We start from the raw sequence: 57,671 nt of genomic DNA, 5'->3' as shown, positions 1-57,671 counted from the left end.
CCGCCCGCGCCGACCACGAGGACCCGGGCCCCGGCGAGGCGAGCCTGCGCCTGCGGCCCGAAGCCGTCGAGGAGGAGGTGGCGCGAGGCGCGCCGCCGCTCCGCCGCGTCGAGGGCGACGCGGTGCGGGACCAGCGGCGGCACGCTCATGGCACCGGTCAGGCCTTGTGCGCCCGGATCGCCTCGGCCGCCTGCGGCAGCACGTCGGCCAGGTCGCCGACGACGGCGAAGTCGCTGATCTCGAAGATGGGCGCCTCGGGGTCGCTGTTGACGGCGACGATCACCTGCGCGGCCTGCATGCCGCCGCGGTGGTGCGGCGCGCCGGAGATGCCCGCGCCGATGTACACGCGGGGCGCGACGGTGACGCCGGTCTGCCCGATGTACGTGTCGAACCAGCCCTCGAAGACCGCGTCGCGGGACGCGCCGACGGCCGCGCCCAGCGCGTCCGCCAGGTCTTCGACCGGCCCGAAGTCGCCCTGCGTGCCGCGCCCGCCGGCCACGACGATCGCGGCCTCCTCGAGCGAGGGGCGACCGCTGGTACGCGGCTTGACCGTGCGGGACACGAGGGTCACCGGCAGCGGGGGCACGTCGACGGGGAAGCCCTCGACCTCGGTGCTCACCGCCGCCTGGGCCGGCTGCGGCACCACGGCGTTGGAGCGCACCGTGAGCACGGCGACGTCGGTGGTGACCGCGCACGCGGTGTCCCACGACCCGGCGAAGACACGCTTGGTGCCGACGATCCGGCCGTCCTCCTCGTGCACTCCCGCGGCGTCGATGACGAGGCCCGCGCCGAGCACGTGGGCCGCGAGCGCCGCCGCCTCCTTGGCGGCGAAGGAGGTGGGGACCAGCACGACGTCGGCGTCCGTGCGGCGGACCGCCGCGGCCAGGGCGGCGGCCACCACGGCCGGGAGGTGACGCTCGTCGCCCAGCAGGGCCGAGGGAAGCTCCGCCTGGTGGACGGTCTCGATGCCGTAGGCGCCGAGCTGGGCCAGCACCTCGACGGTGGGCGACTCGAGCGTCACGGCCTCGGCCCGCCCGAGCGAGCGGGCGATGGTGAGCAGCTCGAGAGCGCTGGTGCGGACCTCGGTGGCGGGGTCCAGCAGGACCAGGACGGTGCGGTTGGTCATCTGGACTTCCTTCAGACGAGGTCGTTGCGGATGAGGAACTCGGCCAGAGCCTTGCCACCCTCACCCTTGTCGGTGACGAGCTCCACCTCGTCGCGCGGCGGGCGCGGCGTGGCGCTCAGCGTCCGGGTGCGGGCCCCGGCCTCGCCGACGGCGTCCGGCTTGAGCGCGAGGTCGGCCGCCGACCAGGTGTCGAACTCCTTGGTGCGGGCGGCCATGATGAGCTTGAAGTTGGGGAGGCGGGGCTTGTTCGCGGTGTCGGCCACGGACAGCACGAGGGGCAGTCGCGCCGAGAGCTCGTCGGTCACGTCGTCCGCGTCGCGGGTGATGGTGACCACGCCGTCCGCGACGGCGACCTTCTTCGCCAGGTTGAGCGCGGGCCAGCCGAGGTCGGCGGCGAGGAGCGTGGGCACCACGGAGCCCAGGCCGTCGAGGGCGGCCATGCCGGTGATCACGAGGTCGACGGGCGTCTCGGCGTGCAGCCGCCCGACCGCGGCGGCGAGCGCCGCGGCGGTGCCGAAGTAGTCGGACCCGGCCACGGCGTCGTCGGACACCAGGATGCCGCGGTGGACGCCCATCTGGAAGGCCTTGCGGAGCGCGACGGCGCCGTCGGGGCCGGCGACGCTGAGGGCGACGACCTCGCCCTCCCCCGCGGCCTCGACCAGCTGCAGGGCCGCCTCGACCGCGTTCTCGTCGAGCTCGTTGATGGTGCCCTCGGCGGAGGTGCGCACGACCCGACAGTCCTGGAAGCCTCGGTCCGAGGCGATGTCCGGGACGTACTTGACGGTGACGACGATGCGCATGCGAGAACCCTACCTTCGGGTCCGGGGACCCGAAGGTAGGGTTCTCACCCCTCGGCTACCGCGGCTGGACGTCCCGGAGGCTGACCCGGACCGTCACCGGCCGGCTCGACGTCTCGCCGTGCTGGTTCGCGGCGACGACGACGACCGTGTGGTGGCCCTCGGCCAGGCCGCGGACGGTGAACCTGACCTGCTGCTCGTGCGGGGTGGCGTCCACGAGGTCGCGCGACTCGACGAGCACGCCGTCGACGTGGACGGACATCGTGTGCGCGTTGTCACCACCCTGCTTGATGGTGGCTTCGAGCTTGACCGTGCCGCCCTGGACGTCGTCGACGCGCACCCGCACGTCGCCGGGCGCGGCCGTGGCCGGGCCCGGGACGCGCTCGCCCGGCGTCTCCGCCGTGGTCAGGGCGAGCCGCGGCGCCGCCGGGGCCGCCATGTCCGCGCCCAGGAAGTAGGACGTGTGCGGCGGCTGGTTGTAGCCCGTGTTCTGCCAGGCCACGCCGAGGCGGTACACCGGGTCGGACATGAGGGTCCGCAGGCGGTGCTCCGTGACGTCCACGGTGGTCGCGATCCGCAGCGCGGTCGAGTCCTCCGTGCGGGTCACGAGCTCCTCGCGCCAGTCGCCGAACAGGTCGGCCTGGAGCGCGGGGTTGCCCTTGGTGCTGTTGCTGGACAGCGTGCCCTCGGCCCGGTAGACCTCCGTGGCGGTGCCCTGCTCAGCGTCCCACTTCTCGATCGTGGGGACGCCGAGGCCGGTCGCCGCGTCGTAGTCGTGGTCGCCGATCTCCCGCAGGAGGTCGCCGTCCCACCACGTGAGGAAGTTGGCGGCGGGGATGTCCTCGCCGATCAGCTCGCCGCTCGCGGCATGGAGCTGACCCACCGGCGAGTTCCAGGCGGCGTCGCCGCCCACGGCCCAGCCCTCGGCGCCCGGGTAGCGGGCGTCGATGTCGCCGGCCGCGGCACGGCCGGTGTCGACGGTGGCCGGGACGGACCACAGCACCTCACCCGTCTCGGCGTCGCGGAACGTGGCGCCGCGGTTGCCCGACGACCCCATGTCCTCGTGCGCCGCGAACACCTCGAGGCCCGGCCGCGCCGGGTCGAGGTCGGACACGTGGAGCGCGTCGCCGTGGCCCAGGCCCGTGGTGTAGAGCGGCGTGCCGTCGTCGTCGATGGTCATGGACCCGAAGACGATCTCGTCCTTCTGGTCGCCGTCCACGTCGGCGGTCGCGAAGCCGTGGTTGCCCTGGCCCCGGTACTGCGGTCCGGCCTCGTCCGTGTCGAAGACCCACCGCGAGGTGAGGTCCGTCCCGTCGAAGTCGTACGCCGCGATCACCGCTCGCGTGTAGTAGCCGCGGCTGAAGATCACGCTGGGGCGCTCACCGTCGAGGTAGGCCACCCCGGCGAGGAAGCGGTCCACGCGGTTGCCGTAGGCGTCGCCCCACGCGCCCACGTCGCCGCGGGGCGGCAGGTAGTCGACGGTGTCGACCGCCGCGCCCGAGCCGCCGTCGAACACCGTGAGGTACTCGGGGCCGGTGAGGACGTAGCCGGACGAGTTGCGGTAGTCGGCCCGCGCGTCGCCGATCACGGCGCCCGCCGTCTTCATCGTGACCTCGGCGTCGCCGTCACCGTCCAGGTCGAACACCTGGAACTGGGTGTAGTGCGCCCCGGCGCGGATGTTGCGGCCCAGGTCGATGCGCCAGAGGCGCGTCCCGTCGAGCTCGTAGGCGTCCACGAGGACGTTGCCCGTGTAGCCGGCCTGGGAGTTGTCCCTCGAGTTGGTCGGGTCCCACTTGAGGACGAGCTCGTACTGCCCGTCCCCGTCGAGGTCGCCCACCGACGCGTCGTTGGCCCGGTACGAGTACGGCTGGCCGTCCTTGGCGTAGGCGTCGGCCGGCTTGTCCAGCGGGACGTCGAGCGTCTGGTCGTCCCAGGGCTCGAACTCCGCGGTGGCCCACCGCTCGATGCCGTTCACCACCGTGCTGACACGGTACGACGACGCCGCGGTGCCGGCCGGGTCCACCAGGTTGGTGCTGCCCGTGAGCGGGGCGTCCGTGACGCGCGTGCCGTCGCGGTAGACGTGGAACCCGATCTCCTCGGGGTCGAGGCCGAGCAGGCGCCAGGCCACGTACACGCCGTCGGCCACGGGGACCGCGACGGGCGACCGGTCCAGGCGCTCGGCCTGGCGGAACAGCTTCGTGGGCGCCGGTGACTGCACCACGGCGGTGCGCTCCGAGACACCGCCCGCATTGACGGCAGCCACCTGGTAGAAGAACGGCACGGTCGTGAGCACGTCCGTGTCGTCGAAGCGCGGCTCGGCCGCGCGGCCCAGGAGCTCGAACGGGCCGTCCTCCGACTCCGCGCGGTACACGTGGTAGAACAGCGCGCCCTCCACGGCGTCCCAGGCCAGGGGCACCAGGTTCTTGCCGACCTCGCCCACGGCGAGGTTCGCTGGGGCGGCCGCCACGGGGACCGACGGGTCCACGGTGGTCACGTCGAGCGTGTCGGTGGGCACGGACTCCATGCCCACCGGGTCGAGCGCGACCACGTGGTAGGCGTAGGCCAGGCCCACGTCGGCGGTGGTGTCGGTGAACGACGGCGTCGTCGTGTCGCCCAGGGCGACCGGCTCGGCCTGGCCCTCGCCCTGCCGGTAGACCCGGTACGCGCCTGCGTCCTCGGTTCCGGTCCACGCGAGGTCGACCTCGACGTCGGCGCCCACGATGCGCAGGTCGGCGAGCGTCAGGGCCGACGGCGCGTAGAGCAGCGGGGTGATCTCGATGCCGTTGAGGCGCGAGGAGCTGCCGGTCATCACCAGGCTGAGCTGCCCGTCGGTGACCTGGACGGGCTGGCTGATCTTCTTGCTGACGGCCCCGCGGCCGGCGTTCGAGGCGCCGAAGTCCTTGCCCTCGACCTGCACGTTCGAGCGCGACGTGCCGATCCAGTCACCGTTGTACGTGGTCACGGCGTAGGTGCCGTCCGGGAGGTCCACGGCGAAGGTGTGGCTCGGGCTCGGGAGCAGGAAGTCGCGCTCCAGGTCGGTCGGCGGCGGCGTGAAGGCGACACCGCGGTCGCGGCCGCCCATGCCGCCGGTGAGCCAGCCCCAGCCGGTCTCCGGCGTGTAGAGGGACCGCTCGCTCGCCTCGGTGTAGCCCGGCATGACGGGCGCGCCCGCGGGCTGCACGTCGAACCGGTAGAGAGCCGCCCGGGTCGTGACGCGGACCGGGTCGGACGGCTCCGAGTCGCCGCGGCCGTTGACCGCCACGACGCGCAGGTCGTACGACGCGCCCTCGGCGAGCCCCGTCACGGCCGCCTGCGCGAGGGTCGACGTCGCGGCGAGCTGCCACGCGCCGGTCCCGGCGTCGGCCCGGAACACCTTGTAGATGTCCGCGCCCTCGACGGGCGTCCAGGTGAGCTGGGCGCCGGAGCTGGAGATGCTGCCCGCCACCACGCCGGCCGGCCTGGCCGGGACGTTCGCGGGCGGCTCCACCTCGACGACCTCCTGCGCGAGCGGGATCGCGAGGCGCTGCACGTCCGTCGCGACGAGCCGGGCCAGCTGGATGGCGCCGTACTCCTGGAAGTGGGTGTCGTCGACGGTGCCGCTCGGCCGGTTCGGGTACACGCCCGCGGGCACGTGCAGGAACACGGACGTGGCGGCCTCCGGCCCGATCTCGTTCAGGTACGCCCGGCTGGAGGCCGAGAGGTCGACGAGCGGCGTGCCGGTCTCGGCGGCGAGGTCCCTCGCCTGCTGCACGTACTCCGGGAAGGAGACGTTGAACTCGCCGGTCTCGGCGTTGAAGCTGCGCCGCGACACGGGGGTCACGAGCACGGGCGTGGCGCCGCGCTGGACGGCCCCGTCCACGAACGTGCGCAGGTAGTTGCGGTAGTCGGCGGGTGCCGCGTAACGGTCGTCCACGCCGTAGGAGTTGTCGTTGTGGCCGAACTGGACGAACAGGTAGTCGCCCGGCCGGATGCCGCGCAGCACCTCGTCGAGCCGGCCCTGGCTGATGAAGTTCTTCGAGGACCGGCCACCGATCGCGCGGTTGTCCACGACGACGTCCGGGCTGAGGAACCGCTCGAACATCTGGCCCCAGCCTGCCTGCGGCACGTAGTCCGAGGTGTAGGTCTGGACGGTCGAGTCACCCGTGACCCAGACGGTGGGCTGCACGCCGGGCGTGCGCGCGGACTTCTGCGCGATCGTCAGGGCGGCCAGGTTCGCGGCCGTGCCGCCGAAGTCGAGGTTCAGCTGCCCGTCGACGAGCGCCAGGTCGAACGACATCTCGAGGAACTGGCCGGGGGCGCGAGCGGTCTGCGCCACCTTGACCATCTGCTCGGCGGTGATGGCGATGTCGGTGGCACCGGCGGGGTCGCCTGCAACGACGCTGACCGTGTAGTCGCCGTCCGGCAGGTCGACCACGAGTTCGGTGTCGCCCACGGTGACGAAGTCGGAGCGCAGCGCGTCGTCGCCGCCACGGTCGGTGGCGGTGACCTGCGCCGGGTCCACGAAGCCGTAGCGGTTCGCCGCCGAGTAGGCCGTCGTGGCGTCGACGGCCGTGGTGCCGCCCGCGGCGGCTCCGGAGCCGAGGTCGAGGGCGAGCACGCCGTCGGCCGGGAGGGTGGGCGCCGGGACGCCCTCGAGCGTGGCGACCGCGACGGCCGACGGCGCGCCGGCGCCGTCCGCGCCCAGCGCCTGCACCCGGTAGTAGCGCACGGCCGAGGTGTCGACGACGTCGGTGGCGAACACCTCACGCTGGCCCGTACGGGCGACCTCGGTGAACGGGCCCGTCACGGAGTCGCCGCGGCTGAGCACGTAACCCGTGGCGCCGGCGACCTCGTTCCAGCGCATCGTGGCCGAACCCGGCACCACGTGCGCCGTCCGCAGCGCCTGCGGGGCGGGCAGGGAGCCCTGGGTGGGGGTGGTCGGGGTGGGGGTCGGGGACGGCGTGGGGGTGGGGGTGGTCGGCTCGGGGGTGGGCTCCGGCTCGGCGGGGACCTGCGTGACCACGATCCCGTTCACGTAGCCGCCCGCGCCCTCGCCGGTGACGCCCATGGTGAGCTGGCCGTCGGTGACCGTGGTGCGGTAGGTCGCCTCCGTCGCCGCCTGGCGGGACTGGATGGTGCCGGCGGTGGCGCCCTCGAGGGCGATCGTGGTCTTGGTGGTGCTGGTGCCGGCGAGCTTGTCGCCCGACCAGACGCGCACCTCGTACGTGCCCGCGGGGACGTCCACGGCGAAGCCCCACGCGGGACCCAGGACGAAGTCGTCGGTGAGCGGGTCGGTGGTGCCGCGGTTCCGGGAGGCGAGGGTGACGCCGTCGGGCACGACGATGCCGTGGCCGGCCGCGGCCGAGTAGCGGTTGCTGTCGAGCACCGCGGTGAAGCCGTCGGCCACAGCCCCGGGGCCGAGGTCGAAGCTCCAGGCCAGGGGCGCGGTCTCGGCGGGGAGGATCGCGGGGACGGTCGCAGCGGCGGCGGCCGCTCCGGCGGGGAGGGCCAGGGCGGTCGCGGCGAGGAGGGCTGCGCCGCTCCGGGCCGCGCGCCGGACGGAGCCGCTCTGTTCGGGGGACCCCGTCGGTTCGGGGGACAAGGGGCGGTCAGCCCCGGGAGGGTTGTGCACGGGTCACCTCGTGGTCTCGTCCTTGAGCAGTGTGGTGCGGGCCCCGCCCGTCGTCGGGCTGATTGAAAGGATTCATTAGGGCCAGGGACCATGATGCACCGCGCGGCAAGCGCTGTCCAGAGGTGCGGTGCGCCGCCCGCCCTCGCCCGCGGCACGGACGGAGCACCCAGCGAGACCTGACACCATGGACGGCATGGCGAAGGACACCCGAGACGTGCAGGCGCAGCGCGCGCCGGGCGACCCCGCACCCCGGCCCATCGTGCGGCCGCTCACCCGGCCCAACGTACGGCGCAGCCATGTGCCGCCGCTGGGTGTCCACCCGACGCCCACCGGCGGGGTCGACGTGGCGGTGCTCGCGAGCCATGCCACGGCGGTGGACCTGTGCCTCGTGGACGTGGTGGCCCCCGAGCTGCCGCCGCACGACCCGGCCCGCTACCGCGAGCGCCGGGTCCCCCTGGACGGCCCCACGTACGGGGTGTGGCACGCGCACGTGCCCGACGTCGCCCCCGGTCAGCGCTACGGGTTCCGCGTCTTCGGGCCGTGGGACCCGCGCGCGGGCATGCGCCACAACCCGCACAAGCTCCTCGTGGACCCGTACGCGCGCGGCCTGGTCGGTGAGCTGCGGTACGGGCCGGAGACCATCGGCGCCGTGGCCGCCGAGCACCCCGACGTGCCGGGCTGGTGGCTGGGCGACCGGTACGGCGAGGCGGACCAGCGCGACTCTCTCGCCTCGGTGCCGCACGCGGTGGTCCTGGCGCCGATGCCGGCCCCGCCGTCGGGCACCCGCCCCCGGGTGCCGTGGGCCGACACGGTGATCTACGAGGCCCACGTGCGCGGCCTGACGATGCGGCACCCGGAGGTGCCCGAGGAGCTGCGCGGCACGTACGCGGGGGTGGCGCACCCCGCGGTGATCAGGCACCTGAAGGTGCTCGGCGTCACGACGCTGGAGCTGCTGCCCATCCACGCGAGCGCCTCCGAGCCGCGCCTGGTGGCGCAGGGCCGGCACAACTACTGGGGCTACAGCACGCTGGGCTTCTTCGCGCCGCACGCCCCGTACGCCACGCGCGCGGCCCAGGCCGCGGGCGCCGAGGCCGTGCTCGACGAGGTGCGCGGCATGGTGCACCTGCTGCACGAGGCGGGCATCGAGGTGCTCCTCGACGTGGTCTACAACCACACGTGCGAGGGCGGCGACGACAGCCTGCACGTGTCGTTCCGCGGCCTCGACAACCCGGTCTACTACCTGCACGACGGCGCCTCCCCCGCCGCCCTGGCCGACGTCACGGGCACGGGCAACTCGCTGGACTTCCGCCGTCCGCGGGTGATCCAGCTGGCCCTGGACTCGCTGCGGTACTGGGCGGAGACGGTGGGCGTGGACGGCTTCCGGTTCGACCTGGCGGTCACCCTCGGCCGGGGCACGGTGGGCTTCGACCCGGACCACCCGTTCCTGGTGGCGCTGCAGACCGACCCGGTGCTGTCGGGGCTCAAGCTCGTCGCCGAGCCGTGGGACGTGGGTCCGGGCGGCTGGCAGACCGGCGCGTTCCCGCCGCCCATGGCCGAGTGGAACGACCGGTTCCGCGACGCCGTGCGCGGCTTCTGGCTGGACGCGCCGCGCGAGGGCTCCCACGGGCGCGAGATGCGTGGCCTGCGCGAGCTGGCGACGCGCCTCGCGGGCTCGGCCGACCTGTTCGGCCCGGGCGACCCGCCGCTCGTGCGCGGACCGGTGGCCTCGGTGAACTACGTGACCGCCCACGACGGCTTCACGCTGGCCGACCTGGTGGCGTACGAGCACAAGCAGAACCACGCCAACGGCGAGGACAACCGTGACGGCTCGGGCCACAACCTGTCGTGGAACCACGGCCTCGAGGGCCATCCCCCCGCCGGGGACGACGACGCGGCGGTCCACTGGGACGCGATCGCCCCGCTGCGCCGGCGGTCGCAGCGCAACCTGCTGGCGATCCTGCTGCTGTCGGCGGGCACGCCCATGATCACGGCGGGCGACGAGCTGGGCCGCACCCAGCAGGGCAACAACAACGCCTACGTGCAGGACAACGAGATCTCCTGGGTCGACTGGAACCTGGACCGGACGCGCTCGGACCTGCTGGAGACCGCGCGGTTCCTGTCCCGGCTGCGGCGCGACCACCCGGCCCTGCGCGCCGACTCGTTCTTCCTCGGCACGCCGCGCCCCGGGGAGCCCGACCCCGACCTGCTCTGGTTCTCGGAGTCGGGCGAGCCGATGGATCCGGCCGCCTGGAACCAGCCCGGCCGTCGCCTGCTGCAGATGGTGCGACCCGGCCCCGCGCCGCAGGACTGCGACGTGCTGCTGGTCCTCAACGGCGGCCTGTCCGACGCTCAGGTGGTGCTGCCCCCGCCGCGCGAGGGCTCGGGCCGCTGGGAGCTCGCCTGGGACTCCGCCGACGAGCGGCCGGGCGAGGGCGAGAACGGCGAGCGCGCCGTCGGCCCGCACGGCCCGGGCGGGGCGTGCGCGGTCACGACCGAGGCGCTGAGCGTCCAGGTGCTGCTCTCCCCGCCCCTGCCGAGATAGTCGCTCCGTCCGACGACGTCACCGTCTCGGCGGGGGCTGTCCCGTCACAGGGCCGCCGCCAGCGCCCTTCCCGTCACCCGGCCCGTGAAGAGGCACCCGCCCAGGAACGTGCCCTCGAGCGCGCGGTGCCCGTGGGCGCCGCCCCCGCCGAACCCGGCGGCCTCCCCCACGGCCCACAGTCCGTCGAGGACCTCCCCGTCGGGCCGCAGCACGCGGCCGGACGGGTCGCACCACAGGCCGCCGAGCGTCTTGCGGGTGAGCACCGAGAGCCGGACGGCGAGCAGCGGCCCGTCCTTGGGGTCGGTCAGGGCGCGCGGCGGGGCGACGCGGATGTTGCGGTCCACCCAGAAGTTCCGGGCCGCCGCCGTGGCCACGACCTGGGGGTCCTTGCCCAGCCCCGACAGGACCTGGGCGTCCCGCGCCGCGATGAGCCCGGCGAGCGCGGTGGCGTCGACGTGCCCGTGCGACCCCGGCGTCTCGTCGGTGAGCCGGTTCATCGCGGCGGCCAGCTCGGCCGGGGTCTGCGCCCACAGGAACTCGGGTGACCGCTCCGCGAAGAGCGCGATCGGCACGGCCTTCCCGCGCACCCGCTCGACGAGCTTCGGGATGCTCTTGCCGGTGAGGTCGGGGTTCTGCTCGGAGCCCGACAGCGCGAACTCCTTCTCCATGATGGTGCGGTTCAGCACGAACCAGGAGTGGTCGTCGCCCCGGCCGGTCACGTGCTGGAGCGCGCCGAGCGCGTCGAAGCCGGGGTAGAGCGGGCCGGGCAGGCGGTTGCCGTCCGCGTCGAGCCAGAGCGACGACGGCCCCGGCAGGATCCGGATGCCGTGCGCGGTCCAGACCGGCGAGTGGTTCGCGATGCCCTCCGGGTAGTGCCACATCCGGTCCTCGTGGACCAGGGCGGCGCCCGACCCGGCGGCGACGGTGAGGAGCTTCCCGTCGGTGGAGTCGGGGACACCCTGGAGCATCCGCTCCGGCAGCGCGCCGTACTCGGGGTTCCAGCGCGCGCGGGCCGACGCCGCGTTCGCGCCGATCCCGCCCGACGCCACCACCACGGCCTGCGCGCGCAGCTCCACCTCGCCGGTGACCGTACGGTTCGACGGCACGCCGCGGCCGGCCGCGTCGTCGGCGAGGACCTCCGCGCGCACGCCGGTGACGCGACCGTCGTCGGTGAGGATCTCCGTGACCCGGTGCCGGAAGCGCAGCTCCAGCAGGCCGGAGGCCACCGCCTCGCGCGCGGCCCGGACGAACGGCTCCAGTACCCCGGGGCCGGTGCCCCACGTGATGTGGAAGCGCGGGACGGAGTTGCCATGCCCGCCCGCGGGGTAGCCGCCGCGCTCGGCCCACTGGACCAGCGGGAACCAGCGCACGCCCTTGGCGTGCAGCCAGGACCGCAGGTCGCCGCCCGCGAACTCGACGAAGCCCTTGGCCCAGGCGTAGCCGTGCCGGTCAGGGCCCTCGCCGCGGTCTGCGCCCGGGGTGAACTGTGCGGAGCCGAGCCAGTCGGAGAAGGCGAGCTCGACGTCGTCGTGCACCCCGACGCGGCGCTGCTCCGGGGAGTCCACGAGGAAGAGCCCGCCGAACGACCACCACGCCTGCCCGCCGAGCGAGGCCGACGGCTCCTGGTCGACGAGGAGCACCCGGCGCCCCGCCGCGGTGAGCTCGGTGGCGGTCACGAGGCCCGACAGACCGGCGCCGACGACGATCACGTCGGCCTCGTGCTTATTGACGGCGTCGTCAGTCATGGCCGAAGCGTAACGGCCGTCGGCCGCCGGGGGAACGTCACGCGAGGACGGCCGCGCCGTCCTCCAGGGCCACCACGGCCGCGCCTGCCGCGCACCGCTCGACGAGGGCGGCGGGCCACGCGCCCGCCAGGGGGACGTTCGGCGTCGGCCCGAGAGCCGCCCCCGCAGGACGCCCCGCCCCCGCCCCCGCCCCCGGGCGCGCCTCGCGCACGGCCGCCGCCCGGTCGAAGAAGTCGTGGGTCGGGGCGTTCGCGTCGAGCGCGTCGGCGAGCGCCTCCAGGTCACGCACCGCGAGCCGCAGCACGGGCGTCACCCAGGCGGCGTTCTCCGTGACCATGGCCTCGGTGCGCCGCGGGTCGCTGAACGCCACGCGGGTGCCGTCGCGGAACGAGCCCGCGGCCAGCCCGAGCGCGAGGTCGCGCACGTCGGAGCCCGCGACGGCGTTGAGCAGCTGGGTCGCCAGGACGTGCGGCACGTGGGAGATCAGGGCGGTGGCCTCGTCGTGGAGGTCGTCGGTCAGCACGGCGACCGTGCCCTCGAGCGTGCCGGTGAGCAGGCGGAGCAGCTGCTCCAGGCGGCGGGGGCTGGTGGTGTCGTCGACGGTGACCGCCCAGCGCGCGCCGACCAGGAGCCGGGCGTCCGACGCCGTGAACCCGCTGCGCTCCGTCCCCGCCATGGGGTGGGCGCCCACGAAGCGGTCGCCCAGACCGGCGTCGGTCATCGCCTGACGCACCGGGCCCTTGACACTGCCCACGTCGGTGACGGTGGGGTCCCAGCCGGACGCCGCGTCGTGGGCCAGCTCGGCCTCGACCGCCCGCGCCACGTCGCCCGCCACCCCGCGCATGGCCCGCAGGGGGGCCGCCAGCACCAGGATCCCGGGACGACGCGCGACCAGGCCCGCGACATCGTCGACCACGTCGAGGCCCGCGTGGCGGGCGGCCGCGCGCGCCCCGCCCGACACGTCGGTGGCGACCACGGCGACGCCGCGCGCGTCGAGCGCGCGGGCGAGGGACCCGCCGATCAGGCCCAGGCCGACGACGCCCACCGTCGCGGCAGGCGCCCCCGGCGTCACCACAGCAGCCCCTGGGCCAAGGTCTGGGCCGGAGCGCCCGCGGACACCGAGCCGACGGGCACGTGGTCGGTGTCGAGCCGGTCGTCCAGCTCCTCCCCGGCGGGGAAGACGCCCAGGGTCTTGAGCGAGTCGCCCGCAGCGAGGAGGTCGTCGAGGACCGCCCGCGCTCCCACGCCCCACGGGGCGTCGTCGCACGTCACCACGAACACGTACTTGCTCTGCTGCGCCTTGAGCGGGCGGGTGATCAGGCTCGACATGTTCACGCCCCGGTCGCCGAAGGCGGCGGTGATCCGGGCGAGCACGCCCGGCCCCGTCACGACCGGCGTGATCGCCATCATGGTGCGCCACGCCTCGACGCCCGCCCGGCGGGACCGCTCGAGGTGGGCCGCCGCGTCGGCGCGCCGGGCCAGCACGAGGAACCGGGTGCGCCCGCCGCGGAAGTCCTCGACGGCCTTCGCGTACAGGTCGAGCCCGTACAGCTCGCCGCAGAGCGCCGGGCCGAGCGCCACCGTGTGCGGGCCGGCGTCGCGGCAGGCTGCGGCGTTCGACGTCGCGGCGACGGGCGCCAGGCCCTGCACGGCGACGAAGCCCGCGCACTGGGCCAGCCCGTGCGGGTGGGCCGACACCTCCCGCAGCTCGCCGTGCCCGGGACGCACGAACGCGTCGAACGACACGTCGATGACCACCTCGTCGACGGCCACGACGTCGGGGCTGCCGACCAGCGCGTCCAGCGACGGCACCACGTAGCCCTCGACCGAGCTCTCGATCGCCACCACGCCGGCGCCGGCCTGCCCCGCGGCGACGGCGTCGTGCACCTCCCGGACGGTGCCGAGCGGGACGGTGCCGCCCGACGGCGCCCCGGCCCCCGCGGCGGCGGCCCACTCCAGGGCCGCCTGGTGCGTGAACGTGCCCTCGGGCCCCAGGTAGGCGACGGCGGCCGCGCTCATGACCGGTCTCGTCCGTCCCCGCCCGTGGGCGCCCACCGCGGTGTCAGCGAGACGGGTCCGGGCACGAAGTCGGCGCCGGGGAGCACGGCGAGCGTGCGGTGAGCGACCCCGTGGGCGTCGAGCTCGGCCACGAGCGCGTCGAGCACGGCCGAGCTGGGGCACGAGAACGACGTGAAGAACACGTGCGGCCCGAGCACCGACTGGTGGCTCCGCAGGTGCTGCAGGTCGATGCCGGCACCGGCGATCACGGCGAGCGTGGGCTGCAGCGAGCCGCGGTGGTCGTCGTACGGCCCGAACGCCAGCCAGACCTGCGCGGGCTCGTCGAAGGCGGGCCAGGCGTGCCGCGACTCCAGGAGCCCGTACCAGACGGGCGCGCGGCCCTGCAGGGCCGCGCTGTCGGGCAGCTCGAAGAAACCCGCGGGGATGCGTGACCGCTCGATCACGAGGGAGCCGTCGGGGCCCGCGAGGGCCACGCGCTCGTCGACGGCCGTGCGGCTGGGCACCAGCCGAGGGCTCACGCCGAGGCCGCGCAGCACCGAGCGGCAGTCACGCATGCCCGCCTCGTCAACGATCACCTGGCCGCCCGCGGCACCGCCGCCGGCCGGTCCCACCCAGACCCACTCGCCGGGCACGGACACCGCCGCGGTGACGATGAGCGACGAGGCGCCCTGCAGCAGCGCCTCCTCCAGCTCCGGCCACGGCTGCTCCGGGTGCCCCAGGTGCATCACGGCGCCGAGGTCGTCGATCGACGCCACCGTGGCCAGGGTGTCCGTCGTCGTACCGAGGTCCAGCAGCTCCAGCGTGTCCTCGACAGCCCAGCCACCGATGCGCGCGGCGAGGGCCGCGTGCGCCGGGGACTCACGCTCGCTGCGTCCCAGCATGACTACCTCTTCTCACAGGTTCGGGCAGGGCCGGAACGGCCCTGCCCGACCTTACCCAGATCCCGCGGGGCGGGGGTCAGCCGCCCGCGCCGGGCTGGCCGCCGCAGACCATCGGATTGTCCGGCTTGTAGGTGTGGGTCTGCGCCTCGTCCTTCACGAGCTTCCCGTCCGGCCCGTAGACCTTGCGGTAGTTCGTGATCGAGAAGCCCGGCTCACCGCCGGGGTAGTTCTCGCAGTCGGGCGAGGTGCTGTGCACCACCGACGTGCCGCGCACGTTCTGGCGGCCGCTGTCCGACGTCTCGACCCGGTAGTGCTTGGTGCTCCAGATCTGCACGTACAGGCGTCCGTTCGCCACCCACGACTGCATGAGCGCGCCGTACGGGGTGTCGTTCTTGAACCGCATGTCCTTGGAGCCCACGAAGATGGTCGCCTCGCGGCCGGCGGGGTACCGCGGGAACCAGAAGCTGTGCTCCCAGTGCTCCACGTCGTCGTACCCGGCGAAGAAGCCCGCGTTGTAGGTGGTGGTGGCCATCTGCGACAGGCCGCCGCCCACGCCCTCCGTGTGCTGGCCGTTGGAGACCACACCCGAGGCGTGGTACCCGTTCGCCACCGTGATGGGCGACAGCGCCTCGATGAGCGAGAACGTCTCGCCCGGCTTGATCAGCGTGCCGGTGACCATCTGCGCGCCGCGGATGAGGTTCTGCGTGCGGACCGGGTCGCTGGTCAGCGGCGTGTCGAACGCGCTGACGACCTCCTTGATCCCGAGCGCCTCGAGAGCGGCCCGCGAGTCGGCCGGGTCCTGCTCGACCAGCTCGACGGACGTGGTGCGCTCGTCGCTCGTGGCCGCCGCCTGGACGGCGGTCGCCACGGCCGCGGGGTCGAGCGTGGTGCCCGCCTCGCCGCCCACGATGACGGGCACGCCGCCCTGGAACTCGAAGTGCGCGTCGTCCGGCTCGCTCAGCAGGTTGTCCGTGCGGTCCACGACCGCCTCGACCAGCACCGCACCGTCGAACGTGGGCTGCAGCGTGCCGTCCACGGGCGCGAACGACACGGCGCGGCCCAGCACGTCACCCGGCAGCTCGGGGTTCTGGCCGCCCACCTCGACGACCACCGGCGACGACACGATCTTCTCCGCCAGGGCGAGCGTCTCGTCCGTCTCCGCCTGGGTGATCTCGGGGTCGACCGGCTCGGTCGGCAGCTCGAAGGGGCCTTCGCTGCGCAGCCACTGCGACGTCAGGATGCCGGCCACCTGCGCGGACACGACGCGGCTTCCCGGCTCGGCCGGGGTGGCCGACGGGGCGCCGTCGACCATCACGACGGTCCCGTCCACCGGGGCCACCGCCATGGACTCCTGGAGGCCGTCCACGGTGGCCTCGAGCACGGGCTCGTCCACCGCGAGCACCAGCTCCTCGTCGGAGCCGCCGAACAGGTGCTGCCACATGCGGGCGGGGCTCAGCGAGAACCCGGTGAGCTCGTCGACGGTGCCCTCGGCGTCCAGCGCCAGCCCGCTCGCGGCGGGGTCCAGCGTGGTCGAGGCCTCGCCGGCGACCAGCGCGATCGGCTCGGCGGCACGCGGCCCCAGCTCCTTCTCGATCGCGGCGACCGCCTGGGTCTCGGTCATGCCACCGATCTCGACGCCCGCGACGGTCGTGTCGCTCGGCACCTTGTCGCCGAACGACCACGCCATGATCGAGTAGATGCCGAGGAGCACCACGAGGCCGAGCCCCGCGTACATCGCGACCTTCGGGGCGCGGCTCGGGGCGCCGTCACCCTGGAGACCGAACAGCGCGCCGGTCGGCGGACCGCCGGCCACGTGCCCCTGAGGGGGACCGGGGACGGGCGGCACGCTCCCCTGCGGCGAGCCGGTCCGGCCCCACGGCAGCGAGATGGCGCCGGTCAGGGGCCGCATGACCCGCTGGGTGGCGTCGGTCAGCGGCTTGAACCGCGACGTGGCCTGCGGCAGCGGGATCTCCCCCGGCCCGCCGGGCGCGGGAGCACCCTGGACCAGGGTCGGCACGTCGAGCGGCGTGGTCGGGCCCGCCGGGGGCGCCGACGGCGGAGGCGTCGCCCCGGTCGGCGCGGTCGCCTTCGCCCCGCCGGGGCCGTCCAGCGAGGGCCGCGAGGACGAGAGGCCGGGCGCGGGCACGCCCGGGGTGCCGGGGGCGGCGGGCGATGCTGAGGCGGGCGATGCTGAGGCGGCGCTCGCCGCCGACGCCGCGGCGGCACCGGCAGCGGCTCCGGCAGCAGCGGCAGCGGCAGCGGCTCCACCCTGTGCCGGACGCTCGAACGCGAACACCCGAGGCGTGTACTTCACCTTCGGTGTGGGCGCCGTGTTCGTCGGCGCGGCGAGCGTGTCGACGACCGCCTGGAGCAGCGCGACCTCGTCCGGCGCGTCGGCGGAGGTCGGGGCGGCCGGGGGCGGGGTCGCCGCGGACCCGGCAGCGGGAGCAGCCGGGGCGACGGTCGACGCCGGGGCAACAGTGGGAGCCGGCGCGACAGTGGTCGCCGGGGCGGCAGTCGCCGGCCGGACCGGAGCCGAGGCAGCCGGAGCCGAGGAACCCGGAGCGGGCGCCACGGAGGGGGCGGCCGGGCTCGCGCCCGCCGACTTCGCGGGGGTGGAGGAACCTGCGGGCTTGGCCGGCTGTGCGGCGGCGGCCGCCGGAGGGATCGCCGGGGGCAGGCTCGCGGGAGCCGCCACGGTGGCGACAGGGGCGGCAGGCGTTGCGGGGGCGGCAGGCGTTGCAGGGGCTGCGGGCTCGGGAGCACCGGCCGCAGGCGTCGCCGCCGGCGTGCCCTCCGCACCCTTGACCGCGGCGGCCGGATCAGCAGCAGGAGTCGCAGGAGCAGAAGGCTGCTCGGCGGCCGGAGCCACGGCGCCTGCCGGCTTGCCCGCCGGGATGGGCGCCGCAGCGGGCGCAGGCGCAGCAGTGGCCGCAGCAGCGGGCGCAGCGGCAGCAGCCGGCGCAGCAGCGGGCTGGTCCGCGGCAGCCGAAGGCTCGTCCGCGGCACCGGTCTGCGCAGCAGCAGGCTCCGCAGCCGGGGCCGCATCCTCGTCGGCCGGCCCCGCGGCAGCCGCCGCAGCGGGTCCCGCGGCAGCCCCCGCAGCGGGCCCCGCGGCAGCGGGCACACCGGCAGCAGGCCGGGCAGCAGGCACACCGGGGCGCGTCGGCGAGAGTCGCGGCGGGATGGACGGTGGCGCGGCGGGCTTCCGCGCGTCGTCGCTCACGGGCTTCCGCGCGTCGTCGCTCGCGGGCTCAGCGGGCTTCTCGGCGGTCGGCTCGACCCCGGGATCCTCGTGGAGCGGCACCTCGGCCGGGGTCGTGACGGCCTCCACGTCCCTCGCGGGAGTGGAGTTCTCGTCGGTCTGGTCCTGCGAGGTCGGCTCGAGCGCAGGGTTGTCACGCTCGGTCGGCTGGCCCATCGACACGCTCCGTGCGAACTACTCGAGCACGGACCGTCCGCACCCGCTGGGGGGCGCCGACGGGGTGGCCCGAGTCGGCAGAATCCGCCCTTCAACGAATCCTACTCACTGCGAGTCGTGGCATTCGCCACGTTCCACCTGCCTCGCGTGGAGGTCCTGTGGCGATCCCGCCGACACCTCTCATACCTGCCGGCAGCGCCATGACCTGCGGCGAGACGACCTCAGAAGGTGAGTGACCGGCGTCGGGCAGGAGCGTCGGAGAACCAAGAACTGGGCGCGAAGGCCGCCAGCGCGATCACGACGAGGCCGCCGTACGACCAGACGAGGCCGAGCGCCCCCTGGACCACGAGGACGTCACCACCGGATCCGGTGACGGACAGCGCCTGCGCGGCGACCACCCAGCCGCCACCGAACACGAGGAGCGCCCCCAGGCCGGACCACGCCCGGCAGAGCACCGCACCGGACGCGGTGAGCGCGAGGGCGAGGGCGATCCCCGCGTACCAGCTGTCGTCGCCGTACCGGTGCACCACCGTGCCGAGGACGGCCACGACCGCCCCCAGCACCAGCGAGAGGATCATCCGCACGACCAGCCCCGCGACCGACCCGCGGGACCCGCCCGCGCCGGAGGGAGAGCGGGACGGGTGGGCGTTCGGGTAGGCGTCGTTCGGGAGGCTCACTACCCCATCCTCCCGCACGCGGACGGGTGCGGGCGCAGGTGTGGGAGACTCCCGGCGGCGGCCGCCCCGGCCGCCCCCACGACGGAGGAACCCATGACCCCTGACACCCTCCAGGAGCAGCGCCGGCTCGTCATGCGCCAGCGCATCCGCATGATGGTGAACCAGTACGAGATCCGCGCCGCGCAGCCGGACGGCTCGGAGGGCGAGCTGCTGGCCTTCGCCCAGCAGAAGCGCATGGCCATGCGCGAGCAGGTGACCCTCTACACGGACGACACCAAGCAGGTCCCGGTGCTGGGCTTCAAGGCCCGCCAGGTGTTCGACCTGGCCGCCACGTACGACGTGCTGGACGCCGCCGGGAACGCGGTGGGCCTGTTCCGCAAGGACTTCAAGAAGTCGTTCCTGCGCACCACCTGGCACGTCGAGCAGCCCGGCCTGGGCAACCTGGTGGGCCAGGAGCGGAACATGACCGTCGCGATCCTGCGCCGGCTGTCCGAGAACCTGGCGTGGCTGCCGTACCACTTCGACTTCGTGCTCGGCGACCAGCCGGCCTTCTCGATCGTCAAGAAGTGGGGCTTCCGCGACCGGTACGACGTCGAGATCCACTCTCCCGCCGTGGACCGCCGGCTCGTGATCGCCATGACTGTCGGGGTGGACGCCCTCCAGGGTCGCTGACCCCGGTCAGCCCACCAGGTAGGTCTCGTACGCCGGGACCGGCGCCAGCACGTCGTGGCCGAGGGCGTACCAGCCCGCGACCCCGCCGGCCAGCAGGCCCGGCCCGGCCGCTCCCGGGTGCTGCACCTGGGTGGCGTGGGCGCGCAGCGCCCCCAGGACCCGGTCGAGCACCGGTCCGACGGCGCAGCGCACCACCCGCCCGTCGAGCCGTTCCTTGGCGAAGGGCGGCAGCGGCTCGTCCGGGTCGGCGAACGCAAGCCCGGCCGACTCGGCCACAGCACGGGCGGCGGGGTCCGCGGCCAGCGCGCGGCGCGCGGCCCGGACCTCGTCGGCCGGGGCCACCACCTGCCACAGCTCGGCCCCGTCCCACGGCTCGCCCGGCACGACGGCGCCGGCGTCGGCGGCGAGCGCGATCGCCCGGACCGTCACCTGGTGCGTCCGGACGTGGTCGGGGTGCCCGTACCCGCCGCCCGGCTCGTACGTCGCGACGACGGACGGGCGGAGCCTTCGGAGCAGCCCGGCCAGCCGTGTGGCGGGCTCGTCGAGGGGGACCAGGGAGAACGCACCCGGCGGGGCGTCCGACGCCGGCCCGGCGACGCCCGGCCGCACCCACTGCATCCCGGAGTCCTCGTAGCGACGCGCTGCGGAGCCCGCGAGAACAACATTGCGCCGGAAACTCGGCGCCGTTGCCTGCACAGTGTTGTTCTCGGCGGGCCCGTTGTCGGCGGGCCCGCTGTCGGCGGGCAGAGCGTCCAGGAACACCTGGTCGACGCCCAGCGCCGCCACCGCGCGGGCGAGCTCCGTCTCGCGGTACGCACCGAGCCGGGCACCGTCGCCCTCGAGGTGAGCGAGCCCCTCCGACGTCGTCCCGGGCAGCGCCAGCACCTCGCCGCGCTCGCCCCGGGTGCACGTCACGACGGTGGCGGGCAGCCCCGCCTCGGCCCAGGTGGCGAGCAGCGCCCCCGTCGACAGCGTCTCGTCGTCGGGGTGGGCGTGGACGGCGACGAGCCCGCCGCCCGGCCGGAGATCAGGCCAGGGCGACGGGCTCGTGGAAGCCTGCACCAGGGGTCAGGACCGCTTGAGGCGGGACGCCGCCCGCGCACGCTCCGTCGCGTCCAGCACGACCTTGCGGATGCGCACGACCTCGGGGGTGACCTCGACGCACTCGTCCTCGCGGGCGAACTCGAGCGACTCCTCCAGCGTCAGGTGACGCGGCGGGATGAGGTTCTCGAAGTTGTCGGCGGTGGAGGACCGCATGTTCGTCAGCTTCTTCTCCTTGGTGATGTTGACGTCCATGTCCTCGTTGCGGGAGTTCTCGCCCACGATCATGCCCTCGTACACCTCCTGCGTGGGGTCCACGAAGAAGGAGCCGCGCTCCTGCAGGTTGATCATGGCGAACGGCGTCACCTTGCCGGCGCGGTCGGCGACCAGCGAGCCCACCATGCGGGTCTCGATGGGGCCGGCCCACGGCTCGTAGCCCTCGGAGATCGAGGCGGCGATGCCGGTGCCACGCGTGTCGGTGAGGAAGCGCGTGCGGAACCCGATGAGGCCGCGCGCCGGGACCATGAACTCCATGCGCACCCAGCCGGTGCCGTGGTTGGACATGGACTCCATACGGCCCTTGCGCTGGGCGAGGAGCTGCGTGACGGCGCCGAGGTACTCCTCCGGCACGTCGATCGTCATGCGCTCCATGGGCTCGTGGACCTTGCCGTCGATGATCTTGGTGACCACCTGCGGCTTGCCCACGGTGAGCTCGAAGCCCTCACGGCGCATCTGCTCCACGAGGATGGCCAGCGCGAGCTCGCCACGGCCCTGGACCTCCCACGCGTCGGGGCGCTCGGTGGGGAGCACCTTGAGCGACACGTTGCCGACCAGCTCCTGGTCGAGGCGGTCCTTGACCTGGCGCGCGGTGACCTTGTGGCCCTTGCCGCCCTTGCCCGCGAGCGGGGAGGTGTTGATACCGACGGTCATCGAGATGGCGGGGTCGTCCACCGTGATGAGCGGCAGCGGCCGCGGGTCGTCGGGGTCGGTGAGGGTCTCGCCGATGGTGATGTCGGCGATGCCCGCCACCGCGACGATGTCGCCGGGGCCGGCCTGCTCGGTGGGGACACGGGTGAGCGCCTTGGTCTCGAGGAGCTCGGTGATGCGCACGTTCTGCAGGGTGCCGTCGTGGCGGGCCCAGGCCACGGTCTGGCCCTTGGTCAGCGTGCCGTTGAAGATGCGCAGCAGGGCGAGACGACCCAGGAACGGGGACGCGTCGAGGTTGGTGACGTGCGCCTGGAGGGGCGAGCCCTCCTCGTACGTGGGGGCCGGGATCTTCTCGAGGATCGTGGCGAACAGCGGCTCGAGGTCCTCGTCGGCGGGCAGGCCGCCGTCGGCCGGCTGCTGGATCGAGGCGCGGCCCACCTTCGCGGCGGCGTACACGACGGGCACGTCGAGGACGGCGTCGAGGTCCAGGTCCGGGACCTCGTCGGCCAGGTCGCTCGCGAGGCCCAGGAGCAGGTCCGTGGTCTCGGCGACGACCTCGTCGATGCGCGCGTCGGGGCGGTCCACCTTGTTCACCACGACGATGACGGGCAGCTTGGCGGCCAGCGCCTTGCGCAGCACGAAGCGGGTCTGGGGCAGCGGGCCCTCGGACGCGTCGACGAGGAGGACGACGCCGTCCACCATGGACAGGCCGCGCTCGACCTCACCACCGAAGTCGGCGTGGCCCGGGGTGTCGATCACGTTGATCGTGATGCCGCCGGGCTGGCCGTGCGCCGCCGCGGACGGACCGGAGTACCGGACCGCGGTGTTCTTCGCGAGGATCGTGATGCCCTTCTCGCGCTCGAGGTCGCCGGAGTCCATCACGCGGTCGTCCACGTGCTGGTGCGCGCCGAAGGCGCCCGACTGCTTGAGCATGGCGTCCACGAGCGTGGTCTTGCCGTGGTCGACGTGAGCGACGATCGCGACGTTGCGCAGGTCGGAGCGCACTGCGCGGGTCGTGGACACGGTCATAGAAGGCATCTCTTCTCAGGTGAGGGATTTGCGCAATCGTCGCGCGGACCCCATCCTACCCGCGCCACCTCCCCGAGGGTGCCCCCTGTTGCGTCACACCTGGGTCACGCCGTGGTTCAGGCCGTGGTTCACGCCGTGGTGACGTGCCCGTCGTGAAGTTCGACGACGCGGTCGGCCCGCGCCATGAGCAGCGGGTCGTGGGTGGAGACGATCGCCGCGACCCCGCGCGTGTGCACGATCTCGGCCAGCAGGTCCATCACCATGGCGGCGGTGGCGGAGTCGAGCTGCCCGGTGGGCTCGTCCGCGATGAGCACCTTCGGGTCGGCGGCCAGCGCCCGGGCGATGCCCACCCGCTGCTGCTGCCCGCCCGACAGCTCGTACGGCCGCTGCTTCGCGTGCCCCTCCAGCCCGACGGCGGCCAGGGCTTGGGCGACCCGGCGGGCGCGCTCGTCGGCGGGCGTGCGCCGCAGCCGCAACGGCACCTCCACGTTCTCCGCCGCGGACAGCACCGGCACCAGCCCGAACGACTGGAACACGTACCCGATCTCGTCCCGGCGGGCGGCCAGCACCTGCGCCTCGCTCATGGCCGTGAGCTCCCGGTCCCCGAGCCACACCTGCCCCGAGGTGGGCTTGTCGAGCCCGCCCAGCAGGTTCAGCAGCGTCGTCTTGCCCGACCCGGACGGCCCGCGCACCACCAGCAGCTCGCCCGGCGCCACGCTCACCGCGGCCTCCGACAGCGCGGTCACCTCGGCCGCCCCGGTGCCGAACACCCGGGTCAGGCCCTCGGCGCGCAGCGCCGCCGCCGTCACAGTCGCGCTCATCGCTCGCCCTCCTCAGTCTCACGGGAGGCGTCGGCCCGACGCGCGTCCGGCCACACCCCCACATGGTCGGTCTCGAGCGCGAGCCGCACCCGGTCCTTCAGCCCGAGCGAGGTCACGAAGTCCGACGGGAGCTGCAGCCGCCCCACCCGGTCCAGCACCGCGAACTCCTCCGCGACATGCCGCTCGGCCCCGTGCTCGTCCACCTCCGTGCGGCGCAGCACCTCGGTCGAGGTGCGCCCGTCCCGGATCTGGATCGTCCGAGCCACGTGCTCCGACACCGCCGGGTCGTGCGTCACGATCAGGGTGGTCACCCCGGTCTCCCGGTTCACGCCCCGCAGCGCCTCCAGCACCTCCACGGACGTGGCCTCGTCCAGCTCGCCCGTCGGCTCGTCCGCGAGCAGCACCCGCGGACCGTTCGCCACCGCCACCGCGATCGCGACCCGCTGCTGCTCACCGCCCGACATCTGCGCCGGCCGCCGGTCCGCGACGTGCCCCACCTCCAGCAGCTCGAGTAGCGCCGCGGCCCGCGCCGCCCGCTGCCGCGCGGGCAGCGACCCCGACAGCTCCAGCGGCACCCGCACGTTCTCGGCCGCCGTCAGGTACGGCAGCAGGTTGCGCGAGGTCTGCTGCCACACGAACCCCACCGTCCCGCGCTGGTAGGCCACGCGCTGCCGGGCCGACATCGTCAGCAGGTCCGTCCCGGCCACCACGCACGACCCGCCCGTGGGCGTGTCCAGGCCCGACAGGATCGTCAGCAGCGTCGACTTGCCCGACCCCGACGCGCCCACCACCGCCACGATCTCCCCCGGGTCCACCGTGAGGGTGAGCCCCTGCAGCGCCTGGACCTCCACCCCGTCCGTGGCGAAGATCCGCACCAGATCACGGCACACGATCTCCCCGCCCGGCACCACCGCCTCCGGGACCAGCACCTGCGCCGTCATCGCACCCATGCTCATCTCTCCTCACCCATGCGCAGCTGCGCCGCGACCTCACCGCGCCGGCCCAGCGCCGCCGCCACCACGACCCCCGCCAGCACCACCACCACGAATCCCGCCGCTACCGCCCCGAGCAGCACCGGGTCGAACGCCAGGCCCGGCTGCTCCGTGCCGCCCGTCAGCGCCGTCACGTCCACCGCCGCCAGCACCACCCACGGCACCACCACGCCCAGCACGGCGCCCACCAGCAGCGCCACCACCGTCCACGGCCCGATCTCCCAGCCCACCAGCCCGCGACCCTGCCGCCCCGACAGGCCCAGCGTCTCCAGCACCGCCAGCAACCGCGCCCGCACCGGCGCCGCGAGCATCAGCGTCATCGCCACGGCCGCCGCGACGAGCACCCCGGCCAGCGCCACCGCCACCAGGAAGGCCGCCGCGAGACCGGACGAGACGGGTGACTCGAGGAGCTGGGCGGCCCTCCGGTCCGGGTCGTCCACCACAGAGGTGGGCAGGACACCGCGGACCCGCTCGGCCACCGCCGCGGCGTCGGCCCCGTCGGCGAGGCCCACCAGCGCGATGCGCGAGGTCTCGCTCAGGTCGAGGAGCGCGGCGGCCCGCGCGGCGTCCACGACGAGGAACCGTTCGGTGGACGCCACGCCGGGCACCTCGGCCGTGGCCTCCACCACCTCGAGGGGCGCCGCCGTGCTGCCGACCAGCTCCAGCCCGCCCGCGCCGGCCGTCACGCCCGCGGAGGCCAGCCCCTCGGACGCGACCGCCCGCAGGGTGTCGCCGCCTCCGGCCAGGTCGCCGAGCAGCCGGGGGCTGCCCGCCGTGCCGCGCTGCACCTCGGCGAGCGCCGTGCCGTCGACCGCGTAGACCTGGACCCGCTCGCCCGCGAGCCCGGTCCGCAGCGGGATCTGCCCCAGGTCCGTCACCGCGGACACCGCCTCCACACCGTCGAGGGCGGCCAGCGCCGAGACGGTCTCGTCGTCGACGACGGGCCCGGACACGCGCAGGTCCGCACCGACCGCCCGCCACGCCTCGCGCGTCACGCCGCCCGACACCGTCGCGTACAGCACCGTCGAGGACGCGGCGACGGCCACGGCGAGCACCAGGGCGACGGCCGGGACGGGACCGCCGGCCGGGTCGCGGGTGGCCCGGGCGGCGCCGAGGAACGGCACGAGGTCGCGCCGCCGGGCGAGGGCCCGCTCGGCGGCCAGGGCCAGCCAGGGGTAGGCCCGCACCGCCAGGAGGGTCGCGGCCAGGGAGAGCAGCAGCGGGGCGGACGCGAGCAGCGGGTCCACCCCCAGCCCGCGGGCCGACGTCGGCGCGCTCGTCCCCGCGACGACGCCCCGCCCCAGGAGGAGCCAGGTCGCGACGGCTGCCGCCGCCACCACGACGAGCTCCACGACCCAGCGCAGGCGGCTGCGCGACCGGGTACCCAGGTCGCTGCGCTCCGCCCGCAGGCCGCGCGGCGAGGCCGCGGTCGCGAGGGCCGCCGCCGGGGCGAGCCCCGCCAGCAGGGCCAGGAGCACCTGGGTCGCCGTCACGGGGCCGGGCACCAGCACGAGGCCTGCCGCGAACCCGGCCAGCGCCGCGACCAGCCCCGTCGCCAGGCCCTCGGCGGCCATCAGGCCGCGCAGCTGGACCGCGGAGGCGCCGCGGGCGCGCAGCAGGGACAGCGCGGGCCGACGGCGGTCCACCACGAGCCGTGCGCCGAGGGCGAGCACCGCGACGGTCCCGCCCACGGGGCCCGCCGCCAGCACGCCGACGATCGCGTCCACGCCCGACCGCTGGGCGAGCAGCGCTTCGACCACCCCGACCAGCTCGCTCGACGGCTCGACGACGAACGGCGCCGCGCCGCCCGGCTCCCCGGGCCCGGAGCCGGTCTCGATGGTCACGCTCTGCGCGTCGAGGCGCCGGAGCTGGGACACCACGGCCGGGACCTCGTCGGCGGAGAGCCCGTCGGCGCTCATCGGGATCCAGCTGCGGGTGTCGGCGCCCACGGGGCTCAGCGGCGCGATCATCGCGGGGTCCACGTAGACGGTGGCGCTGCCGAGGAGCCCGAACGAGGGGCTGTTCTCGAGGAAGGGCTCGATCGCCGAGGGGTTGTGCTCCCAGTACTCGTCCTGGGGGTCGAGCGGCTCGTACACCGCGGCGACGACGAGCGGGCCGCTGCCGGCGCGCCCGAGGACGCCGGCGCGGACGTCGTCGCCGACGAGCTGGGGCAGCGGGTAGGAGCCGCCGGCCTCCCAGCCGAACCGGTCCGCGACGGCGCGGGAGACCGCCACCTCGAAGGGCGCCTGCGAGAACAGCGCGTGGTCCCGCTCCGACACGATCCGGCCCTCGCCGTGCGCGGCGGGCGTGGCGGCCGGCCACCGGCCGTCGACGACCTGGACGTGCTCCTGGATGTCGGGGGACGCCCGGAACGCGACGGACACCCGGTACAGGTCGCTGCCGTCGACCGGCGCGACGGTCTCCTGGCCGGAGCTCGTCACCTGGAACGACGGTGTCCCCAGCATGGAGCGCAGCGGCTCGGGCTGCTCGTCCCGCAGGTCCTGCAGCCCGGCGAGGTAGGCGTCCCAGCCGCCCGGCATGCGCCCCGCGCCCACCGCCACCACGTCGCGCGTCGCGGCCGACAGCCCCGCCGTCGCGTGGGCGGTCTGGCGTGCGTGCACGTCGGCGAGCGCGCGCGGCGCCGCGGAGAGCACGAGCGCGGCGAGCAGCGCCACGGCGGCGAGCGTCAGCGTCGCCCCCCAGGACGACCGCAGCTGGCGGCGGGCCAGCAGGCCCCACCCGCCGAACGGGCCGTAAGCCATCAGCGCACCTCCTCGCGGTACTCGGTGTCGCGCGCCTGCGCGGCCACCCGGCCGGCCACGACCACTGCGACGGCGACCAGCCCGGCCAGCGCCACCCCGACGCACGCGATCACGCCCAGGCCGTCCAGGCCGAACCGCGCGGGCGGCGCGGTGTCGAGCCCGGTGAGCGTGGCGACGGCCAGGCCCGGCACGGTGAGGACACCGACCAGCCCGCCCGCGACCACGCCGAGCAGGAGGGCCGCCGTGCCGACCGCGAGCAGCTCGGTGGCCCGGGTGCGGCCCTGCGCCGCCGGGCCCAGCCCCACCGCGCGCAGCACCACGACCTCCCCGCGGCGCGACCGGAGCAGGGCGACGGAGACCGCGAGCACGCCGGACAGCGCGAGGATCACCGTCCCCACGGCGGCGAGCCAGAACGAGGCCCGGATCGGCGCCGAGGCGTCGACGGCCCCGGCATCGAAGCCGGGGGTGGTCACCTCGGGCACCTCGGCCGCCGTGCCCGCAGCCTCGGCGGCGGCCGCGACGAGGGCGCCGGCCTCGCCCGCGACGCGCGCGGCGTCGTCGGGCAGGACGGTGGTGCCGGGCGCCGAGGCGGCGACCCAGACCTCCTGGTCGGCGGGCGGGCGCGCGGGCGTGGCGAGCAGGCTGCGGGCGAGGGCGACCGGGTCGGCGACGAGGACGTGCCGCTCGAGCGCCCCGGGCACGACGTCGACCACGTCAGCCACCTCCACCTGCGCCGCGCCGCCCGCGACGACCACCTCGAACGGGTCGCCCTCGGCCACCCCGAGGTCCTCCGCGAGCCCCGACGACAGCACGACGGGCGCGACGAGGGCGTCGTCCGGCAGGTAGCGCACCGTCAGGTCCTCGAAGGCCACGAGGTCCACGGCGGGCCGGCCGGAGTCCACGAGCTCGTACCCCTGCCCGGTCACGTCGGGCGCGTGGGCCCAGCCGTCGCCCAGGTCGACCGGGGCGCCGTCGACCGTGAGCGCGTCGACGGCGAGGGCCGTCCGGGCCGGGTTCCAGTCGACGCCCAGGTCGACGTCGATCGCGAGGAGCCGCCACGGCAGGTCGCCGGAGGCTTCCGGGAGGGTCACGGTGAGGTCGCGCCGCTCGGGCGTGGCGCCCACGACGTCCGCGCCCGCGCCGCTCCCGTCACCGTCGAGGTCGTGGCTCAGCTCCCCGGCGGCCACCTGCACCACGGACCCGTCGGGCGCGGCGAGCACGAGGTCCACCCGCGTGAGGCTCACCTGCTCCAGCCGCTCGACGTACCACTCGTCGCCCGGGACGGCCGCCGGGGCGTCGGTGGCGACGTCCCACAGCTGGGCCGAGGCGGTGACCGACACGGTGACCTGGCGGGCGCCGGCGGGCAGCACGGGGCCCGCGGACTCGGGCGCGGCGAGCGCCCGGGCCAGCGACGGCACGTCGGCGACCTGGGCCGGGGCCCGCACCACGCCCTCGACCGCCGACGACGGGACCGTGAGCAGCGTGACCGGCATCGAGCCCGCCGACGCGCGGTGCCGCCCCACGGGCGCTGCGGCGGTGACCCCGTCCAGGCGCGACAGCGCCGACACCAGCGCCGGGTCCACCGAGGTGCCCTTCGCCGGCGTGACCCGCACGTCCGTGCCGTTGCGCGCGGTCGCGACGTCCTCCTGCAGACGCGCGGAGGTGCCCGCGTAGCCCGCGGCAAGGGTCGCCGCCCCGCCCGCCAGCACCAGCAGCACCACGGGAACCACATAGACCACGAGCCGCCGGGCCACCTGCCGCGCCGCCAGCACGCCCACCGCTCCCCGTGCCCGCGCGGCCAGGGCCGACCACAGGCGGGAGACCGGCCCGAGGACCGCCATGACGGCGACCGCCAGCGCGGCCAGGACGAGCGCGGGCGCCAGCGCCGACAGCGGGTCGGTCCGCGCGCCGTCGGCGGTCGTCACGAGCGGCGACCCGTAGCGCCGCAGCTGCCACAGGCAGACGGCGGCCGCGACCACCGTGAGGATCACCGTGCTGAGCGCGGCGACGGTGCGGGCCCGGCCGGACCGGTCGGTCACCTGGCGCCGCGCCGCGGCGCGCGCCTGGAGCCCCGCCACCACCGCCAGGACCGCCGTCGCGGCGACGGCCACCACGACGGCGACGGTCGCGACGGTGGCGCCCTGCTCGGCGTCGGGCACGAGGAGGCGCAGCGCCAGGCCGGCCGCGAGCGCGCCGCCGACGGCGGACGCGGCGGCGAGCAGGGAGGCCTCCAGCGCCGCGCCCGCCGTGACCGTCGACGGCGCGGCACCGCGGGCGACCAGCAGCGCCACCTCGGCCTCGCGCGTGGCGGCAAGGAGGCGCGCCACCTGGACCAGGGAGACGAGGCTGACGACCGCGAGCAGGCACAGCGGCACCAGGGCCACGGCGTCAGCCGCCCGGAGCGCCGCCGACGTCTCCGCCGCCGTCCGGTCGAGCGTGCCCTCGACCCGCAGGCCGCGGGGCGCGACGGCGTCGTCCTCCCCGAGCCGGGAGTCGAGGTCGTCGGCGAGCGTGGCCAGCGCCGGAAGGTCGCCCGGCCGGACGCCCGCGTCGGGCACCACGGTCCAGCGGACGAGCGGGTCGGTGTCCTGGGCGGCGATCAGCGCCGGCGACGCCAGGAGCGGGCCCAGGCCCGTCCCGTCGGCCCCTTCCAGGAGGAGCGGGTCGGCGAACCAGCGCGGGTCGTCCGGGTCCGCGACCCGCCAGGTGCCGGAGACGGTGACGGTGGTACCGACGTCAGGCCCCGTGACGTCCGCGTCCGTGGGGACGCCCACCTGGAGCACGTCGCCCACGGCCAGGCCCGCCGCCTCGGCTGCCTCCGCCTGCACCGCAACCTCGCCGTCGCCCGACGGCCAGGCGCCCTCGACCGTCTCGAGACCGTCGTGCCCGCCCGGTTCCGGCAGGGCGGCGAGGGCCCAGCGGCCCAGGTCGGCGCCGTCCTGGCGCGTGGTGCGCAGCGGCTCGGTCCGCACCTGGCGCACGACCTCGTGCCCCGTGCCGCCGAGCAGGTCCCTCGCGGCCTCGCGAACCCGGGAGTCCTGGGCCCGCTGGTCCGCCTCGGCGGACGCCAGCCGCGTCGTGAGCAGCACCCCGCGCGCCGTCGGGGAGGCCGCCGAGAGGCTCGCCCGGGCGCCGTCGACCGCCGCCGCCTGGACGTACCCGAGCGTGACCCCGAGCGTGCCCGTGACGGCCGCGACCAGGAGCGCCACCAGCACGAGCAGCCCCCGGTGCGCACCCGACCTCCGGGCCAGCAGCGATGCTCGGCTCAACGCGTCCTCCCTCGACGGTGCTCACAGGCCCGGAGATCCCCGGTGCGGCCGACACTACCCAGAGAGAGGCACCTGTCTGTTGCCCGGGGATCACGGTTCGGTCTCGACGCCGTCGCCCAGGGTCGTTGCTCAAGGACGACGACGCCGGTCTGGTCGCCGTCCGCGGAAGGCGACCAGACCGGCGTCGGGCACGGACGGGCTACGAGGCCTGGTAGTCGTCCTCCACGTGGAGCTCCACGACCTCGTCGCCGAGCTCGCGCAGGAGCGCGTGGCGCTCCTCGCGGCGGCGGCGCTGCTCGACCGGCTCGGGCACGGGCGCCGCGGCCAGCAGGCGGCGCGTGTACTCCTCGCGCGGGTTGTGCAGCACGTCCTCGCGGAGACCCTGCTCGACGATCTCGCCGTTCTGGAGCACCACCACGCGGTGGGCCAGCATGTCGACGACCGCCAGGTCGTGGCTCACGAACAGGCAGGCGAACTTGTAGCGCTCCTGCAGGTTGGTGAACATCTTCAGGACGCTCGCCTGGACGGAGACGTCCAGGGCGGAGGTCGGCTCGTCGGCGACCAGCAGCTCCGGCTCGAGCGTGAGGGCACGCGCCACGCTCACGCGCTGGCGCTGGCCACCGGAGAGCTCGTGCGGGTACCGGTTGTAGAAGCTGCGCGGCAGCTCCACGGCGTCGAGCAGCTCGAGCACCCGGCGGCGGCGCGACCGGTCGTCGCCGATCTTGTGCACCACCATGGGCTCGGCGATGACCTCGCCCACCGGCAGGCGCGGGTTCATCGACGCCGACGGGTCCTGGAACACCACGCCGATGCGCTTGCGCAGCGCCTTCAGCTCCTTGCCCCGCAGCTTCGTGAGGTCCTGGCCCAGGATCGACACGGACCCGGAGTGCGCCGGGATGAGGCCCAGCGCGCACTTGCCGATGGTCGACTTGCCGGAGCCGGACTCACCCACGAGTCCGACGATCTCGCCCGGCGCCACCTGGAACGACACGTCGTCCACCGCACGGAACGGCGGCTTGCCGAGCCGGTGGTACTCGATCACCAGGTTGCGGAGGTCGAGGGCGGGGAGCGCCTCGTCGGCGTCCTCCGCGAGCGGGGCCGCCGACGTGACGCCGAGGCGCGGCACCGCCGCGAGCAGCCGGCGCGTGTACTCGTGCCGCGGGCTGTTGAGCACCTGCTCCACGGTGCCCATCTCCACGATGTCGCCCTTGAGCATGACGGCGACGCGGTCGGCCATGTCGGCCACCACACCCATGTTGTGGGTGATCAGGAGGATGCCGGTGTTCAGCTTGTCCTTCAGCGAGCGGAGCAGGTCGAGGATGTCGGCCTGCACCGTGACGTCGAGGGCCGTGGTGGGCTCGTCGGCGATGATCACCTTGGGGTCGCACGCGATCGCCATGGCGATGACCACGCGCTGACGCTGACCGCCCGAGAGCTCGTGCGGGAACTGCTTGAGGCGGCGCTCCGGCTCCGGGATGCCCACCATGCGCAGCAGCTCGGCCGCGCGGGCCTCGGCCTGCTTGCCGTACGCGATGCCGTGCAGCTGGAGGCCCTCGGTGAGCTGGTCGCCGATGGTGAGGACCGGGTTCAGCGCGGTCATGGGCTCCTGGAACACCATGGCCACGTCGTTGCCGCGCATCTCGCGCAGCCCCTTGCCGTCGAGCGTGCTGACGTCCTTGTCGCCGACGCGGACGGTGCCGCCCACGCGGGCGTTGCCGGGCAGCAGGCCCAGGGCCGTCATCGACGTGACGGACTTGCCCGAGCCGGACTCGCCCACCAGGGCGACGACCTCGCCGGGCCGCACGTCGAGCGTGATGCCCTTGACCGCGTGGACGTCACCGAAGTCGGTGCCGAACGTGACGGTGAGGTCCTCGAAGGACAGGACGGCGTCACCCGGGGTGGCCTGTGGGCCGGGAGAGGTGATGTCGAGGGTGGTCATCTCAGTCCTTCCGGGTCTGACGGGGGTCGAACGCGTCGCGCAGACCGTCACCGATGAAGTTCACGCACAGGGCGATGGTGAGGATCAGCAGACCGGGCCACCAGAACAGCCACGGGCGCGTGGCGAAGGCGTTCTGGTTCTGCGAGATCAGCAGGCCGAGCGACGTGTCGGGCGACTGGACGCCGTAGCCCAGGAAGCTCAGGGCGGTCTCGAGCAGGATCGCCGACGAGATCGCGAGCGTCGCGTTGACGATGATCACGCCCACCGCGTTAGGAAGGATGTGCTTGACGATGATGCGCGACGCGCTGGTGCCGACCGCCTGCGCGGCCATCACGAACTCGCGCTCGCGCAGCGAGAGCACCTCGCCGCGCACGAGCCGCGCGAGGCCCGTCCAGGTGACGGCGCCCAGGATCAGGGTGAGACCCCAGATGCCCCAGCTGCTGGCCATCTTGCCCAGCACGGCGGCGATGACGAGCAGCGGGATGACGATGAACACGTCGGTCATCCGCATGAGGACCGAGTCGACCCAGCCGCGGAAGTAGCCGGCGAGCGCGCCGATCATGGTGCCCAGGAGCGTCGAGAGGATGCCGATGCCCAGCGCGATGAAGAGCGAGTGCTGGGTGCCTCGCATCGTCATGGCGAAGTAGTCCTTGCCGATGGCGTCCTGGCCGAACGGGTGCGTCAGCGTGGGCGCGCCCGTGCCGATCTTGTCGTACGTGGCGAGGTAGGTCTTGTCCCACCAGCCGGGGATGGGACCCACGCCGATCGACGAGTACGCGATCAGCACGATCAGCACGATCACGGCGCACGAGATCATCGCGGCGCGGTGGCGCACGAAGCGGCGCCACACCAGCTGGCCCTGGCTGTACGACTTGTCCTCGGTGGGGAGCGGCTCGGGGGGGAGGTGTCCCGCCCCGACGCCGCCCTGGACGTCGATGCTCTGAGCGCCGGGGACGGGCTCGTAGTCCTCCCCGTGCGGCGCGGTGTTCCTGATGTCACTCATCTCGGTCTCCGGCAGGTGCGAGAGCGCGGGTCGCGCGCTGGGTCGTGGCGGCGGGCGTGGCGTGCACGGCGGTCACCGCCGGATCCGCGGGTCGAGGGAGGCGTACGCGATGTCGGCGAGCAGGTTCATCGTGACGGCGGCGATGCCGGTCACGAGGAAGAACGCCATCACCGGGTTGGGGTCGGTGGCGTCGAGGCCCTGCTGGAACAGCTGGCCCATGCCCTTCCAGCCGAACACACGCTCGGTGATCACGGCGCCGCCGATCAGGGCCGCGAAGTCGAAGGCCACGATCGTGGTGATCGGGATCAGGGCGTTGCGGAAGGCGTGCTTGACGATCACCTCACGCTCCGAGAGGCCCTTCGAGCGTGCCGTGCGCACGTAGTCCTGGCCCATGACCTCGAGCATCGAGGCACGGGTGTAGCGGCTGTGGGTGGCCACCGAGATCAGTGCGAGCAGCAGCGTCGGGAGCAGGAGCTGGGCGCCCTTGTCCAGCGCCGACTCCCAGAAGCCACCGCCGAACTGCGGCGTCTCGGCACCGATCGTGGAGATAGGCCGGGACTTGAGCCCGAGGAAGCTGGCCCAGTGGACGATCAGCTGGTCGGCCACCACCAGGAGGCTGGTGATGGTCCCGGTGACGCCGGTGACCATCATGACCTGCTTCTTCGCGTAGCCGCCCATGAACCAGCCGATGCCCGCGGAGATCGCGAGGGCCAGCACGAAGAGGCCGGCCAGGAGGAGCCAGGTGGGCTCGCGCAGCACGCCGGTCAGGGCGAGCACGTAGTAGATGACCGTGCCGACCGCCGCGGTGGTGAGCGCCGCGTACAGCGCCTTGCGGTTCTTGAGGCCCGAGACCAGCGACGTGACGAGCACGCCCGCACCCGCCGCCGTCAGGAGCACCATGACCGGGCCGAAGGACGGGTTGCGGTACCAGTCGATCGCGTTGAAGACGAACATGACGCCCGCGACGAAGACGAACGTCGCGGCGCCCGTCAGCAGGCGGCGCCTGGTGTCGCCGCCCAGGAGCCCGGCGAGCAGCAGGGCCACCACGGCAGCGATGACGATGATGGTCCCTGGCGCGTACTGCCCTTCGGCGATCCAGTTGTTGTACCGGATCGCGCCGAACTCCTTGAGCAGCACGGCCGCCCAGAAGACGGGGAGCGCGAAGAAGAGGAAGGCACCGAAGGTGACGGTGTAGTCGAACGCCGAGTACTGGCGGATGGCCGTCAGGATGCCCAGGCCGACGCCGATCACGATCGCGAGGATCGTCGCCAGCGTGACCAGGCGGAGCGTGGAGCCGGCGGCCTGCTGCGTCAGCGCGAGCACCGAGGTGCCGTTGACGGACTCGCCGAGGTCGCACTCACCGGTGAAGCAGCCGAGGACGCCCCTCAGCCAGTCCCAGTACCGCTCGTACCAGGGGTTGTCGAGGCCCATGGCAAGGATGCGCGCACGCATCTGGGCGGCGGCCCGGGGGTCGTTGCTCTCGCGGAAGTCCTCCAGCGGGTCGCCGGAGTTGATCACGAGGATGTACATGAGAACTGACGCGCCCAGCAGCACCAGGACGGATGCTCCGACACGGCGGAGTATGAACTTCAGCACGGGAATGGCCCTTCGATGCGGGCGCCGGATCACGGCGTCTGCGGCATGGGATCAGCAAGTCACTGTACGGCACAGGAATGACGCAGACGGCCACGACGATGTGGCTCGTGAGGAATGCCACGCCGGCCCGGGCCGGCTCGCTCGTACAGCTGCTCGAAACAGCCCTGTGGGGCAGGAGGCGGGTGACGCCCCCTGCCCCACAGGGTGTGTGTCGGAAGCCCGACGGGAGTGCTGAGCCCGGACTGTCAGCCCGGGCTCAGCCCCAGGTCAGTGGCTCAAGAAGCCATCGACCACTGCTCGGCGTTCCAGGGGAGGCCGTTCTGGGCCACCGTCTGGCGCACGTTCTGCAGGTTGGACGAGTACGCCGCCACGCCCGGGTGGGCGAAGATCGGCATGCCGTGCAGGTCCTTCCACAGCTCCGTCTCGATGATCTTCTGCTGCTCGAGGTGGACCTCGGGGTCAGCGGAGTCGGCGAGGGTGGTCCAGGCCGTGGTCACGGCGTCGGACACGTACTTGCCGTAGTTCTGGCCACCGTTGTTGCTGTAGATCGACTGGCCCGAGGCGACCAGGCCGGAACCGGCCCAGGCGAAGAGGGCGATGTCGAAGTCACCGGCGTCGAGCTCGGTGTCGAAGAACGCCTCCGAGCCACCGTCGATGATGTTGAAGCCGGCCTCGTCGCAGCTGGCCTTGATCAGCGCGACCTCCTGCGAACGACGCTCGTTCGGAGCGTTGTACGAGATCTCGACGTCGATCGGAGCGGTGAGACCCGACTCGGCGATCTTGGCCTTCGAGGCCTCGATGTCGACCTCGTCGTACTCGCCACCGTACGAGGCCTCGAGCACCTCGTCGTACGCCTCCTGGAACGGGAAGACCTCGCGGGCGTTCATGACCACGGCGTCGGGGTTGATCGGCTTGATCAGGTCGTCGACGATCTTCTGACGCGGGAAGCAGAGCGCGAAGGCCTCACGGAGAGCGAGACCACCCTGGTCCTCCGCGAACGGACGACCGGAGGCGAAGTTGAAGTCCACGTGCTCCCAGGTGAACTCCTGGCCGGTGGAGACGGTCACCGAGTCGCCGAGCGCCTCGAGCTGCGTGACGGTGTCGACGGTGGCCTGCGGCTCGATCGCGTTGAGGTCACCGTTCGAGAGCGCCTGGACGTGCGTCTCGGGAGCGGCGAAGCGGAACGTGAGCTTGCTCGTGGCCGGAGCGGGGCCCCAGTAGGCCTCGTTCGGGATCACGGAGATGGCCTGACCAGCGGTCCAGCCCTCCGGGTCCAGGATGTACGGACCCGAGGACGGCACGTCCTCAGCGGCCGGCATGGCGCCCGGCTCGTAGGACCAGCCGGTGTTCCAGAACTCGGCGGCCTTGGACAGGATGTCCATGTTGCCGGTCTTGATGGCGTCGACCAGACCCGCGACGTCGGTGCCGGCCTTCTCGGCGACGACGTGCGCCGGCATGGTGTCGGAGACCTGGGCCTCCCAGTCGGCGTAGACCTTCGAGTAGTTGTAGGTGATGGTCTTGCCACCCACCTCACCCTCGGGGAACTCGGTCACGTAGGTGCCGAACGTCAGGCCGCCCACGTAGTCGAAGAGCGGGGTCTCGGACCCGTCGACGGTCGGCGTACCGGCGTCGGTGTAGTACTGGGTCGCCCAGTCGAGGAGGTAGTCCTCGTACGCGATCGGCTCGCCGTCGGACCAGACCGCGTCCTCGTTGATCGTGTACTCGACGACCAGGGGGTCCTCCGAGGTGGCCTCGTAGGTACCGAAGTTCTCGTCGGCGCAGAGGGTGCCGTCAGCACCGAAGTACACGAAGCCGCTGAACAGCTGCGTGTTGACGACGGTGTTGTACGTCGAGTTCGTGGCGCTCGTGTCGTTGTTGTACGCGTGCCACTCGTCCTCGCCGATCGAGTACTTGATCTCGCCCTCGGCAGTCTCGACCTCACCCAGGTCGGCCTTGCAGCCGTCCACGGGCTCGACCGTGCCGGAGCCAGCGGACTCCGTCGGCTCGGCCTCGCCCGCACCAGGGGTGCTGCAGGCCGAGAACAGCAGTGCACCGGTGGCCGCCATAGCAATGGCGGCGCTTGCACGCCTGATCTTCAATGTTCCTCCTCAGGGGTATGACACCGCCTCGAACAGACCGTCCCTGTAGGGATGTTTCCGGCCTGATGCCCGAGTCACCGTCATGGTTTCGGCTCACGGTACTCACGGCCTCGGGTGTTTTAGGTCACTTCGCCCAGTACCCGAACCGATCGTTACCGACTTGATATTGCCCTGTAGCGCGGGTGACGAACGCCTGACAGCGCCGAAACACCGGGGTAACACGCTGGTCTGCGTGCCGCCTCGCGGCCATCTTCACCCGCGGCCAGAGGGCGCGCCAGAGGGCCGCACCGGGGGCTCCCCTATCGATGCGGGATCGATACCGGATCGAAACTTGGCCCCGTGTGGTCCGGGCCGTGCCCTGCCGGGCGGGGACGCACGACGGCCGGGCACGCTGGGGGTCCAGCGTGCCCGGCCGTCGTGCGCTCGCGTCAGCCCATCGTGCAGGGCGTGCCGTTGAGCAGGATCGCGCGCGGCGGCTGCGGCACACCCGTTCCGAGGAAGCCCACGGTCCAGGTGGCGCCGGGCGCCAGGTCCGGAGCCCAGCCGGGGGCCCGGACGGTCACGGTCGAGCCGCTCTGGGTCGCCGTCCCGCCCCAGGCCTGCGAGACGGTCTCACCGCCTCCGAACTGCCAGGTGATGACGGCGTTGCGCACCGTCGTGGTCCCCGTGTTCCGGACGGCCACCTCGGCCTGGAAGCCGCTGTTCCACTGGTTGACCACCCGGAACGTCGCCGCGCAGGAGGTCCCCGGCTCGGTCGGCCGCTCGGTGGTGGTGAACGTGGTCGTGGCGCCGGCGGCCGAGACGTTGCCCGCGTTGTCCCGGGCGACGACGGCGACCCGGTACGCGGTCGCCGGCGTGAGGCCGGTCAGCGCGTACGTGGTGGCCGGCGTGGTGGCCACGACCGCTCCGTTCAGCAGCACGTCGTACGAGGCCACGCCCGACCCGCTGTCGGTCGAGGCGGCCCACGTGAGGGTCGCCCCCGTGGTGGTGACACCGCCGGCCACCGGAGCGCCGGGGACCGTGGGCGGCGTCGTGTCGCTCTGGGCCTCGCCCGTGGTGAACCCGACCGCGGTACTGGCCGGCGAGACGTTGCCCGCGTTGTCGACGGCGACGACGGCGACCTGGTAGGTGGACGCCGACTGCAGCATGTCCAGCGTGTGCGTGGTGGTGCGCGGGGTCGCGACCACCCGTCCGTCGAGGAGGACCCGGTACGAGGCCACGCCCGACCCGCTGTCCGTGGAGGCCGCCCAGGTGAGCGTGGCACGCGAGGAGGTCACGTCGCTGACCACCGGGGTGCCCGGGGTGGTGGGCGGCGTCGTGTCCGGCACGACCGGGCCGGGCTGGGTGCCCCACAGGAGCTCGGAGCCCTCGTGCAGGGTGATCCGGCTGTTCTTCGCCAGGGTGCTGCCGATACCCGTGTACGACCAGTCGTTGCTCGGGTTCCACACGTTGGCCGTCACGCGGAACTGGATCTCGCGCCGGTGCTGGGACTGCCCTCCCGGGTAGACGACCGAGCCGGAGCAGTCGAGCTCGACGTAGTACTGGTCGCCGCCGGCGTGGCCCACCTTCGTGGTGACGCCGGGGCACTCGGAGTAGTTCGTCGACGCCACGACGGTCGAGGGGTCGGCGCCGGCGTCGAGCGTGAACCAGTAGCGCACCCGGACGTCGTCGAGCACGCGGGCCGGGAACGCGGACCGGTTGCGCACGATCGCCTTGACCTCGGTGAACGTGGTCCCCGGCTGGTTGAGGCCGGCCTCGACGAAGAACTCGTCCTGGTCGGGCGACTCCGGCTGCGGGAAGCCCGCCAGCGGCGTGCCGCCGTACTCGTCGACGAGGAACGCGACCGCGGAGGTGAACCCGGCGTTGTAGTCGGTGGCGACCTCGTTGGCGACGTAGTCGCCGCGGTCGTCGACGTACGCGTCGTTCGCCGAGCCGGGGCCGCCCACGAGCGCGCCGTACAGCACGTGCCGCGTCTCGGCCGGGTCCTTCAGCGAGTCGAGCCACGACCCGTGGGCCGTGCGGTGGTGGGGGTCCTGGGGCGAGTTCTCACCAAACCCGATGACGTACGACGACCCCCGCGGGTTGTCGCCGAGCGCGTAGTCGATCTGGCGCACGCCGAAGTCGTGGTAGGTCCGCGCCCGCGTCGCGTCGCCCCGCTGTGCCAGCCAGTCGCCGTACGTCAGGGCCACGAACGCCGTGTTGGCGGCGTAGCGCAGCGACCCCCAGGTGTCGAGGTGCGCCTGCCCGCCCGGGGAGTAGCGCACGCGCTGGCCGTTGTAGCCCGTGGTCCAGTAGTCGAGCCAGCGGTTGGCGTCGTCGACGTACCGCTGCTTGCCCGTCGCCTGGGCCAGCAGGGCGTAGGTGGCGTAGGACTTGTCGTCCCACGCGACGGTCCAGCGGTACGACCGGACCGTCGTCTGGGGCTCGGTCGACAGCTTGTCGTACTCCGCCTCGGCCTTGGCGAGGTAGGTCGCGTCACCGGTGGCCTCGTAGAGCCAGTAGGCGCCCCAGACGAGCTCGTCCTGGTAGCCCGACCACGAGTTGTAGTAGCTCTGCACGGGGATGCAGTCGGAGTACTTCCCCCGGTACGTGTCGGCAAAGCTGTAGAGCTGCCGGGCGTGGGTGACCAGCTCGGCCGCGTAGGCCGGGTCGGAGTCGGCGAACACGATGGACGACGCCGCCATCGCGGCCGCCGTCTCGCCCGCCACGTCGCTGCCCGGGCACGAGGCGTCGACCTTGAACGCGGGCCGCTTCATCTGCATGGCCTCGGCGGGCCCCCACCACTTGTGGTCGGCCTCGCCGTCGCCCACCTGCGCGTAGAGCACGTTCGGCGACGGGTGGGCCTTGATGAAGTAGTCGTTGACCCAGCGCAGCGAGTCGAGGAGCTCGTCCTGCTGACCCGAGCCTGCGTAGCCGCCGGGGCTCTCGATGGCGCCCCACGCCAGCATCGTCGCCGTGAAAGCCATCGGCAGGCCGAACTTCACGTGGTCGCCCGCGTCGTACCAGCCACCGGTCAGGTCGAGGCCGACGTCGGAGCCGTCGGTCAGGCCGGAGTCGCCACGCCAGCTCACGCGGAAGTCCTCGGGGAGGTCGCCCGAGCGCTGCGCGTCGTAGAAGAACAGGGACTTCTGCAGCACCTCGGCGTAGTTGAAGTCGCCCGCGGCGGCGGCCTCGATGGTTTCGGCGGTGGTGGCGGGCGCCTGGGCGGGTGCCGGGGCTCCCGCGGCACCCGCTGCAGGGGCGAGGCCGACGGCCACGCCGGCGAGCAGGGTGCAGGTCGCCGTGAGCGCGGTGGTCAGGGCCGCCGCGCGCCGTCGTACGGTGGTTCGTGGATGCATGGCTGCCTCTCCGGGTCCGCCCGCGTCCGCTTCGACGCGGGTCGCCGCCACTATCGTGAGCGGCCCGCCGGGCGGGCAAGGGATGCCGGGGTTCCGAATCGTTTAGCGCGACGACGGCCCTGCCGTCGCCGACGTCACCCAATCGATTAACCCGCGCTCCAAGGCTTGACCGCCACGGGGTGGCCACTATCGTGAACCGGGCATTGTATCGATTCACAGGTCCTGAGCACCCGATCGCGCGGAGCCGAAGACGTACTCCGCGCCCCGTCGAAGGAGCACGCCGTGCACTCTCCCCCCTCTCGCCGCCTACCGCGCTGGATCGCCGCCGCCCTCGGCGGGATCCTCGTCGCAGCGGCCCTGCCCGGGCTCGCCCCCGCCGCGCACGCGGCCGTCGCTCCCGGCACCTGGTACGTGATCGCCAACGAGTACTCGGGGCTCGTCGTCGACATCGAGGGCCGTTCGACGACGAACGGCGCCTCCGCCCTGCTGTGGACGCGCACCGGAGCGACCAACCAGCAGTTCCGCTTCGTCGACGCCGGAGGCGGCTACCACCGCATCGAGGCGCGGCACAGCGGCCAGGTGCTCGACGTCAGCGCGAAGAGCACCGCGAACGGCGCGGACATCGTCCAGTGGCCGAGCAACGGCGGTACCAACCAGCAGTGGCAGCTCAACGAGCAGTCCGACGGCTCCTACGAGATCGTCAACCGGAACTCCGGCAAGGCCCTCGACAACTGGGAGCGGGCGACCGCGCCCGGCAGCCGCGTCTCGCAGTACGACCGCAACGGCTCGGCCGTGCAGCGCTGGCGGCTGATCCCCGTCGACGGCGGCAGCCAGGCGGGCGACGGCTCGGTCACCGACCGGAACCTCCAGTACTACGGCCGCTGGACCACCGACGGCTCCTGGCGCACCATGGGCTGGGCCGGCGGCTACGTCGAGGCCGCCTTCACCGGGTCCACGATCGGTGTCCGCCTGCGGAGCACCATCGACCTGTACTACTCGGTCGACGGGGCACCCGAGCAGTGGCGGCGCAGCGCCTCCGGGAACGTCACCCTCGCCTCAGGCCTCGGCAGCGGCACGCACACCGTCCGCATCGGCTTCCGCGAGCGCGCCGGTTCGTACACCGGCGACCCCGCGTTCGGCGGGTTCGTCCTCGCCTCGGGTGGTTCGACGACGTCGGTCGCGCGCCCGGCGAGCTTCATCGAGTTCATCGGCGACTCGATCACCGTGGGGCAGCCGAACGGGAACCGGCCCTTCACGGCCTACCCCTACCTCGTCGGGGAGGCCCTCGGCGCCGGGCACACCCAGGTCGCCCAGGGTGGCGCGTGCCTCGTCAGCACCTCGGACGGCTGCTACGGGATGATGGACTGGTTCCGCCGCTCGTCGGCCTGGGTGAGCAGCGACGACTGGAACTTCTCCACCTACCAGGCCACCGCCGTCGTGATCAACCTGGGCACGAACGACGTCGGGCACGGCGTCTCCACCACCGACTTCCAGCGCAACTACGTCGTGATGCTGGAGCGGGTGCGCCAGGCCTACCCGAACGCCCAGATCTTCGCGATGGGCGTGTTCCGGAACCGCTACGTGACCGAGACGCGGAACGCGGTCCAGGCCCGCGTCGCCGCCGGCGACGCCCGTGTCCACTTCGTCGACACGACCGGCTGGGTCGACCCTGCGACGGACACCCTGGACAACGTCCACCCGACCGACGCGGGGCACCAGAAGATCGCCAGCAGGCTCGCCCCGATCATCGACCGCTACCTCTAGGACATCTGGAGCACACATGGGCACTCCTGAACCCTCCGGCGTCCTCGGCGCCGGCATCTCCCGCCGCACCCTCTTCGGCCTCGCCGCCGGCGTCGCCGCTGCGACCGGCGGCCTCGTCACCGCCGGCCCGGCGCACGCGGCGTTCCGCACCGACACCTGGTACGTCCTGCAGTCCCGCCACTCGGGCCTGGTGCTCGACGTCGAGGGACGGTCTACCGCGAGCGGCGCCAGGCTCGTGCAGTGGAACCGCAACGACGCGACCAACCAGCAGTTCCGCTTCGTCAGCGCGGGCGGCGGCTACTACACGATCCAGGCCCGCCACTCGAACCTCGTGCTCGACGTCTACGGCAGGAGCACCGCGAACGGTGCCGACGTCGTCCAGTGGAGCACCACCGGCGGCGCCAACCAGCAGTGGCAGATCCTCGACGACGGCACGTACCTGCGCTTCGTGAACCGTCACTCCGGCAAGGCCCTGGACCTGTGGGAGCGGTCCACGACGCCCGGGGCCCGCGTCTCGCAGTACGACTCCAACGGCAGCACCAACCAGCAGTGGCGTGCCCTCCCCGTGGGGACGCCGTCGGGCGACGGGACGCCCACGATCTACATCGCGTCGGACTCGACCGCCCAGACGTACGGCTCGTCGAGCTACCCCCAGATGGGCTGGGGCCAGAAGCTCGCCGGCTATCTCGACTCGAACGCCACCGTGGCCAACCACGCCATCGGCGGGCGCTCGTCCCGCTCGTTCATCGAGCAAGGGCGGCTGGACACGATCCTCGCCGCCATCCAGCCGGGCGACTACCTGTTCGTCCAGTTCGGGCACAACGACGCCAGCTCGGGCAACCCCGAGCGGTACACCTCCCCCGACGACTACAAGCGGTACCTCCGTGACAGCTACATGGCGGGAGCGACCGCCCGCGGCGCCACCCCGGTCCTGCTCACCCCGGTCTCGCGGCGCGACTACGACGCGAACGGCCAGTTCCGGGTCTCGTTCCCCGACTACGTCAGCAAGGTCCATGAGCTCGTCGCCGAGACCGGCGTCGCGATGATCGACCTGTCGGCACGCTCACGGGCCTATCTCACGTCGATCGGTCCGGAGGCGGCCAAGCGGGTGTTCCTCCACCTGAGCCCCGGCCAGTACCCGGCGTTCCCCGACGGGGTCGCCGACAACACGCACTTCCAGGAGTACGGGGCCGGGCAGATGGCGCGCCTCGTCTCCGAGGGCATCGCCGCCCTGCCACTGCCGATCGCGGGCCACGTCCGCTAGAACCTGCCGGGGACCCGCACTGGGGACCCGTTCTGGGGACCCCGCGCGGCGCGCTCAGGTGCGCGCCGCGTGGGGGACCGGCGGCCTCAGCCGCAGAGGCTCGCTTCGTCCGGCGCGACCTCGACGTCCACGGTGCCGTTCCCCGGGTCGAGGGTCACGCAACGGTCCTGCTCGACGGTGCCGAAGGAGTCGACGCTGCGGTACGCCAGGGTCTGCCGGTCCGAGCGCTTGAGCGTGAACGGGCCGGCGTAGGTGACCCAGGCGCCGCCGTCGACCCGGTACTCCGTTCGGGCAAGCGTGGCCGGGGTCGTGGCCTCAGCAGCGAGCGCGACCGAGATCCAGTTGTTGCCCTGGTACCGCAGGGTCGTGCTCGGCGCCGCCGGGATGCCCTGCGGCCAGTTCACCAGGAGCTGGTCGCCGTCGGGGCCTACCTTCTCGACGGTGATCGTGTTGATGGAGAAGGCGTTGCCCCCGCCACCGCCGCGGATGCCGAGGTTGCCGATGAGCCCCTCCGCCGGCTGCGACCCGTCCAGCGTGAGCTCGGTGACCAGGGTGTAGCTGCCCATGTTGACCATCCCGCTGTTGAAGTAGGCGGGGACGAACGTGGCGACCTGGCCGGCGTGGTACGGGTGGCTGTTGACCTGGGCGCCGTCGGCGGTGGTGTAGCCGCCGTTGCTGTTGTCCCTGAGCCAGCGGACGCGGATCGCCGTCGTGCCCTTGGCGGTGTAGTTCACGGAGAAGCGGTAGGTCGCGCCCGGCTCGGGGCGGAAGGCCACCTCGCCGTCGTCGGTCGTGGACCACGGCCACGCGGAGGCGTCGTCGCCCAGGACGATGTTGGCACCGCTCCAGGAGTCGCCCTCCGAGGTGTCGAAGACGTGGACGCCCGGGACAGGCGGGTGCTCGCCGCCGCCCGGGATCTCGATGTAGTCGTGCGTGGCGAGGAACTCCGCCGGGTAGAGAATGCCCAGCAGCGCGTCCTTGGCCTTGCCGTCGTAGTCGTAGGGCATGGCGAACTCGCCGCCCTTCCAGCCGGTGAGCACGTCGCGGACGCCCGCGAGCTTCACGGCGGTGATCACGTGCGGGTTGCTGGTGGTGTTGGCCGGGCCGGCCGCGTGGTCGCGGTAGACCTGGAACAGCTCGGCGTACTTCATGCCCTGGTTGTTCTCGTTCTCCGGCGTCAGGGTGCCGGGCGGGAGCGCGATGTCCATCTCGGTGACGTTGACCTCGACGTTCCCGAGCGACGCGAAGAGCTTGATGTTGGCCTCGACCGCCGCGACGTCGGTGTCCAGGTTGTAGTGGCCCTGCATGCCGATCACCTCGATCAGCGGCCTGCCGTTCGGACGGACGCCCGCGTAGCGCGCGTTGATGTCCTTCACCATCTCGTAGACCACCCTGGCCTTCGCCGGGGAGTCCAGCCCGAAGTCGTTGTAGACGAGCTTCACGTCCCAGCCGTTGGCGTCGACCACCCGGGCAGCCTCGAGGAAGGCGAGCTCCACCCAGTCGGAGCCGAGCGCCTGGTACCAGCCCTCACCCTTGGCCAGGGAGGCGCGCCAGTCGGCCGGGTTCGCGGTGCCCACGGCCTCGTTCACCACGTCGATCGCCACCAGGTCACCGCCGAAGTGCCCGAGGACGGTGCCGATGTGGGTGTTCAGGTTGCCGAGCGCGACGGCCCGGTCGAACGTGCCGGGCTGCCCGTAACGGGCCGGCGGCGCGTCCCACATCCAGGTGGGCGACTGGGAGTGCCACGCCAGCGTGTGGCCGTAGAACGTCAGGTCGGGGTTCCGCGTGGCGTACCTGGCCATCGCCGCCTCCGCCGCGCCGAAGGTGAACTCGCCCTTGACCGCCTGCGTGCTCTCGGGCTTCATCTCGTTGCCCGGGGTGTACGACGCGTAGTTGTAGAGCAGGCCCTCGATCTCGCCGGCCCCGAAGATGCCGAACGAGAAGTAGTCCTCGTAGACGTCCTTCATGGCGGGGTAGTGCTCGAACGTCTGGCCGGTGGGCGGGAGGTCCGTCTCGGCGGCTGCCGTCATCGGTTGCCCGGCCGCCAGGACGGCGAGGGCGGTCAGGGCGGCGAGTGCGGGGGCGGCGGCTCGGCGGGATGGCCTGGCCCGGCGGGCACTCCCCCGGGCGGGTGCGAACGTTGTCAGATGGGGCATGGTGTTCCTCCAAGCGCTGCGCTGCGCTGCGTGCGGGCTCGTGGCAAACGATTTCATCGGTGAAATAGTTTCGTCGCCAAACTTATCGTCGCGAGCGCGGGTGTCAAGAGCCGGGCACGCTCCGGCGAGGCCCTACCGACGCGAAGGCCTCCGCTTCATCGCCCGCCGGCGCGCTGGAAGTCGGCCCACCGCTCTGAGATGCGCGACGCGAGCCTCTCGTAGTTGTCCTCTGTGTAGCGGACATGGAAGACCGTGGGCAGGTCACCGACCAGTACCTGCTCGTAGTCGGGCAGGTACTGGCCGCCCTCGTATTCGAAGTAGGCGTCGACAAACCGGCGCGCGTCAGGAGCCACCATGTCGCTGACGAAGTGCCGGTCCCACCACTCGAAGAGCCAGAAGATCGACTTCCGCCCGGATCGGTACTTGGCGAGCGCCCGGCCGTCCCGGCCGTTCGTCATCGCCTCGCTCACGAGATCGTTCTCGACGAGCCAGCGGAGGAAGAAGACGATGTGGTGGTCTGCATGATGGCGAGGAAGCCGCTCCTCGCGGACGCTCTCGTCGTGGTATTTGCCCTTGTCGTAGATCGCCACGAGCGTCCTTTCCGTCGACCGAGACCCCTCAGACGTTGAAGCGGAACTCCACCACGTCGCCGTCCTGCATCACGTAGTCCTTGCCCTCGATGCGGGCCTTGCCCGCCGCCTTCACCGCGGCGACCGAGCCGGCCTCGACCAGGTCCTCGTACGAGATTACCTCGGCCTTGATGAAGCCGCGCTCGAAGTCGGTGTGGATCACGCCCGCCGCCTGCGGGGCGGTCCACCCCTTGCGGATGGTCCAGGCCCGGGCCTCCTTGGGCCCGGCGGTGAGGTAGGTCTGCAGGCCGAGCGTGCTGAAGCCCACGCGGGCCAGCTGGTCGAGGCCGGCCTCCTCCTGCCCGGAGTCGGCCAGCATCTCGGCGGCCTCCTCGGGCTCGAGCTCGACCAGCTCCGACTCGAACTTGGCGTCGAGGAAGATGGCCTGGGCCGGCGCGACGAGCTTGCGCAGCGCCTCCTGGCGCTCGGTGTCCGCCAGGCCGGCGTCGTCCGTGTTGAAGACGTAGATGAACGGCTTGGCGGTCATGAGCTGCAGCGACGCGATCTCCGCCAGGTCGAGGCCCGCGGCGCCGGCCGCCTGGAAGAGCGTGTCACCCCGCTCGAGGATGTCGCGGGCGGTGGTCGCGGCGGCCAGGAGGGCGGCGTCGCCCTTCTTGATCTTGACCTCCTTCTCGAGACGCGGCAGCGCCTTCTCGAGCGTCTGGAGGTCGGCCAGGATCAGCTCGGTGGAGATGGTCTCGATGTCGCCGGGGGCGTCCGTGGAGCCGTCGACCCGGATGACGTCCGGGTCGTCGAACGCCCGGGTCACCTGGCAGATGGCGTCCGCCTCGCGGATGTTGGCGAGGAACTTGTTCCCCAGGCCCTCACCCTCGGACGCGCCCTTGACGATGCCCGCGATGTCTACGAAGGACACGGTGGCGGGCAGGATCCGCTCGCTGCCGAAGATCTCCGCGAGCTTGCCGAGGCGCTCGTCCGGCAGCGGGACCACGCCCACGTTGGGCTCGATCGTGGCGAACGGGTAGTTCGCCGCGAGCACCTGGTTGCGGGTCAGCGCGTTGAAAAGGGTGGACTTGCCGACGTTGGGCAGGCCGACGATGCCGATAGTGAGTGCCACGTCGGGCAAGTCTACGTGCGGCGGACGGCGGCCCGCCGCGTCAGGCGAACGACTGCACCTGCTGCAGCAGCTCGGGCGCGCGCCGGTCGTACGTCCGGGCGCCGATCCGGACGCCCCCGACCAGCACGCCGACCCCCACCGCGAGGCTCACACCGAGAGCGACCCAGGCCAGCGGGGCGCTGTCCTGCGCGAAGGCGAGGATCGAGAGCACCACGGACGGGATCGACAGCCCGGCGACGACGAGCAGCGCGATCGTCTGGGAGACCATCGACGCGACCGCGGCACCCTGCGGCTGCTTGAACGGGCTCTCCCCCGGCTTGGGGACCGGGTAGACCAGCCGGGCCGAGACGGCGCTGGACACCCCGAGGCCGAGCCCGAGCGTGCCGAGGCTCAGGCCCAGGACCGCCGGGAGCAGCGCCGTGTGCCCCGCGACCACCGCCGAGAAGACGGCGAAGAGGACGACCACGGGGCCGCCGAAGCACAGGACGGGGATGACGCGGCCCCAGCGGTCGGCCGAGCCTGGGACGCCGGTCGCCACGTGCAGCGCGAACGCGGTGTGGTCGAAGGCGACGTCGTTGGACAGCCCGAAGCCGAGCACCCACGCCACGATCGGGGCGAGGATCAGCAGCAGCTGGTTGTCGGTCTCGCGCCCCGAGAACCACAGGATGACCGGCATGAGCGGCACGATCGCGAGGACGGAGCCGTAACGCGGGTCGCGGAGCCAGTAGGTGGTGCTGCGGGCCGCGACCGCGCCGGTGGGGGTGGCCGGGAAGCGGCCGAACCAGCCCAGTCCCTTCGCCTTGGCGCCACGCCCTCCGCCCACCGGAGGACGGACGAGGGCGCGTCCCAGCGCCCGCTCCCACACGAACCAGAGCAGCGCGACGGTGCCCACGGCCACCGCGAGGCGGCCCGCGAAGGCGAGCCAGGCGCCGTCGTACGCCGTGGCCGGGAGCGACCAGGCCGCGCCGAGCGGCGTCCACCCGACCACCCCGGCAAGCTGGTCCGCGACCAGCCGGATGCCCTCGGGGCTGGTGATCGTGACCGTCGTGGTGCCGTCCCGGCCCCCTCCGAGCCAGGAGATGGTGGGGCCGATCATCACGAGCAGGACCATCGCGAGGATCGCGAGGATCTCGCGGAACCGCCGCGCCTCCAGGAGCGGGGCGAGCACCGTGGTGAGCGCACGCGAACCGAGGACGCAGGTGGTGACGCCGAGGGCGACGCCCAGGAGCACCACCGGCAGCAGCGCAGGCGTGCGCCACCAGGCGACCGTCACACCGAGCCCCGTGAGGACCGTGGCGATGCCCGGTACCGAGATCAGGGCGGCGACCCCCAGGCCGGCGACGAGCGTGCGGCGCGGGATGCCGAACGTGGCGAAGCGGTGCGGGTCGAGCGTGGCGTCGACGCCGAAGAGGAAGACCGGGACCAGCCACCAGCCGAGCGTCGCGAGAGCGCCGCCCAGGGTGACGACCAGTCCGAGGACCTCGGTGTCGTAGGTGCCGGTGGCGATCACCGCGGCGACGAGCAGCCCGACGACGCTCAGTCCGTAGAGGGAGGCGACGACCAGGCCGATCGTCTGCCAGACGCTGCGCCGGAACGTGTTGGCGAGGAGCGTCAGCTTGAGGCGGACGAGGTGCGCAACCACTCGAGTCCCTCCCCCGTCGCCCGGCCGCCGACCATGTCGACGAAGCGGTCCTCGAGGCTCTGGTCTCCCCGCACCTCGTCGACGGTGCCCGCAGCGAGGACCTGTCCGGCGGCGACGACGGCGACGTGGTCGCACATGCGCTGGACGAGGTCCATGACGTGGCTCGACACGACGACGGTGCCGCCGCTCCGGACGTAGTCGGCGAGGATCTCGCGGATGTTGGCCGCGCTGACGGGGTCGACCGCCTCGAACGGCTCGTCGAGCACCAGGGTGGCGGGCGCGTGGATCATCGCACTGGCGAGGGCGATCTTCTTGGTCATGCCGGCCGAGTAGTCCACGACGAACGTGTTGGCGTCCTTCGTGAGGTCGAGCGCCCGCAGGAGGTCCTGCGTCCGGCTCGCGACGGTGTCCCGGTCGAGACCGCGCAGCAGACCGGCGTACGTGATCAGCTGCGTGCCGGTGAGGCGGTCGAAGAGCCGCGCGCCGTCGGGCAGCACGCCCAGCTGGCGCTTGGCCTGGTCGGGCTGCGCCCACAGGTCCGTGCCGTGCACGTGGACCGACCCGTAGTCGGGCCGCAGCAGCCCGGTCGCCATGGACAGCGTGGTGGTCTTGCCCGCGCCGTTGGGGCCGACAAGCCCGTAGAACGAGCCGGACGGCACGTCGAGGCTGATTCCGTGGACAGCGATCTTCTGGCCGAACCGCTTCCACAGGCCGCGCAGGCTCATCGCCGCCGCCGGGTCGGGCGGTGGCGTGGGCGCGCCCTGGGGCGCGAGGTCGCTGGTGCCCGACGGCGGCGGGCCGGCTTGCGCTGTCATGCCGCCAACCTAGCGGGCGCCGCCGACACAGCGGATCGTCCCGGAGGATGAGTTCCCCGCGCCCGCTCCCCCGCCAGGTGGAGGTGTCGCGTTTCTCCTCCAGGCGCTGACCTGGGACTTCGCGGGACGTCCGGGGTTTCTGCGCGGGAGTGTCGGTAGCGCGTGGCAGCCTGTCGCCATGGAGATCCTCGGAACGGTGCTGCTGGCCCTGGGGGCGCTCGTCGTGGGCGGGCTCGTGGGCTGGCTCTGGCACTCCGGACGCACGGCCTCGGTCCTGCGCGCCGCCGAGGTGTCGGCCGCCCGCGCCCGCGCCGAGGCCGACGCCGACCGGCATGCCGCCCAGGTCGAGGTGGTGCGTCTCCAGGCCCAGGTCGAGGCAGCGAACCGCGAGGTGCAGGCCGCTCGGGAGCGAGCCGAGGAGCAGGTGGCCGCCGCGCGCGCCGAGCAGGAGAACGCCGCGCGGCACTTCCAGGCGCTGGCAGGCGAGGCCCTGGCCGCCAACAACAAGCAGTTCCTCGAGCTGGCCGAGGCGCGACTGAAGGCGTCCACGGTGCGCGGCGAGGAGGTGCTCGCCCAGCGCGAGCAAGCAGTCCGAGCACTGGTGGATCCGCTCACCAAGGCCGTGGACCAGGTCCGTACGGAGGTGCTCCAGGCGGAGAAGGCCCGGATCGAGGGGCAGGGCGCCATCGTCGAGCAGATGCGGGCCGTCGCCGAGGCGTCCGCAGAGCTGCGCGTCGGCACGAGCGACCTCGTCACGGCCCTGCGCTCGTCGCAGACGCGCGGGGCGTGGGGCGAGCTGCAGCTGCGGCGCGTGGTCGAGGCTGCCGGGATGCTCAACCGGGTGGACTTCACCGAGCAGGCGCACGCCACCACGGAGGACGGCACGCTGCTCCGGCCCGACATGGTGGTCCACCTCGCGGGCGGCAAGCACGTGGTGGTCGACGCCAAGGTCGCCTTCCTCGGGTACCTCGAGGCGCAGCAGGCCACGGACGAGGGCTACCGCGAGCAGAGGCTCGACGCCCACGTGCGGCACATGAAGAAGCATGTGGACGACCTGGCCTCGAAGAAGTACTGGAACCAGTTCTCCCCCGCGCCGGAGTTCGTCGTCATGTTCGTGCCCGCTGAGGCGTTCCTCTCCGCGGCCGTCGAGCGCGAGCCGGACCTGCTCGAGTACGCGGTGAGCAAGAACGTCATCGTCGCCACCCCCATGACGATGATCGCGCTGCTGCGTACGGTCGCCTACGCCTGGCGCCAGGACGCCCTCGCGGAGAACGCCGCCCAGGTGCTCAAGGTGGGCAAGGAGCTCTACTCGCGACTCGTCACGATGACCTCGCACATCACCAAGACGGGCAGGGCGCTCGAGTCGGCCACCAAGAGCTACAACTCGATGATCGGCTCGCTCGAGCGGAACGTCCTCACCTCGGCCCGGCGCATGATCGAGCTCGACGTCGTGGACGAGAAGGAGCACATCGACGAGGTCCGCGGGATCGAGGAGGTACCTCGGCCCATCACCAAGTCCGAGCTGCTCGCCGCCGAGGAGGGTGGCGTCGTGGCGATCGACCGAGCACTCGACCAGTCCTTCCACCGGAGCGTCCTCGTGCAGGAGCTCGAGGTCACCACCCTGGTCGCCAGCGATCAGCGGGCGCTCGAGGCCGTCGAGAAGGCCCTCCCCGAGGACGGACCCGGCACCTCGCAGGCTGCCGGCTGACGAGCGCGGCCCGGCCTCAGCCCGCTCGTTCCTCCGCGGGCGCGACCGGTTCGCGCTGTCCGTCAGGGCGCCTGCGGTAGGCGCCGACCAGGAGCAGCACGATCGGTGCCACGATGATCAGCCCGTTGGGCGTCCATCCCAGCACCACGGCGTCGACCGCGACCCAGGCCGCCAGTCCCCAGGCGAGGAACGCCGGCGGAGTGAGACCTCGGCGATCGAGCCAGAGGACCAGCAGACCGATCAGGACCAGCTGCGGTCCGAAGCTGTCGATCGTCAGCCAGTAGGCGCTGTTCGCCGGGCTCATGCGGGAGAGGTCCGCGCCCCAGAGCTCCCCGCTGAACCATGCGCCAGCGTGGTGTGCAGCGCCCTCGACGGTCAGCGCGCCGACGGTGTGGGCCGCTCCGTAGAGGGCTATCAGCCCACCGGCCCAGGTGATCAGGGGACGTCTTCGTGTCGGCATCATCAGCTCCTCATTGTTATACGGTTACGTATATTCAACGGTAGCCCGCTTGTACGGAGCCGTATATCCCGCAAGATCGTGAGGCAGGTCACACCTATGGGCGCACTGCGGACCCCGCGCGAGAAGTGGGTCGAGGAGGGCCTACGGGCTCTCGCGGCCGGCGGCGTCGACACCGTGAAGGTCGAGTCGCTGGCGAAGGCCCTCGGGGTGACCAAGGGCGGCTTCTACGGCTACTTCGCCGACCGGGGCGCGCTCCTGGCCGAGATGCTGGACACGTGGGAGCGGGAGTGCGTCGACGACGTCCTCGACCAGGTCGAACGGGCGGGGGGCGACGCCCTGGAGAAGGCTCGGCTCGCCGGGCAGCTGACGTTCTCCAGCGAGCGGCTGTTCCCCATCGACCTGGCCGTCCGCGACTGGGCCCGCCGCGACCCGGCGGTCGCCGAACGGCTCCGCAGGGTGGACGACCGGCGGATGCAGCTGCTCCGCGACGCGATCAGCACCTTCTGCTCCGACCCGGACGAGGTCGAGGCGCGCAGCCTGCTCGCGTTCTGCATGGCGATCGGCACTCACCTCATCGCCGTCGACCACCCCGGTGGGCGCAGCCGTGCCGAGGTGAGCACGCGAGCCAGCGCGCTCCTGCTCGGCCGTTCGTGGTAGCCGGAGCGTCCGGCGAGGCCCGGCGTCACGCGCTCGACGGCGGCCCGGGCCCCGGAGGCCGGCCCGGGGGTGTGGGTGGCCGGGTCTAGCGTGTGGGTGGCCGGGTCTAGCGTGGAGCTCGGGCCGGGCAGGCCGCGATAGGCGACGCCGCCCGGGCAACCGGCGCCCCCTCTGCGCCGCGCCGAGCGAGGGGGCACCCCGGCCTGGAGTTGTCCACAGATTCGCGGTTCGGGTCGCGGTCCAGGGTCCGCTCGATAGAATAGAACTCATGTTCGAGTCGTCGAGTGGTGCGCGGGTAGGGCGGGCCGGAGCCGGCCTGTCGCTCGGTAGCGCCCCCCGTGGCGCCCTCGGTGTGGTGCCGGACGTGTCCTGGGTTCCCAGTCCGGGTGTCGCCAGCGATGTGACCGTCACTGCCTCGCTGCACACCCCGCCGGCGGGTACCGGCGCCCGGCCGACGATTCTTACACCCCTGTCGGTGCTGCCCTCCTCGACCGTGGCCGCTGTGCCGACGGCGGACGCCACGCCAGCAGCCACGGCAGCTTCCGGGTCGGACGACGCGGGGCTGGAGGGGGATGCCAGCCTGTCGGACGACGCGGGCCTGGAAGGGCTGCTCGCGGGAGCGGTGCCCGGTCCGGAGTTGGCGCGTCTGCTGGCCGGGGTCGATCTGGCCGACGCGGGAGACAGCGTCCTGGTCGAGGTTGTCGCCGCGGGTGCCCGGCTGGGGGCGTGGGCCGCGTCGGTGCAGGCCTCCGCGGCCGGTGAGCTCGCTGCGCGGCGGGCGTGGTCCGCCGAGCGGGAGCACCTGGGTGAGGAGCTCGGCCTTGTCGTGGGTCATGCCGGGCACGTAGGCCGCACCCTGGTCGCCCGCGGCCAGGCGCTGGGCGACCTGCCCGAGACCCGTGACGCCCTGCGCGCCGGGGTCCTCGACGTCGCCAAGGTCGACATCCTGGCGTTCGCCGGGGTGTTCGCCCACCCCGCCGCCCGCCGGGAGGCCACCGTCCGGGTCCTGCCCGACGCCCCCCGGCTCGGGCTGCGCGCGCTGCGCCGGCGGATGCTGGCAGAAGCCGTCGCGTCCTGCCCCCAGGCGGTCGAGACGAACCGGAAGGCCGCGACCGAGCAGCGGTACGTGCGCCTGGAACCGGTGGAGAACTCCATGGCCTACCTCACCGCGTACCTGCCCGCCGAGCAGGCCGCAGCCCTCTGGGCCGTCGTCGACGACGCCGCCCACACCATCTCCCGCACCCCCGACGAGGCCCGCACCCTGGCCCAGGCCCGCGCCGACGTCCTGGTCGCCCTGACCACCGGCCGCATCCTGCCCACCAGCAGCAACGACAACGACACGACGACGGTTCGTCCGGCGAGGAATGCGCCCCCGACAGAGCAGGCACCCGCAGCAGCGACAGGTTCGGAGTCGGCGGCGGCCGCGGCGGGCACGGCGCGCACAGCGGACGGGACTACCGGGTCGTGCGCGTCGTGCGGCGCGCAGGTCGGCGGGCGCGGCTACGTGCTGCAGGTCGTACCCACACGCCCCCAGGTGCGGGTCACCGTCGCCGCGAGCACCCTGCTCGGCCTGGACCACGGACCGGCCCACCTGAACGGCTACGGCCCCGTCCCCGCCGACCTGGCCCGCGACCTGGCCCAGGACGCGACCTGGCAACGACTCCTGACCGACCCGGCCACCGGGATCCTGACCGACTACTCCACCACCACCTACACCCCCGGCCCAGCCCTGCGCCGCGCAGTCCAGCACCGCGACCAGACCTGCACCTTCCCCCGCTGCGACCAGCCCGCCGAACACAGCGACCTCGACCACATCGAGCCCTACAACCACCACAGCAAAGCTGCCGGCAGACGACCAGGAACCAGCGGTCAACCAGACACCGACGACCCCGGGCAGACCCGCGCCACCAACCTGCACGCCCTGTGCCGCCGACACCACCGCGCCAAGACACACACCAGCTGGACCGTCACTCGCGACCCCGACACCGGCACCACGACCTGGACCTCACCCACCGGCCGCACTTACACCGGCCCACCCGCCCCGACCGACCCCACCCACCACCACCGGACCGACAGCCACACCCCCACCGACCCCGGCGACCCACCCTTCTGACGACTGCCCCTCCGTCGAAGGACGCGGAAGGCCGCCCCCACCCACCGGCAGGGACGGCCCTCATACAGTCGATCTCGATGAACCTCAGGCGAGCGGAAGCTCCTTGCGCTTCTCGCGACGCGGGCGCGGGTCCACCTCGCCGGCGGCCTTGAGCGCGGGGCGCAGCTCGCGCGGCAGGGAGAACATGAGGTCCTCGGTGGCGGTGCGCACCTCCTGCACGTCGGCGAAGCCGTGCTCGGCGAGCCGCGCGATGACGTCGTTGACGAGGATCTCGGGCACGGAGGCGCCGGAGGTGACACCCACCGTCGTCGCGCCCTCGAACCACTCGTCCTGCATCTCGGTGGCACGGTCCACGCGGTAGGAGGAGCGGGCGCCCGACTGGAGCGCCACCTCCACGAGGCGCACCGAGTTGGAGGAGTTGGCCGAGCCCACGACAATCACGACGTCGCACTCGGGGGCCAGCTTCTTCACCGCGACCTGGCGGTTCTGCGTGGCGTAGCAGATGTCGTCGCTGGGCGGGTCCTGCAGGGACGGGAACTTCTCGCGGAGGCGGCGAACCGTCTCCATGGTCTCGTCCACCGACAGGGTGGTCTGCGAGATCCACACCACCTTGGCGGGGTCGCGGACCACGACCTTGTCCACCTCGTCCGGCGAGTTCACGATCTGCACGTGGTCGGGAGCCTCGCCCGCGGTGCCCTCGACCTCCTCGTGACCGGTGTGGCCGATCAGCAGGATGTCGTAGTCGTCGTCGGCGAACCGGACGGCCTCCTTGTGGACCTTGGTCACGAGGGGGCACGTGGCGTCGATGGTGTCGAGCTTCCGCACTGCGGCGGCGGCCCGGACGGCCGGCGACACGCCGTGCGCCGAGAACACGAGGCGGGCGCCCTCAGGCACCTCGTCGGTCTCGTTGACGAAGATAGCGCCACGGTCGCGGAGGGTCTCGACGACGTGCTTGTTGTGCACGATCTCCTTCCGCACGTACACCGGCGCGCCGTAGTGCTCCAGCGCCTTCTCGACGGCGACCACAGCGCGGTCGACACCCGCGCAGTAGCCGCGGGGCGCGGCGAGGAGCACGCGCTTGGTGAGGGTGGGCGAGGCGGTGACAGTCACGCCGCCAGTCTAGGCGAGCGGTGAGGAGGCCTTGTGTGGGTGGCGTGGGGCAGGCTTGGAGCGTGACAGACCAGCCCACCACCCCGCTGCCGCTCCCGGAGAAGGCCCTCGACACCACGCCGTCGCGCCCCTGGCCGGTGCGCGTCCTCTCGGAGAAGATCCGCGGCTACATCGACCGCATGCCGCCCGTGTGGGTCGAGGGGCAGGTGGTGCAGTTCAACCACCGGCCGGGCAGCGGGCAGCAGTACCTGACGCTGCGCGACACGGACCTCGACGTGTCCCTGCCGGTCACGATCTTCAGCCGCATCCTGGCGATGCTCCCGGTGGCCCCGAGCGAGGGCGACCATGTCGTCATCCACGCCAAGCCCACGTTCTGGACCAAGCGCGGCACCCTCCAGCTGCAGGCCAGCGAGCTCCGCGCCGTCGGCGTGGGTGAGCTCCTGGCCCGCATCGACCAGCTCCGTCGCGTCCTGGCCGCCGAGGGCCTCTTCGACCCCGAGCGCAAGCGCCCGCTGCCCTTCCTGCCGGCCGTCGTGGGCCTGGTGTGCGGCCGGGAGTCCAAGGCGGAGCACGACGTGGTGGTCAACGCCCGTGCCCGCTGGCCCCAGGTCCGGTTCGAGACCAGGGAGGTCGCCGTCCAGGGCGTGAACGCCGTGCGGGAGGTGAGCAACGCGATCGCCGAGCTCGACGCCCGGCCCGAGGTCGAGGTGATCGTCGTCGCACGGGGTGGCGGCTCGGTCGAGGACCTCCTGCCGTTCAGCAACGAGGCGCTCGTCCGGGCCGCGGCGGCCTGCCGCACGCCGCTCGTCAGCGCGATCGGGCACGAGACGGACGCCCCGCTCCTCGACCTCGTCGCCGACTACCGCGCTTCCACGCCCACGGACGCCGCCAAGCGGATCGTCCCGGACGTGTCCGAGGAGCGGTCCCGCGTCGTCCAGGCCCGCACGCGGATGCGAGGTGCCGTCGCGGCGCTCCTGGACCGTGAGCAGCGCGGCCTGGACGGGATGCGGTCCCGCCCGGTCCTTGCGGCGCCGGAGGTCATGGTCGACTGGCGCGAGCAGGACGTCACGCAGGCCGTGGGCCACGCCCGCCACACGCTGAACGCCCTCCTCCTGCGGGCGGCGGGCGAGATCGGCCGCCTCGGCGCGCAGGTCCGCGCCCTCTCTCCCGCGTCCACGCTGGAGCGCGGCTACGCCGTCGTCCAGCGTGCTGACGGCCACGTGGTCCGCTCGCCCGACGACGTCGTGGTCGGCTCAGGAGTGCACGTCCGGCTCGCGCAGGGCTCGCTCGAGGCGGAGGTCACCGCCGCGAACGCCTGACGGCGCCGCGTACGCCTGACGCCGTCGCGTGCGCCTGGCGCCGTCGCGTGCGCCCACGGGTGCGAGCGGCGGCGGCCGGTGCCACGGTGGAGACGTCCGAGGGGCGCCGCGACGAGGCGCCGTGCAACGACCCGAGGAGGAGCCATGGGCATGGGCGACAAGATGAAGCACCAGGCCGAGGAGGCCAAGGGCAAGGCCAAGGAGGCCTTCGGCAACGCCACGAACAACGAGGACATGCAGGCCGAGGGGCGCGGCGAGCAGGCCGGGGCAGAGGCCAAGCAGGCCGGTGACCGCCTCAAGGACGCGATGGACGACACGAAGGACTCGATCCGGGACATCGCGGACAAGGACCGCTGACCCGACCGATCACACGGCCTCAGCAGCCGGTGACCGGGGTGGGCCGGGCGCGTTCAGCGCTCCCGGTCCACCCGTCGCTCGTCCCAGACGGGCTCGGCTGTCTCGCGCACCACACCGTCCGACCCGAACACGAGGTACCTGTCGAACGACCGGGCGAACCACCGGTCGTGGGTGACTGCGAGAACCGTGCCGTCGAACGCCTCGAGGCCCTCCTGGAGCGCCTCCGCGGACTCGAGGTCCAGGTTGTCGGTGGGCTCGTCGAGGAGCAGCGCGGTGCAGCCCGAGAGCTCGAGCT

38 protein-coding genes (2 of these 38 only partly in view) are annotated in these 57,671 nt (G+C 73.2%); 9 read left to right on the top strand and 29 right to left on the bottom strand.

Annotated elements, in window-relative coordinates:
* The 4 genes in view from AC060K_RS03215 to AC060K_RS03200 are tightly spaced (at most 55 nt apart) and all read right to left on the bottom strand, a layout consistent with a single transcriptional unit that may run on beyond the window.
* A protein-coding gene (locus AC060K_RS03215) for a ThiF family adenylyltransferase (RefSeq protein ID WP_483764008.1) crosses the window boundary here: on the bottom strand, positions 1–149 show its beginning. The gene continues 931 nt to the left of window position 1, outside the view; only the first 149 of its 1,080 coding nucleotides appear in the window; the start codon lies at positions 147–149; its stop codon lies off the left edge, out of view.
* An 8-nt stretch (positions 150–157) separates the two neighbouring features.
* Positions 158–1,126 carry an electron transfer flavoprotein subunit alpha/FixB family protein gene (locus tag AC060K_RS03210; RefSeq protein ID WP_483764007.1) on the bottom strand — a complete coding sequence of 323 codons (969 nt, stop codon included), beginning with the start codon at positions 1,124–1,126 and terminating at the stop codon, positions 158–160.
* 11 nt (positions 1,127–1,137) lie between these two features.
* Entirely contained in the window at positions 1,138–1,926 is a 789-nt protein-coding gene (locus tag AC060K_RS03205; protein WP_483764006.1) for an electron transfer flavoprotein subunit beta/FixA family protein, read from the bottom strand.
* Between the two features lie 55 nt (positions 1,927–1,981).
* Positions 1,982–7,534 carry a rhamnogalacturonan lyase family protein gene (locus tag AC060K_RS03200; protein ID WP_483764005.1) on the bottom strand — a complete coding sequence of 1,851 codons (5,553 nt, stop codon included), beginning with the start codon at positions 7,532–7,534 and terminating at the stop codon, positions 1,982–1,984.
* A gap of 193 nt (positions 7,535–7,727) precedes the next feature.
* Here AC060K_RS03200 and glgX point away from each other — a divergent pair, with 193 nt between their 5' ends.
* On the top strand, positions 7,728–10,076 hold the full coding sequence (gene glgX / locus AC060K_RS03195) for a glycogen debranching protein GlgX (protein WP_483764004.1): 2,349 nt from the start codon (positions 7,728–7,730) through the stop codon (positions 10,074–10,076).
* Positions 10,077–10,120: 44 nt separating this feature from the next.
* Here glgX and AC060K_RS03190 read toward each other — a convergent pair whose 3' ends face one another.
* From AC060K_RS03190 to AC060K_RS03165, 6 genes are all read right to left on the bottom strand, one after another.
* Complete coding sequence (locus AC060K_RS03190) at positions 10,121–11,821, bottom strand: FAD-binding dehydrogenase (RefSeq protein ID WP_483764003.1); 1,701 nt, start codon at positions 11,819–11,821, stop codon at positions 10,121–10,123.
* 37 nt (positions 11,822–11,858) lie between these two features.
* On the bottom strand, positions 11,859–12,896 hold the full coding sequence (locus tag AC060K_RS03185; protein ID WP_483764002.1) for a prephenate dehydrogenase: 1,038 nt from the start codon (positions 12,894–12,896) through the stop codon (positions 11,859–11,861).
* Complete coding sequence (locus AC060K_RS03180) at positions 12,890–13,840, bottom strand: prephenate dehydratase (protein ID WP_483764001.1); 951 nt, start codon at positions 13,838–13,840, stop codon at positions 12,890–12,892. Before AC060K_RS03180 ends, AC060K_RS03185 begins: the two co-directional genes overlap by 7 nt.
* Positions 13,837–14,721 (bottom strand): hypothetical protein, encoded by an 885-nt coding sequence (locus tag AC060K_RS03175; RefSeq protein WP_483764000.1) that lies wholly within the window; start codon positions 14,719–14,721, stop codon positions 13,837–13,839. Before AC060K_RS03175 ends, AC060K_RS03180 begins: the two co-directional genes overlap by 4 nt.
* Positions 14,722–14,797: 76 nt before the next feature.
* The gene (locus AC060K_RS03170) at positions 14,798–18,142 is read right to left on the bottom strand and encodes a VanW family protein (RefSeq protein WP_483763999.1); all 3,345 of its coding nucleotides are present in this window, start codon (positions 18,140–18,142) and stop codon (positions 14,798–14,800) included.
* A 221-nt stretch (positions 18,143–18,363) separates the two neighbouring features.
* Positions 18,364–18,819 carry a hypothetical protein gene (locus tag AC060K_RS03165; protein ID WP_483763998.1) on the bottom strand — a complete coding sequence of 152 codons (456 nt, stop codon included), beginning with the start codon at positions 18,817–18,819 and terminating at the stop codon, positions 18,364–18,366.
* A 93-nt stretch (positions 18,820–18,912) separates the two neighbouring features.
* Between AC060K_RS03165 and AC060K_RS03160 the strand changes: the two genes are divergently transcribed.
* Complete coding sequence (locus tag AC060K_RS03160) at positions 18,913–19,491, top strand: LURP-one-related family protein (RefSeq protein WP_483763997.1); 579 nt, start codon at positions 18,913–18,915, stop codon at positions 19,489–19,491.
* A gap of 6 nt (positions 19,492–19,497) precedes the next feature.
* Here the strand turns inward: AC060K_RS03160 and AC060K_RS03155 are convergent, their stop codons facing one another.
* The 11 genes from AC060K_RS03155 to AC060K_RS03105 form a co-directional block, all read right to left on the bottom strand.
* Entirely contained in the window at positions 19,498–20,553 is a 1,056-nt protein-coding gene (locus AC060K_RS03155; protein ID WP_483763996.1) for a PIG-L family deacetylase, read from the bottom strand.
* A gap of 6 nt (positions 20,554–20,559) precedes the next feature.
* Entirely contained in the window at positions 20,560–22,488 is a 1,929-nt protein-coding gene (typA, locus tag AC060K_RS03150; protein ID WP_483763995.1) for a translational GTPase TypA, read from the bottom strand.
* Positions 22,489–22,616: 128 nt separating this feature from the next.
* Positions 22,617–23,309, bottom strand: coding sequence for an ABC transporter ATP-binding protein (locus AC060K_RS03145; protein ID WP_483763994.1), 693 nt, complete (start codon positions 23,307–23,309; stop codon positions 22,617–22,619).
* Positions 23,306–24,259: an ABC transporter ATP-binding protein gene (locus AC060K_RS03140; RefSeq protein WP_483763993.1), complete on the bottom strand. Its 954-nt coding sequence runs from the start codon at positions 24,257–24,259 to the stop codon at positions 23,306–23,308. Before AC060K_RS03140 ends, AC060K_RS03145 begins: the two co-directional genes overlap by 4 nt.
* A gap of 2 nt (positions 24,260–24,261) precedes the next feature.
* Positions 24,262–27,063: a hypothetical protein gene (locus AC060K_RS03135; protein WP_483763992.1), complete on the bottom strand. Its 2,802-nt coding sequence runs from the start codon at positions 27,061–27,063 to the stop codon at positions 24,262–24,264.
* On the bottom strand, positions 27,063–30,332 hold the full coding sequence (locus AC060K_RS03130) for a hypothetical protein (protein ID WP_483763991.1): 3,270 nt from the start codon (positions 30,330–30,332) through the stop codon (positions 27,063–27,065). The genes AC060K_RS03135 and AC060K_RS03130 overlap by 1 nt, the downstream gene beginning before the upstream one ends.
* 199 nt (positions 30,333–30,531) lie before the next feature.
* Positions 30,532–32,271 carry an ABC transporter ATP-binding protein gene (locus AC060K_RS03125; RefSeq protein ID WP_483763990.1) on the bottom strand — a complete coding sequence of 580 codons (1,740 nt, stop codon included), beginning with the start codon at positions 32,269–32,271 and terminating at the stop codon, positions 30,532–30,534.
* 1 nt (position 32,272) lies between these two features.
* Entirely contained in the window at positions 32,273–33,274 is a 1,002-nt protein-coding gene (locus AC060K_RS03120) for an ABC transporter permease (protein ID WP_483763989.1), read from the bottom strand.
* Between the two features lie 72 nt (positions 33,275–33,346).
* Positions 33,347–34,870, bottom strand: a complete 1,524-nt coding sequence (locus tag AC060K_RS03115) for an ABC transporter permease (protein ID WP_483763988.1) — start codon at positions 34,868–34,870, stop codon at positions 33,347–33,349.
* Between the two features lie 275 nt (positions 34,871–35,145).
* Positions 35,146–36,969, bottom strand: a complete 1,824-nt coding sequence (locus AC060K_RS03110; RefSeq protein ID WP_483763987.1) for an ABC transporter substrate-binding protein — start codon at positions 36,967–36,969, stop codon at positions 35,146–35,148.
* A gap of 428 nt (positions 36,970–37,397) precedes the next feature.
* Positions 37,398–40,307, bottom strand: coding sequence for a glycoside hydrolase family 9 protein (locus AC060K_RS03105; RefSeq protein ID WP_483763986.1), 2,910 nt, complete (start codon positions 40,305–40,307; stop codon positions 37,398–37,400).
* Positions 40,308–40,589: 282 nt separating this feature from the next.
* On the opposite strand from AC060K_RS03105, the gene AC060K_RS03100 reads away from it, so the two are divergent.
* Together AC060K_RS03100 and AC060K_RS03095 are read left to right on the top strand one after the other, a co-directional pair.
* Positions 40,590–42,071, top strand: coding sequence for an RICIN domain-containing protein (locus tag AC060K_RS03100; RefSeq protein ID WP_483763985.1), 1,482 nt, complete (start codon positions 40,590–40,592; stop codon positions 42,069–42,071).
* Positions 42,072–42,087: 16 nt separating this feature from the next.
* Positions 42,088–43,335: an RICIN domain-containing protein gene (locus tag AC060K_RS03095; RefSeq protein WP_483763984.1), complete on the top strand. Its 1,248-nt coding sequence runs from the start codon at positions 42,088–42,090 to the stop codon at positions 43,333–43,335.
* An 86-nt stretch (positions 43,336–43,421) separates the two neighbouring features.
* Here the strand turns inward: AC060K_RS03095 and AC060K_RS03090 are convergent, their stop codons facing one another.
* The 5 genes from AC060K_RS03090 to AC060K_RS03070 all read right to left on the bottom strand — a co-directional run bounded on the left by AC060K_RS03090 (position 43,422) and on the right by AC060K_RS03070 (position 49,652).
* Positions 43,422–45,491 carry an endo-1,4-beta-xylanase gene (locus AC060K_RS03090; protein ID WP_483763983.1) on the bottom strand — a complete coding sequence of 690 codons (2,070 nt, stop codon included), beginning with the start codon at positions 45,489–45,491 and terminating at the stop codon, positions 43,422–43,424.
* Positions 45,492–45,646: 155 nt separating this feature from the next.
* A complete protein-coding gene (locus tag AC060K_RS03085; protein WP_483763982.1) occupies positions 45,647–46,081 on the bottom strand; it encodes a DUF7832 domain-containing protein in 435 nt (144 codons plus the stop codon).
* 28 nt (positions 46,082–46,109) lie between these two features.
* On the bottom strand, positions 46,110–47,195 hold the full coding sequence (gene ychF / locus AC060K_RS03080; protein ID WP_483763981.1) for a redox-regulated ATPase YchF: 1,086 nt from the start codon (positions 47,193–47,195) through the stop codon (positions 46,110–46,112).
* A 40-nt stretch (positions 47,196–47,235) separates the two neighbouring features.
* Positions 47,236–48,837, bottom strand: a complete 1,602-nt coding sequence (locus AC060K_RS03075) for a hypothetical protein (protein ID WP_483763980.1) — start codon at positions 48,835–48,837, stop codon at positions 47,236–47,238.
* On the bottom strand, positions 48,807–49,652 hold the full coding sequence (locus AC060K_RS03070) for an ABC transporter ATP-binding protein (protein WP_483763979.1): 846 nt from the start codon (positions 49,650–49,652) through the stop codon (positions 48,807–48,809). Before AC060K_RS03070 ends, AC060K_RS03075 begins: the two co-directional genes overlap by 31 nt.
* Before the next feature lie 178 nt (positions 49,653–49,830).
* Here AC060K_RS03070 and AC060K_RS03065 point away from each other — a divergent pair, with 178 nt between their 5' ends.
* Positions 49,831–51,360: a DNA recombination protein RmuC gene (locus AC060K_RS03065; protein ID WP_483763978.1), complete on the top strand. Its 1,530-nt coding sequence runs from the start codon at positions 49,831–49,833 to the stop codon at positions 51,358–51,360.
* Positions 51,361–51,376: 16 nt separating this feature from the next.
* Here AC060K_RS03065 and AC060K_RS03060 read toward each other — a convergent pair whose 3' ends face one another.
* Complete coding sequence (locus tag AC060K_RS03060) at positions 51,377–51,820, bottom strand: hypothetical protein (protein ID WP_483763977.1); 444 nt, start codon at positions 51,818–51,820, stop codon at positions 51,377–51,379.
* A gap of 96 nt (positions 51,821–51,916) precedes the next feature.
* On the opposite strand from AC060K_RS03060, the gene AC060K_RS03055 reads away from it, so the two are divergent.
* Both AC060K_RS03055 and AC060K_RS03050 read left to right on the top strand, forming a co-directional pair.
* A complete protein-coding gene (locus AC060K_RS03055) occupies positions 51,917–52,477 on the top strand; it encodes a TetR/AcrR family transcriptional regulator (protein ID WP_483763976.1) in 561 nt (186 codons plus the stop codon).
* 475 nt (positions 52,478–52,952) lie between these two features.
* Positions 52,953–54,590, top strand: coding sequence for an HNH endonuclease signature motif containing protein (locus tag AC060K_RS03050; RefSeq protein ID WP_483763975.1), 1,638 nt, complete (start codon positions 52,953–52,955; stop codon positions 54,588–54,590).
* Positions 54,591–54,674: 84 nt separating this feature from the next.
* On the opposite strand, the gene AC060K_RS03045 is transcribed toward AC060K_RS03050, so the two are convergent.
* On the bottom strand, positions 54,675–55,700 hold the full coding sequence (locus AC060K_RS03045) for a 4-hydroxy-3-methylbut-2-enyl diphosphate reductase (protein WP_483763974.1): 1,026 nt from the start codon (positions 55,698–55,700) through the stop codon (positions 54,675–54,677).
* Positions 55,701–55,762: 62 nt separating this feature from the next.
* Here AC060K_RS03045 and xseA point away from each other — a divergent pair, with 62 nt between their 5' ends.
* On the top strand, positions 55,763–57,019 hold the full coding sequence (xseA, locus tag AC060K_RS03040) for an exodeoxyribonuclease VII large subunit (RefSeq protein WP_483763973.1): 1,257 nt from the start codon (positions 55,763–55,765) through the stop codon (positions 57,017–57,019).
* Between the two features lie 144 nt (positions 57,020–57,163).
* Positions 57,164–57,376: a CsbD family protein gene (locus AC060K_RS03035; protein ID WP_483763972.1), complete on the top strand. Its 213-nt coding sequence runs from the start codon at positions 57,164–57,166 to the stop codon at positions 57,374–57,376.
* A gap of 53 nt (positions 57,377–57,429) precedes the next feature.
* Here the strand turns inward: AC060K_RS03035 and AC060K_RS03030 are convergent, their stop codons facing one another.
* On the bottom strand, positions 57,430–57,671 hold the 3' portion of the coding sequence (locus AC060K_RS03030) for an ATP-binding cassette domain-containing protein (protein ID WP_483763971.1). It continues 1,378 nt past the right edge of the window; only the last 242 of its 1,620 coding nucleotides appear in the window; its start codon lies off the right edge, out of view — the gene reads right to left on this strand; it ends in the stop codon at positions 57,430–57,432.

It is taken from the genome of Antribacter sp. NEAU-D49 (genome assembly GCF_057158775.1).
This window is presented reverse-complemented; position numbering and strand designations above follow the sequence as displayed.

Coding starts and splice junctions, on each gene's coding strand:
- AC060K_RS03210 (WP_483764007.1), bottom strand. CDS start 1,126: ATGACCAACCGCACCGTCCTGGTCCTGCTGGACCCCGCCACCGAGGTC.
- AC060K_RS03205 (WP_483764006.1), bottom strand. CDS start 1,926: ATGCGCATCGTCGTCACCGTCAAGTACGTCCCGGACATCGCCTCGGAC.
- glgX (WP_483764004.1), top strand. CDS start 7,728: ATGGCGAAGGACACCCGAGACGTGCAGGCGCAGCGCGCGCCGGGCGAC.
- AC060K_RS03190 (WP_483764003.1), bottom strand. CDS start 11,821: ATGACTGACGACGCCGTCAATAAGCACGAGGCCGACGTGATCGTCGTC.
- AC060K_RS03180 (WP_483764001.1), bottom strand. CDS start 13,840: ATGAGCGCGGCCGCCGTCGCCTACCTGGGGCCCGAGGGCACGTTCACG.
- AC060K_RS03175 (WP_483764000.1), bottom strand. CDS start 14,721: ATGCTGGGACGCAGCGAGCGTGAGTCCCCGGCGCACGCGGCCCTCGCC.
- AC060K_RS03170 (WP_483763999.1), bottom strand. CDS start 18,142: ATGGGCCAGCCGACCGAGCGTGACAACCCTGCGCTCGAGCCGACCTCG.
- AC060K_RS03160 (WP_483763997.1), top strand. CDS start 18,913: ATGACCCCTGACACCCTCCAGGAGCAGCGCCGGCTCGTCATGCGCCAG.
- typA (WP_483763995.1), bottom strand. CDS start 22,488: ATGACCGTGTCCACGACCCGCGCAGTGCGCTCCGACCTGCGCAACGTC.
- AC060K_RS03145 (WP_483763994.1), bottom strand. CDS start 23,309: ATGAGCGCGACTGTGACGGCGGCGGCGCTGCGCGCCGAGGGCCTGACC.
- AC060K_RS03140 (WP_483763993.1), bottom strand. CDS start 24,259: ATGGGTGCGATGACGGCGCAGGTGCTGGTCCCGGAGGCGGTGGTGCCG.
- AC060K_RS03135 (WP_483763992.1), bottom strand. CDS start 27,063: ATGGCTTACGGCCCGTTCGGCGGGTGGGGCCTGCTGGCCCGCCGCCAG.
- AC060K_RS03125 (WP_483763990.1), bottom strand. CDS start 32,271: ATGACCACCCTCGACATCACCTCTCCCGGCCCACAGGCCACCCCGGGT.
- AC060K_RS03120 (WP_483763989.1), bottom strand. CDS start 33,274: ATGAGTGACATCAGGAACACCGCGCCGCACGGGGAGGACTACGAGCCC.
- AC060K_RS03105 (WP_483763986.1), bottom strand. CDS start 40,307: ATGCATCCACGAACCACCGTACGACGGCGCGCGGCGGCCCTGACCACC.
- AC060K_RS03095 (WP_483763984.1), top strand. CDS start 42,088: ATGGGCACTCCTGAACCCTCCGGCGTCCTCGGCGCCGGCATCTCCCGC.
- AC060K_RS03090 (WP_483763983.1), bottom strand. CDS start 45,491: ATGCCCCATCTGACAACGTTCGCACCCGCCCGGGGGAGTGCCCGCCGG.
- AC060K_RS03070 (WP_483763979.1), bottom strand. CDS start 49,652: ATGACAGCGCAAGCCGGCCCGCCGCCGTCGGGCACCAGCGACCTCGCG.
- AC060K_RS03065 (WP_483763978.1), top strand. CDS start 49,831: ATGGAGATCCTCGGAACGGTGCTGCTGGCCCTGGGGGCGCTCGTCGTG.
- AC060K_RS03060 (WP_483763977.1), bottom strand. CDS start 51,820: ATGCCGACACGAAGACGTCCCCTGATCACCTGGGCCGGTGGGCTGATA.
- AC060K_RS03055 (WP_483763976.1), top strand. CDS start 51,917: ATGGGCGCACTGCGGACCCCGCGCGAGAAGTGGGTCGAGGAGGGCCTA.
- AC060K_RS03035 (WP_483763972.1), top strand. CDS start 57,164: ATGGGCATGGGCGACAAGATGAAGCACCAGGCCGAGGAGGCCAAGGGC.